Annotated in this window: 59 protein-coding genes, 4 tRNA genes, 1 rRNA gene and 5 pseudogenes (1 of these 69 running past the window's edge); 13 read left to right on the top strand and 56 right to left on the bottom strand. The window is 57.2% G+C overall.

All coding sequences use genetic code 11. From position 1 onward, the window contains the following. Positions 1–723, bottom strand: the 5' portion of a protein-coding gene (locus JWR98_RS18070; protein WP_078734867.1) for a DUF3182 family protein. Its footprint begins 387 nt before the window's first position; 723 of the gene's 1,110 nt are visible here — the first part of the coding sequence; its start codon is at positions 721–723; its stop codon lies beyond the left edge, outside the window. 171 nt (positions 724–894) lie between these two features. Continuing rightward, positions 895–1,854, bottom strand: a complete 960-nt coding sequence (locus tag JWR98_RS18065) for a GlxA family transcriptional regulator (protein WP_205490716.1) — start codon at positions 1,852–1,854, stop codon at positions 895–897. 95 nt (positions 1,855–1,949) lie between these two features. Here JWR98_RS18065 and JWR98_RS18060 point away from each other — a divergent pair, with 95 nt between their 5' ends. Then, on the top strand, positions 1,950–2,510 hold the full coding sequence (locus JWR98_RS18060; RefSeq protein WP_205490715.1) for a cysteine hydrolase family protein: 561 nt from the start codon (positions 1,950–1,952) through the stop codon (positions 2,508–2,510). A gap of 12 nt (positions 2,511–2,522) precedes the next feature. Here JWR98_RS18060 and tam read toward each other — a convergent pair whose 3' ends face one another. Both tam and JWR98_RS18050 read right to left on the bottom strand, forming a co-directional pair. Further along, positions 2,523–3,284 carry a trans-aconitate 2-methyltransferase gene (gene tam, locus JWR98_RS18055; protein ID WP_205490713.1) on the bottom strand — a complete coding sequence of 254 codons (762 nt, stop codon included), beginning with the start codon at positions 3,282–3,284 and terminating at the stop codon, positions 2,523–2,525. A gap of 27 nt (positions 3,285–3,311) precedes the next feature. Continuing rightward, complete coding sequence (locus tag JWR98_RS18050; protein WP_205490711.1) at positions 3,312–4,766, bottom strand: aminotransferase-like domain-containing protein; 1,455 nt, start codon at positions 4,764–4,766, stop codon at positions 3,312–3,314. 320 nt (positions 4,767–5,086) lie between these two features. On the opposite strand from JWR98_RS18050, the gene JWR98_RS29520 reads away from it, so the two are divergent. From JWR98_RS29520 to JWR98_RS18000, 11 genes and pseudogenes are all read left to right on the top strand, one after another. Further along, positions 5,087–5,590 (top strand): hypothetical protein, encoded by a 504-nt coding sequence (locus tag JWR98_RS29520; protein ID WP_225908772.1) that lies wholly within the window; start codon positions 5,087–5,089, stop codon positions 5,588–5,590. Beyond that, positions 5,485–6,081 (top strand): SGNH/GDSL hydrolase family protein, encoded by a 597-nt coding sequence (locus JWR98_RS29515; protein WP_225908771.1) that lies wholly within the window; start codon positions 5,485–5,487, stop codon positions 6,079–6,081. The genes JWR98_RS29520 and JWR98_RS29515 overlap by 106 nt, the downstream gene beginning before the upstream one ends. A gap of 180 nt (positions 6,082–6,261) precedes the next feature. After that, positions 6,262–8,406, top strand: a complete 2,145-nt coding sequence (locus JWR98_RS18040; RefSeq protein WP_225908770.1) for an iron-containing redox enzyme family protein — start codon at positions 6,262–6,264, stop codon at positions 8,404–8,406. A gap of 17 nt (positions 8,407–8,423) precedes the next feature. After that, complete coding sequence (locus tag JWR98_RS18035) at positions 8,424–9,467, top strand: inosamine-phosphate amidinotransferase 1 (protein ID WP_205490705.1); 1,044 nt, start codon at positions 8,424–8,426, stop codon at positions 9,465–9,467. A 13-nt stretch (positions 9,468–9,480) separates the two neighbouring features. Beyond that, positions 9,481–10,104 carry a LysE family translocator gene (locus JWR98_RS18030; RefSeq protein WP_003176390.1) on the top strand — a complete coding sequence of 208 codons (624 nt, stop codon included), beginning with the start codon at positions 9,481–9,483 and terminating at the stop codon, positions 10,102–10,104. A gap of 90 nt (positions 10,105–10,194) precedes the next feature. Further along, a pseudogene (locus JWR98_RS30005) lies at positions 10,195–12,035 on the top strand (carbamoyltransferase family protein). A gap of 33 nt (positions 12,036–12,068) precedes the next feature. After that, a complete protein-coding gene (locus JWR98_RS18020) occupies positions 12,069–12,212 on the top strand; it encodes a hypothetical protein (protein ID WP_003176392.1) in 144 nt (47 codons plus the stop codon). 26 nt (positions 12,213–12,238) lie between these two features. Next, positions 12,239–13,558, top strand: coding sequence for an aspartate aminotransferase family protein (locus JWR98_RS18015; RefSeq protein WP_078734876.1), 1,320 nt, complete (start codon positions 12,239–12,241; stop codon positions 13,556–13,558). Between the two features lie 66 nt (positions 13,559–13,624). Beyond that, entirely contained in the window at positions 13,625–14,227 is a 603-nt protein-coding gene (locus tag JWR98_RS18010; protein WP_003176394.1) for a formyltransferase family protein, read from the top strand. A gap of 80 nt (positions 14,228–14,307) precedes the next feature. Further along, the gene (locus JWR98_RS18005; protein WP_078734877.1) at positions 14,308–14,937 is read left to right on the top strand and encodes a LysE family translocator; all 630 of its coding nucleotides are present in this window, start codon (positions 14,308–14,310) and stop codon (positions 14,935–14,937) included. An 88-nt stretch (positions 14,938–15,025) separates the two neighbouring features. Then, positions 15,026–15,637, top strand: a complete 612-nt coding sequence (locus tag JWR98_RS18000; RefSeq protein ID WP_078734878.1) for a LysE family translocator — start codon at positions 15,026–15,028, stop codon at positions 15,635–15,637. Positions 15,638–15,740: 103 nt separating this feature from the next. Here the strand turns inward: JWR98_RS18000 and JWR98_RS17995 are convergent, their stop codons facing one another. Next, positions 15,741–16,256, bottom strand: coding sequence for a single-stranded DNA-binding protein (locus tag JWR98_RS17995; protein WP_020302451.1), 516 nt, complete (start codon positions 16,254–16,256; stop codon positions 15,741–15,743). A gap of 9 nt (positions 16,257–16,265) precedes the next feature. Further along, on the bottom strand, positions 16,266–17,660 hold the full coding sequence (locus tag JWR98_RS17990; protein WP_205490703.1) for an MFS transporter: 1,395 nt from the start codon (positions 17,658–17,660) through the stop codon (positions 16,266–16,268). A 178-nt stretch (positions 17,661–17,838) separates the two neighbouring features. On the opposite strand from JWR98_RS17990, the pseudogene uvrA reads away from it, so the two are divergent. Then, positions 17,839–20,667, top strand: a pseudogene (uvrA, locus tag JWR98_RS17985) (excinuclease ABC subunit UvrA); the annotation flags it as partial. Positions 20,668–20,736: 69 nt separating this feature from the next. Here the strand turns inward: uvrA and bfr are convergent. The 50 genes and pseudogenes from bfr to rrf all read right to left on the bottom strand — a co-directional run bounded on the left by bfr (position 20,737) and on the right by rrf (position 56,400). After that, positions 20,737–21,201: a bacterioferritin gene (bfr, locus tag JWR98_RS17980; protein ID WP_003176400.1), complete on the bottom strand. Its 465-nt coding sequence runs from the start codon at positions 21,199–21,201 to the stop codon at positions 20,737–20,739. A gap of 155 nt (positions 21,202–21,356) precedes the next feature. Beyond that, positions 21,357–22,804: pseudogene (locus JWR98_RS17975) on the bottom strand (catalase). Between the two features lie 239 nt (positions 22,805–23,043). Continuing rightward, positions 23,044–23,430 (bottom strand): 50S ribosomal protein L17, encoded by a 387-nt coding sequence (rplQ, locus tag JWR98_RS17970; RefSeq protein WP_003176402.1) that lies wholly within the window; start codon positions 23,428–23,430, stop codon positions 23,044–23,046. Positions 23,431–23,471: 41 nt separating this feature from the next. Next, the gene (locus JWR98_RS17965) at positions 23,472–24,473 is read right to left on the bottom strand and encodes a DNA-directed RNA polymerase subunit alpha (RefSeq protein ID WP_003176403.1); all 1,002 of its coding nucleotides are present in this window, start codon (positions 24,471–24,473) and stop codon (positions 23,472–23,474) included. A gap of 22 nt (positions 24,474–24,495) precedes the next feature. Next, the gene (gene rpsD / locus JWR98_RS17960) at positions 24,496–25,116 is read right to left on the bottom strand and encodes a 30S ribosomal protein S4 (RefSeq protein ID WP_003176404.1); all 621 of its coding nucleotides are present in this window, start codon (positions 25,114–25,116) and stop codon (positions 24,496–24,498) included. A gap of 18 nt (positions 25,117–25,134) precedes the next feature. Then, entirely contained in the window at positions 25,135–25,524 is a 390-nt protein-coding gene (gene rpsK / locus JWR98_RS17955) for a 30S ribosomal protein S11 (protein WP_002555466.1), read from the bottom strand. A 30-nt stretch (positions 25,525–25,554) separates the two neighbouring features. Further along, the gene (gene rpsM / locus JWR98_RS17950) at positions 25,555–25,911 is read right to left on the bottom strand and encodes a 30S ribosomal protein S13 (RefSeq protein ID WP_003210063.1); all 357 of its coding nucleotides are present in this window, start codon (positions 25,909–25,911) and stop codon (positions 25,555–25,557) included. A gap of 129 nt (positions 25,912–26,040) precedes the next feature. Then, complete coding sequence (rpmJ, locus tag JWR98_RS17945; protein WP_002555468.1) at positions 26,041–26,157, bottom strand: 50S ribosomal protein L36; 117 nt, start codon at positions 26,155–26,157, stop codon at positions 26,041–26,043. 28 nt (positions 26,158–26,185) lie between these two features. After that, a pseudogene (secY, locus tag JWR98_RS17940) lies at positions 26,186–27,513 on the bottom strand (preprotein translocase subunit SecY). Further along, the gene (gene rplO, locus JWR98_RS17935; RefSeq protein WP_003176407.1) at positions 27,514–27,951 is read right to left on the bottom strand and encodes a 50S ribosomal protein L15; all 438 of its coding nucleotides are present in this window, start codon (positions 27,949–27,951) and stop codon (positions 27,514–27,516) included. A 3-nt stretch (positions 27,952–27,954) separates the two neighbouring features. Next, the gene (rpmD, locus tag JWR98_RS17930; RefSeq protein ID WP_003176408.1) at positions 27,955–28,131 is read right to left on the bottom strand and encodes a 50S ribosomal protein L30; all 177 of its coding nucleotides are present in this window, start codon (positions 28,129–28,131) and stop codon (positions 27,955–27,957) included. A gap of 2 nt (positions 28,132–28,133) precedes the next feature. Continuing rightward, the gene (rpsE, locus tag JWR98_RS17925; RefSeq protein WP_003176409.1) at positions 28,134–28,634 is read right to left on the bottom strand and encodes a 30S ribosomal protein S5; all 501 of its coding nucleotides are present in this window, start codon (positions 28,632–28,634) and stop codon (positions 28,134–28,136) included. A gap of 3 nt (positions 28,635–28,637) precedes the next feature. Next, complete coding sequence (rplR, locus tag JWR98_RS17920; protein ID WP_003176410.1) at positions 28,638–28,988, bottom strand: 50S ribosomal protein L18; 351 nt, start codon at positions 28,986–28,988, stop codon at positions 28,638–28,640. A 10-nt stretch (positions 28,989–28,998) separates the two neighbouring features. Then, positions 28,999–29,532: a 50S ribosomal protein L6 gene (gene rplF / locus JWR98_RS17915; protein WP_003176412.1), complete on the bottom strand. Its 534-nt coding sequence runs from the start codon at positions 29,530–29,532 to the stop codon at positions 28,999–29,001. A gap of 12 nt (positions 29,533–29,544) precedes the next feature. Next, positions 29,545–29,937, bottom strand: coding sequence for a 30S ribosomal protein S8 (gene rpsH, locus JWR98_RS17910; RefSeq protein WP_003176413.1), 393 nt, complete (start codon positions 29,935–29,937; stop codon positions 29,545–29,547). 208 nt (positions 29,938–30,145) lie between these two features. Further along, on the bottom strand, positions 30,146–30,451 hold the full coding sequence (rpsN, locus tag JWR98_RS17905) for a 30S ribosomal protein S14 (protein WP_003176414.1): 306 nt from the start codon (positions 30,449–30,451) through the stop codon (positions 30,146–30,148). A gap of 13 nt (positions 30,452–30,464) precedes the next feature. Next, a complete protein-coding gene (gene rplE, locus JWR98_RS17900) occupies positions 30,465–31,004 on the bottom strand; it encodes a 50S ribosomal protein L5 (protein ID WP_003176415.1) in 540 nt (179 codons plus the stop codon). Between the two features lie 20 nt (positions 31,005–31,024). Beyond that, the gene (rplX, locus tag JWR98_RS17895; protein ID WP_003176416.1) at positions 31,025–31,339 is read right to left on the bottom strand and encodes a 50S ribosomal protein L24; all 315 of its coding nucleotides are present in this window, start codon (positions 31,337–31,339) and stop codon (positions 31,025–31,027) included. Positions 31,340–31,350: 11 nt separating this feature from the next. Further along, complete coding sequence (gene rplN, locus JWR98_RS17890) at positions 31,351–31,719, bottom strand: 50S ribosomal protein L14 (RefSeq protein WP_002555479.1); 369 nt, start codon at positions 31,717–31,719, stop codon at positions 31,351–31,353. A gap of 23 nt (positions 31,720–31,742) precedes the next feature. After that, complete coding sequence (rpsQ, locus tag JWR98_RS17885; RefSeq protein WP_003176419.1) at positions 31,743–32,009, bottom strand: 30S ribosomal protein S17; 267 nt, start codon at positions 32,007–32,009, stop codon at positions 31,743–31,745. Positions 32,010–32,011: 2 nt separating this feature from the next. Further along, entirely contained in the window at positions 32,012–32,203 is a 192-nt protein-coding gene (rpmC, locus tag JWR98_RS17880) for a 50S ribosomal protein L29 (protein ID WP_002555481.1), read from the bottom strand. Next, entirely contained in the window at positions 32,203–32,616 is a 414-nt protein-coding gene (gene rplP, locus JWR98_RS17875; RefSeq protein WP_003176421.1) for a 50S ribosomal protein L16, read from the bottom strand. Before rplP ends, rpmC begins: the two co-directional genes overlap by 1 nt. 12 nt (positions 32,617–32,628) lie before the next feature. After that, positions 32,629–33,315, bottom strand: coding sequence for a 30S ribosomal protein S3 (gene rpsC, locus JWR98_RS17870; RefSeq protein WP_003176422.1), 687 nt, complete (start codon positions 33,313–33,315; stop codon positions 32,629–32,631). A gap of 13 nt (positions 33,316–33,328) precedes the next feature. Next, the gene (gene rplV, locus JWR98_RS17865; protein ID WP_003103908.1) at positions 33,329–33,661 is read right to left on the bottom strand and encodes a 50S ribosomal protein L22; all 333 of its coding nucleotides are present in this window, start codon (positions 33,659–33,661) and stop codon (positions 33,329–33,331) included. An 11-nt stretch (positions 33,662–33,672) separates the two neighbouring features. Beyond that, complete coding sequence (gene rpsS / locus JWR98_RS17860; RefSeq protein ID WP_002555486.1) at positions 33,673–33,948, bottom strand: 30S ribosomal protein S19; 276 nt, start codon at positions 33,946–33,948, stop codon at positions 33,673–33,675. 16 nt (positions 33,949–33,964) lie between these two features. Continuing rightward, a complete protein-coding gene (rplB, locus tag JWR98_RS17855) occupies positions 33,965–34,789 on the bottom strand; it encodes a 50S ribosomal protein L2 (protein WP_003176423.1) in 825 nt (274 codons plus the stop codon). A 14-nt stretch (positions 34,790–34,803) separates the two neighbouring features. Continuing rightward, positions 34,804–35,103, bottom strand: coding sequence for a 50S ribosomal protein L23 (rplW, locus tag JWR98_RS17850; RefSeq protein WP_002555488.1), 300 nt, complete (start codon positions 35,101–35,103; stop codon positions 34,804–34,806). Continuing rightward, positions 35,100–35,702 (bottom strand): 50S ribosomal protein L4, encoded by a 603-nt coding sequence (gene rplD / locus JWR98_RS17845; RefSeq protein ID WP_003176424.1) that lies wholly within the window; start codon positions 35,700–35,702, stop codon positions 35,100–35,102. The genes rplW and rplD overlap by 4 nt, the downstream gene beginning before the upstream one ends. 12 nt (positions 35,703–35,714) lie before the next feature. Continuing rightward, positions 35,715–36,350: a 50S ribosomal protein L3 gene (gene rplC, locus JWR98_RS17840; RefSeq protein ID WP_003176425.1), complete on the bottom strand. Its 636-nt coding sequence runs from the start codon at positions 36,348–36,350 to the stop codon at positions 35,715–35,717. Positions 36,351–36,431: 81 nt separating this feature from the next. Further along, positions 36,432–36,743 carry a 30S ribosomal protein S10 gene (rpsJ, locus tag JWR98_RS17835; RefSeq protein WP_003186070.1) on the bottom strand — a complete coding sequence of 104 codons (312 nt, stop codon included), beginning with the start codon at positions 36,741–36,743 and terminating at the stop codon, positions 36,432–36,434. 157 nt (positions 36,744–36,900) lie between these two features. Continuing rightward, positions 36,901–38,094 (bottom strand): elongation factor Tu, encoded by a 1,194-nt coding sequence (tuf, locus tag JWR98_RS17830; protein ID WP_003176426.1) that lies wholly within the window; start codon positions 38,092–38,094, stop codon positions 36,901–36,903. Positions 38,095–38,124: 30 nt separating this feature from the next. Next, positions 38,125–40,230, bottom strand: a complete 2,106-nt coding sequence (fusA, locus tag JWR98_RS17825; protein ID WP_078734881.1) for an elongation factor G — start codon at positions 40,228–40,230, stop codon at positions 38,125–38,127. Positions 40,231–40,260: 30 nt separating this feature from the next. Further along, positions 40,261–40,731: a 30S ribosomal protein S7 gene (gene rpsG, locus JWR98_RS17820; RefSeq protein WP_002555493.1), complete on the bottom strand. Its 471-nt coding sequence runs from the start codon at positions 40,729–40,731 to the stop codon at positions 40,261–40,263. 118 nt (positions 40,732–40,849) lie between these two features. Then, a complete protein-coding gene (gene rpsL, locus JWR98_RS17815) occupies positions 40,850–41,221 on the bottom strand; it encodes a 30S ribosomal protein S12 (protein WP_002555494.1) in 372 nt (123 codons plus the stop codon). Between the two features lie 216 nt (positions 41,222–41,437). Then, on the bottom strand, positions 41,438–45,637 hold the full coding sequence (gene rpoC, locus JWR98_RS17810) for a DNA-directed RNA polymerase subunit beta' (RefSeq protein WP_003176430.1): 4,200 nt from the start codon (positions 45,635–45,637) through the stop codon (positions 41,438–41,440). Between the two features lie 64 nt (positions 45,638–45,701). After that, a pseudogene (rpoB, locus tag JWR98_RS17805) lies at positions 45,702–49,774 on the bottom strand (DNA-directed RNA polymerase subunit beta). 219 nt (positions 49,775–49,993) lie between these two features. Then, complete coding sequence (gene rplL, locus JWR98_RS17800; RefSeq protein WP_003176432.1) at positions 49,994–50,359, bottom strand: 50S ribosomal protein L7/L12; 366 nt, start codon at positions 50,357–50,359, stop codon at positions 49,994–49,996. 77 nt (positions 50,360–50,436) lie between these two features. Further along, positions 50,437–50,937 carry a 50S ribosomal protein L10 gene (gene rplJ / locus JWR98_RS17795; RefSeq protein WP_003176433.1) on the bottom strand — a complete coding sequence of 167 codons (501 nt, stop codon included), beginning with the start codon at positions 50,935–50,937 and terminating at the stop codon, positions 50,437–50,439. A gap of 199 nt (positions 50,938–51,136) precedes the next feature. Then, positions 51,137–51,832, bottom strand: coding sequence for a 50S ribosomal protein L1 (rplA, locus tag JWR98_RS17790; protein ID WP_003176434.1), 696 nt, complete (start codon positions 51,830–51,832; stop codon positions 51,137–51,139). Further along, a complete protein-coding gene (rplK, locus tag JWR98_RS17785) occupies positions 51,832–52,263 on the bottom strand; it encodes a 50S ribosomal protein L11 (RefSeq protein ID WP_078734882.1) in 432 nt (143 codons plus the stop codon). The genes rplA and rplK overlap by 1 nt, the downstream gene beginning before the upstream one ends. Positions 52,264–52,379: 116 nt before the next feature. After that, positions 52,380–52,913, bottom strand: a complete 534-nt coding sequence (gene nusG / locus JWR98_RS17780) for a transcription termination/antitermination protein NusG (RefSeq protein ID WP_003176436.1) — start codon at positions 52,911–52,913, stop codon at positions 52,380–52,382. 9 nt (positions 52,914–52,922) lie between these two features. Beyond that, entirely contained in the window at positions 52,923–53,291 is a 369-nt protein-coding gene (secE, locus tag JWR98_RS17775; protein ID WP_016969478.1) for a preprotein translocase subunit SecE, read from the bottom strand. A 45-nt stretch (positions 53,292–53,336) separates the two neighbouring features. Continuing rightward, a tRNA-Trp gene (locus tag JWR98_RS17770) sits at positions 53,337–53,412 on the bottom strand. A 143-nt stretch (positions 53,413–53,555) separates the two neighbouring features. Further along, positions 53,556–53,631 (bottom strand) — tRNA-Thr (locus tag JWR98_RS17765). A 26-nt stretch (positions 53,632–53,657) separates the two neighbouring features. Beyond that, positions 53,658–53,731 (bottom strand) — tRNA-Gly (locus tag JWR98_RS17760). A 23-nt stretch (positions 53,732–53,754) separates the two neighbouring features. Next, a tRNA-Tyr gene (locus JWR98_RS17755) sits at positions 53,755–53,839 on the bottom strand. Between the two features lie 142 nt (positions 53,840–53,981). Further along, on the bottom strand, positions 53,982–54,419 hold the full coding sequence (locus JWR98_RS17750; RefSeq protein WP_078734883.1) for a hypothetical protein: 438 nt from the start codon (positions 54,417–54,419) through the stop codon (positions 53,982–53,984). Between the two features lie 8 nt (positions 54,420–54,427). Continuing rightward, complete coding sequence (locus tag JWR98_RS17745) at positions 54,428–55,177, bottom strand: pantothenate kinase (protein WP_078734884.1); 750 nt, start codon at positions 55,175–55,177, stop codon at positions 54,428–54,430. Then, positions 55,167–56,126 (bottom strand): bifunctional biotin--[acetyl-CoA-carboxylase] ligase/biotin operon repressor BirA, encoded by a 960-nt coding sequence (gene birA, locus JWR98_RS17740; RefSeq protein ID WP_205490702.1) that lies wholly within the window; start codon positions 56,124–56,126, stop codon positions 55,167–55,169. Before birA ends, JWR98_RS17745 begins: the two co-directional genes overlap by 11 nt. Before the next feature lie 158 nt (positions 56,127–56,284). Next, positions 56,285–56,400, bottom strand: a 5S ribosomal RNA gene (rrf, locus tag JWR98_RS17735). Positions 56,401–56,411: the final 11 nt, after the last annotated feature.

Genomic DNA, 56,411 nt, shown 5'->3' with positions numbered 1-56,411 from the left:
GTAATACCCCGGCACCACCAGCAGGTTGGACCCGCCGTAGACGTCCTCGCCCTGCCCGTCCTTTGTCAGGTATTGCTCGCCGCAATAACTGAACACGTGCTCGCCGATAAAACTCTGGCCCACACTATGGGTGACCACATCGCGCAGGTCTTGTTCCAGCACCACGCCCGCATTGAACAGCTTCGCGGCGTCGGGCCGCGCCAACAGCGCTTCGAACGCGTCGAGGCTGTGGATAACTTCCTGGCCTCGCCCGGCGCAGGCGTGTACCGGCTTTAGCCGGATGGGTCCGCTGTAGAGCAGGCGTGTGGCCGCTGGTCGCGCGTCCTCAAGGGCGAATACGCTGAGGCCATCGAGCACCACGTTGCGCACGCGCTCGCAGAACAGCGGCGACCAGCCTTCGGGCGCCCTGGCTTCAGGGCCCAGCAGACCGTGGCTGATGGCTTTGGTGCAGATGAAAGCGTGATCGACATAACCGCCCCACAAGTCTTCGGGGCCCCTGACGTTGAGTGCAAGCGCCTGGGCCGGACCCACCAGGGTCTGCGTGGGCAGCACGTAGAGATCACGGCCTGCGTGGTGTTGCGGATCGTAGCGACCGCCGAATTCAAGCCCCAGGATCTGCGCCAGCCAGCGCGCCAAGGCTCGGTTGGTGTCGACTTCGTGCTGGGGCGCCTCTGCTCGAGTGGAGTGAGCGACGACCAGCTTTTGAGGATGAATCGGGGTCATGCGTCCCCCTTGGCCATGCTTCCATGTGTGTAGCAGGAGCGTTGCAGAGATCAGGCCAAATACGCTGTGCGCGGGAGTGGTTTGAAATCAGCCGGTTGGCGCAAGCCCGATGGCAGTTGGCCTGTTTTATTCTGCACGACGCCGCCACGGGAAGGCGGCGTTCTGCACGATTCACACGCCAAACCGATTGCGGTAATCACTGGGTGCCAGGCCGGTGATTTTCTTGAACGTGGTGCGAAAGGCGCTGGGGTCCTGGTAGCCCACGGTCCAGGCGATATGGTCGATGGTGCCGTTGGTGAACTCCAGCATCTGCCGTGCCTTGCCCACGCGCAGGTGCTGGCAGTATTCGGTGGGTTTCAAGCCGGTGGCGCTGCGAAAACGCCGCAGGAAGGTGCGCTCCTCCAGGCCCGCTTGCTGCGCCATGGCGGCGATGGACACATCCACCGCGCCGCTGGCTTGCAAGCCATGCTGAACCTTGAGGATGGCGGCGTCGCCATGGCTGAGGATGGGTGCGAAGTTACTGCCGCACTGGCTGGCGCTGTCGCTGTGTTCGATGACCAGGAAGCGCGCGGTGTCCGCCGCAATGCTCGGCCCCATCAACCGGTCCACCAGGCGCAGGCCCAGTTCGGACCAGGCCATCAGCCCGGCGGTGGTGATCAAGTCACCGTCATCGACGATAGGCTTGTCCGCCTCCAAGCGCACGGCCGGAAAGCGCGCGGCAAAAGATTCGGCGGACGACCAGTGGGTTGTCGCGCTACGACCGTCCAGCAGGCCACTGCGCGCCAGCATGATCGACCCGATGCACACGCCACCCAGCACCGTGCCCTGTGCGTGCTGCCGGCGTAGCCATTCCAGCAATGCCGGGGGCGTCTGTTGCTCGCTGAACTCGCCAATCGACGGCGGCACCAGCACGGCCATCAGCGGTTGATCGAGGCCGGGGTGGCTATCGAATACGCGGATCGGTTGGCCATCGTCCTGAACCCGCCAATGACTGATGCGCAGCAACGGCAATTGCGCCGACTGGTGCTCGGCGGCGATGCGGTTGGCGACCCCGAACAGGTCGGTCAAGCCGTGCACCGCCGCCAGTTGCGCGCCTTGGTAGATCAACACGCCCAATTCCACAACAGCCATTGTCAGTTTTCCCCCTGTTATTGTCGGTGCAGCCAATGCCCGGCGTCGGCGCCAGCTAAGATACTGGGCCATCCACCCATCACGAGGCACTCACCATGGCCAAGCAAGCGCTCATCCTAATCGATATCCAGAACGACTACTTCCCCGCAGGCAAGTGGCCGCTTGACGGCGTGCAGGCGGCGGCGGACAAGGCCGTCCAGGTGCTGCAGGCGTTCCGCACGGCCGGGGATGCGGTGATTCATGTACGCCATGAATTTACCTCCGAGGACGCGCCGTTCTTCACACCGAACTCCGAAGGCGCCCACCTGCACCCAAGCGTGCTGAACGAAGGCAGCGAGCCGGTGGTACTTAAACATTTTGTGAATGCGTTTCGCGAAACCAACCTGCGCGTCCTGCTGGAGCAACGCAGCATCACCGAACTGGTGGTGGTCGGCAGCATGAGCCATATGTGCATCGATGCCGTGGTGCGGGCGGCGGCGGACCTGGGCTACACCGTCACGGTGATCCACGATGCGTGTGCCACGCGGGACCTGGAATTCAATGAGCACGTGATTCCGGCGGCACAGGTGCATGCCGCGTACATGGCGTCGCTGGCGTTCGGGTACGCGAGTGTGGTGTCGGCCGATGAGTATGTGCAGGCCCAGGCAGCCGTATGACCGCTACCGGCTTTAGCGGGTCGCGATAATGAACAGGCGCGGGAATGGCAGCAACACCGTGCCATCGCCCAGGGCTGGGTAGGCCTGGGTAATGCGCGCCTGATAATCCCGCAGGAACGCGGCTTTTTCGCTATCGCTCAGCGGTGCGAGATAAGGCCGCAACGCCGAGGCCTTGAACCACTCCACCACTGCCGCGTGATCCGCCAAGGGGTGCAGGTAGGTGGTGCGCCATACGTCGACGCTGCTGCAGTGCGGAGTCAGCAGTTCGTAGTAGTCACTCGCGGTATGACGCGCATTGTGTTTGACCGCGCCGATCCTGTCCGCCCACGGCCCCTCCCCCGCAACCTCACGCGCCAGCCGGTGCGCGGGTTCGTCGAGGTTGTCCGGGGTTTGCACCGCCAGCGTACCGCCGGGGCTCAATTGCCTGACCAGGTGCGGGTACAGGGTGGCGTGGTCCGCCAGCCACTGCAGGGAAGCGTTGGCCAGGATCACGTCGAAGCTTTGCGAAGGAGCCCAGGCGCCGATATCCGCCAGTTCGAAGCTGAGCGTCGGCAGACGCTTGCGGGCGTCGATCAGCATGTCGTCGGAGCTGTCCAGCCCCGTAATCCGCGCCTGTGGAAAACGTTCTGCCAGGACTTCGGTGGAATTGCCGGGGCCGCAGCCCAGGTCAACAGCGGTCTGCACTTCGGTGCTTGGAATGGCCGCTACCAAGTCGCGGACGGGGCGAGTGCGTTGTTGTTCAAATAGTGTGTACTGCTTGGCGGACCAGGTCATTGCGGCTTTCCTTTAAAACGCAGGGCGCTAAGGCTGGCGTTGTTGCGCGGTGAGGGTGTTGTCAGATTCCATCTGCATCAACTGGCCAACGGTCTGCCCGACCTTTTGCACGGCCATCTCGACCTTGCGGGTGGGCGGGTTGGCGAAATTCAGGCGGATGCAATTACGGTATTTTCCCGCCGCCGAGAAAATATTGCCATTGGCCACCTGCACATCCTGGGCTTCCAGCAGGCGGTTCAGGGCATAGGTGTCGAACTCCCCAGGCAATTCGACCCACAGGGTAAAGCCACCCTGGGGCTGGCTGACGCGGGTGCCGGCCGGGAAATAGCGGTTGACCCACTCACTCATCAGGTCGCCGTTGCGCTTGTACTGCTTGCGCATGCGGCGCAGGTGCAACAGGTAGTGGCCCTTGGCGATAAATTCTGCCGCCGCCAGTTGCGGTTGGGTGACGGTGGCGCCGGAGCCGATGTACTTCATATGCAGCACCTGGGGCAGATAGCGCCCGGGAGCGATCCAGCCCACGCGCAGGCCTGGAGCCACGGTTTTGGAAAGCGAACTGCACAACACGACCCGGTTGTCCTCATCAAAGGATTTGAGCGAGCGCGGGCGTGGATAGCGGTGCGACAGATCACCGTAGATATCGTCTTCAATGATCGGCACGTCGAAGCGCTGGGCCATGCGGATCAGCTTGAGCTTGCGCTCGTCGGGCATGATGTAGCCCATGGGGTTGTTACAGTTGGCGGTCAATTGGATCACCTTGATCGGCCACTGCTCCAGGGCCATTTCCAAGGCTTCCAGGTTGATGCCGGTCACGGGGTCGCTGGGGATTTCCAGCGCCTTGAGATCGGCCGCCTTGAGGATCTGCATCATCCCGTGGTAGCTCGGCGAGGCGACCGCCACGATGTCGCCGGGCGAGCAGATCGCGCGGATTGCGGTAGACAACGCCTCCTGGCAGCCGCTGGTGATAATCAGGTCGGCCGGGGTGAGGCGAACGCCCGAATCGATGGACAGCCGCGCGATCTGTTCGCGCAAGGCCAATACGCCCTGGATGTGGCTGTATTGCAGGCTGGTGCTGTCACTGCGCCGGCTGATACGCGCCATCGCGGTCAGCAGCGGTTTGAGGGTCGGCGCGCTGATATCCGGCATGCCGCAGCCCAGTTGGACGATATCGGCGCTTTGATCGAAGCGCATCAGCTCCTGGACCATGTCCCACTGAGAGATGTCCACCGGCCGCAGGATCGGCCGGCCCATCTGCGGCAAGGGTGCGACGCGCCGGTCCGACGGCACGAAATAGCCCGACTTGGGACGCGGTATCGCCAACCCCGAACATTCCAATACACGGTAGGCCTGTTGCACGGTGGTCAGGCTGACGCCGTGCTCGTGGCTGAGGGTGCGTACAGATGGCAAACGCTCGCCAGGCCCGTACAGGCCTTGCTCAATGCGGCTGCTGATGAATTCGGCGAGGTTCAGATAAAGAGTCATGAGTCTGACTGTAGCTGCTCATCTGTGGCTTAAGAAGTTACAGATAGGCCTTTTTTTGAAAAATTTTCGGCCTTATAAGCGTATCTGTATTTAAAAGATTGAGTTCTGCTGTATCTGCAATACACACCGTCGCCTTGGGATGATAGGCCCCAGAACGGTGCACAGGGCCTTGGACACGGTAGCCGCAAAATAACAAAGCAGCACAGTACGCACCAAATTTTAAGAAATGCCCTACAAAACAGACGCCTGATAATTATCAACGCCAGGTGTTGGAAACTGCCCAGCGAATACCAAGGGGACCCAGCGCAATGACGGCAAGGATGACGCTCACACCGCAGATGGCCGAGTACGAACAGAAATTTACCGATGCCGGTGAAGTTCGATGGTTACCCTATTTGATGTACTTCCACCCGACGGACCATTGTTCTCCCGTGGTCAATACAGATTCGTCCGGTTTCCGTTATTCCGAGTCATTGGGCACCAGTTATTCAGTGATCGATGGCGGCAAGAGTAATGGCCCGGTACGCCTGTTGGCGGGCAGCTCCACTGTATTCGGCATTGGCGCCAGCGCCGACAGCTGGACGCTGGCCTCGCGCCTGACGCACAACGACTCCCGTGGCCAACGCTGGATCAATTTCGGCGGTCGCAGTTTCAACTCCACTCAAGAATTGGTGCTGTTCACCCTGAACCGGCACACCTGCCGAAGGTGGATGAAATCGTGCTGTTCTCCGGGTTCAACAACCTGGGCCTGGCACGCCAGCCCCAGGCCTATCGGGGCGAACACGGGGCGTTTTTCAACTGCCATCAGTTTTTCGATGCCCTGACGCCGCAACAGCCGGCCGCCAGCCACTGGAGCCTGTCGAATCTGTTCGGCAAGCCTCAGGAGCCCGAGCAACCCGCGCCGCCGTCGATGCAGGAACAGATCGACTACGCCGCCAACCTGACCTTGCAGCATCTGGATATCTGGCGCGCCCTGGCGGCCGACATGGGAGCGAAGCTGACGTTCATCCTGCAACCCTTGGCCGGCTGGGTCCGCGAGACCGGCAGCGCCGAGGAAGAGCAACTGTTTGCCGAGCTCGACCAGCTCGGCAACTTCACCGAGGTGTATGGCGACATCCTGCAAACCTCGGTGCGCGAAGCCTATGCCCAGCGCCTGCGCGAAGGGGCACAGGCGATGGGGGTGGGGTTTGTCGACATCACGCCATTGCTGGCCGAGGCATTGACCCCGCAGGACTGGCAGTTCGTCGACCGTATCCACTTCACCGATGCCGGCAACGACCTGGTTTCAAAACTCATTCTTGATGTCACTCGCTGAAAAGGACTTGCACATGAAATCCATCAAAAAGTTTTTCCTGCGCCTGTTTGGAAAAAAGAAGAAAAAGCCTGACTCCTCCATTTATCCGATGTTCTGACGCGGCACTGCAAGGTAATGGCTATGGATGGCTCGGTTTTAACGCGGGTCCCCGCACACGACAGGTGGCGCGAACTGTATCGTTTGGCGCTCGACCCTGAATGTTTCCTGGATGCGGAGTATCTCGACAACCTGCTGGGTGACGACGGCGAGCCGGCGCAATTACCGCTGCTGTCGCGGCAGATCGACGCGTGGCAGTTGGAGCAGGCGTCGGCGTATGCCGGTGCCGCGGCCGCCGCGGTCGAACAGCACAACGCCCGCGCCTTTGCCCAGGCGCTGGCGATCTATTCGGCACCGCTGGCCTCGGTGCTGGGCTGCTGGCTGCAGGGCATGAGCGCGCCAGGGGTGTTTGAAGACCCCGCACAGTTGCGCTTGATGCAATTGTTCGCCCATGACGTCGGCGTCGGTTACCCGAACGCCTCCCGCGCCCATCATTTCAATGCGCTGTTGGGGCAGTTGCAGTTGACGACGTACGCCTTGGCCCCGGCGCAACTGGCGACCCTGCCGGACCTGAATGACGATGCGTTCGAACTGCCCGCGTTGTTACTGGCCTTGAGCCGACGCAGCGATGCCTTCGGCGATGAACTTTGTGGTGTCGATTGGGCCTTGCGCGCCGTCGGGCTGTGCCCGGGCTGGGCAGCCATGGGACAGCTTGAAGGTCTCGCGCTGGAGTTGGGACGGCTGGACCTGAGCGCCGCCTTCCCTGGCCTGGAACCGGTCTCGCTGTGCCATATCAGCCAATGGGTCGCGCAGCGGATCATCGAGCAGGGCGAAGAACGCCAGGCCCGTCTGCTGCGCGGCGCCAATTGGCTGTTCGGCGCGTTGCGGCGCTGGAATGCGCGACTGTATAACGCCTCGCTGACCGCCACCTCACCCCAGCAGGCCATGGCGCATTTGATGCAACGCCTGGCCCGGGTTGGCGCGGTGTATCACCAGAATTACCTGATCGAAGGCCGCAGCCTGGCGCTGTGGCTTGAAGACGCCCAGCACGACCCGTTGCCCTTGCTGGACGTGCTGTCGCGCAGCCGCCTGATCGTGCCTGGCAATGCGAAAAAAAGCCTGCTGGTGACCAGCCTGGTCGCGCCGACCGGGCGCATGTTCCGCATCTTCAGTGAGGCGGACTTGAGCGTGATTCGCCAGTGGATCGACTGGTTGCCCCAGGCGGGTACCACTGAGCAATTGCCGCGTCAGCCGATCGACAGTTGCGCCATGGCGGCCCGCCCGACTACAGCCAGCGCGGCCGACACCGGGCACTGGCCCCAGAGCCTGCGCGAGGCCTATTTTGTCCTGCAGGGTCGCGCGCTGCAGCCCACCACCCTGAAGTTCGCCCATGCCTATGTGAGCCGCTGGCTGGAGCGCTCGCGCCAATCGCTGAAAACGTCCGAGCGCCAATTGCCCGAGCAATGGGGCACCCAGGTGCTGCGCGGCTGGTTACTGGACAAGCATGACCAGAACGGCCAGCAGTTCGATGACAGCGACCCGGCGCAAATGCCCAGCCGTGAAGAAATCGTCGAGTCGACCTTGCAACTGGCGCCCCTGACGCTGATCGACGGCGCGTGGCTGCAAGGCTTCACCGACGTGGGGCTGGCGTCTTCGCATGTGGGCTACACCCTGTTCCAGACCTATTGGGACGAATTGGGCAACGGCATCGAGGCGCTCAATCACCCGAAGATCTACCGCGATGGCCTGCGGGAAATGGATTTCGAACTGGCGCCCACCGGTAGCCGGGAATTTGCCGAAGACCCGAGCCTGTATGAGGAGTCCTTCCGCCTGCCGGTGTATTGGCTGTGCCTGGGCAAGCTGCCGGTGACGTTCATGCCTGAAATCCTCGGCATGAACCTGGCGATGGAATTATCCGGCGTGGGCGGCAGCTATCGCTCGGCACGGCGCTTTTTACGGCACTACGGGTTCAGCACGGCGTTCGTCGATCTGCACAACACCATCGATAACGTGTCCACCGGGCACTCGGCCTGGGCCGCCGATGCAATTGATGCGTACATGCGCTCGTTGACCAGCGCCGAGCAGGTCGCCGCGCAATGGCAGCGCGTGCGGGTGGGCTATGAGTCCCTGGCGCCGTTGCCGGGCAAGTGGACCTTGATGCTGCGTCGATTGGGTCTTTCGTCCGCAGGCAATGTCCTTCCGCGTCCGACACGCACGGCAACGTCAAGTCGCTATCTGCATCACTTGCCGATCACGCGGGAAGTGCTGCTGGAAACCCACGAACCTTAACGCCACGAGGAACAATTATGTCTTTGGTAGAAGTGCATAACGAATGGGACCCCCTCGAGGAAATGATCGTGGGTGTTGCCCATGGCGCGCGCGTGCCTCGGCCGGACAGGGGCCTGTTTGCCCTCGACTACAGCGAGCACCACGACTCGCCCCACGAGATTCCGTCAGGCCCCTATCCTGAACAGTTGATCGAAGAGGCCCAGGAAGACCTGGACGCCTTTGCGGCCTTCCTGGTCGGTCACGGGGTGACCGTGCGCCGGCCCAGGGAGACCTACCATGCCGCGCTGTTCGGCACCGCCGACTGGAAGACCGACGGCGAATACAACTACTGCCCCAGGGATGTCCTGCTGCCGATTGGAAAGACCATCATTGAAGCGCCGATGGCTTTACGCAGCCGTTACTTCGAACCGTTTGCCTACCGAGAACACCTGCAGGCGTACTTCGCCAGCGGCGCCAACTGGATTTCCGCGCCCAAGCCGGAACTGCCGGACAGCACCTACCGGGTCAACCCGCGTGAAGGCTCGATCATCGCCAACGATGAGCCGATCTTCGATGCGGCCAACGTGCTGCGCATGGGCCGCGACATTCTTTACCTGGTGTCGCGCAGCGGCAACCGCCTGGGCTACGAGTGGCTCAAGCGCGTGCTCGGCGATCAATACCGGGTGCACGCCCTCAGCGGCTTCTACGACGGTACGCACCTGGACACCACCATCACCCTGGTGCGCCCGGGGCTGGTGGTCTTGAACCCCGAGCGCATCGGCAAGGATCAGGTGCCTGACGTGTTCAAGAATTGGGACATCATCTGGGCCCCCGACATGGTGGACACCGGCTACTGCTGGTCGTACCCGCGCGCGTCGATCTGGCAGGGCATGAACTTCATCATGGTCAACCCGTCGCTGGCGGTGATCAACGACCAGCAGGTCGCACTGATTCGCGCCCTGGAAAAACACCATATCGATGTGGCGCCGTTGAAGATGCGCCATGCGCGCAGTTTGAGCGGCGGTTTCCACTGTGTGTCCGTCGACATTCGTCGACGCGGCACGCTGGAAGATTACCGTTGAACAGGACGTGAGCATGCAGGCACTGGACTACTACTCGATTGTGTTGTTCGTGATCGCCACCTGCGTCACGCCTGGGCCGAACAACGTGATGTTGATGTCGTCCGGCGCCAATTTCGGCATGGGTCGCACCTTGCGCCATGTGGCCGGTATCAATATCGGCTTTCCACTGATGCTGGTGGCGGTCGGGCTGGGGGCCGGGGCGGTGTTCCGCCAGTACCCCTGGCTGCACGATGGCTTGCAGGTGATCGGCGCGCTGTACCTGTTGTTCCTGGCGTACCAGATCGCTAGTGCCCCGACCACCGATCTGGGTGACAAATCAGGCAAGCCTTTGGGGTTCACCGCTGCGGCGCTGTTCCAGTGGGTCAACCCGAAGGCCTGGGTGATGGCGGTGGGCGCGGTGCTGGCCTACACGTCACCCTTGGGTTCGTACACGGTGCAGGTGTTCCTGATTGCACTGTTGTTTTTTTTGTTCGGTTCACCGTGCTCCATGGTCTGGGTGTTTTTCGGGCAATACCTGCGGCGCTTCCTGACCCAGCCGCAACGTTTGAAGGCGTTCAATATCACCATGAGCCTGGTGCTCGTGGTGTCCTTGATCCCGGTTTTACGAAGCCTGCCATTCGCGCAATGGTGGTCTTGAAACGCAGAGAAAGGTTGCCCGGATGCCAGCAGATCGACTGGCACAGGCAACTCCACGGATTGGCGGAATGCGATGAGGATGCACAGTTAAATGGCTATTTATGTTTTAGGGATTTCTGCCTTCTACCACGACAGTGCGGCGGCCTTGGTCAAGGACGGCGTGCCCGTCGCTGCCGCCCAGGAAGAGCGCTTCACCCGCGTGCGCCACGACCCGGCGTTCCCGGCCCAGGCGATTGCCTACTGCCTGGACGCCGAGGGCATCACCCTGGCTGACCTGCAGGCAGTGGTTTACTACGAAGACCCCCAGGAAAAATTCTCCCGGGTGATTTCCTCGTTTGCCAGCGGTGGCATCGGCGGCGCACGTACGTTCATCAATGCGATGCCGGAATGGATTCGCTGGAAGTGGAACGTGCTCAAGTTCGTCGACGAGCAACTTGAGATCATGGGCCGGGGCAAGGCGCCACGCACCCAGGCCTCCCAGCATCACCGTTCCCACGCGGCGGCGGCGTTTTACCCCTCGCCGTTCAAGAACGCTGCGGTGTTGTGCATCGACGGCATCGGCGAATGGCATTCGACCACCATCTGGCACGGCCAGGGTTCGCAACTTGAACTGAAAAACTCGATCTCCTACCCCCATTCCGTGGGCTTGCTGTATTCAGCCATGACCTACTATTGCGGGTTCAAGGTCGACTCCGGCGAGTACAAGCTGATGGGCCTGGCGCCGTATGGCCAGCCGATCTACGCCGACAAGATTCGCGACGAACTGATCAATATCCGCGAGGACGGCTCGTTCACCCTGAACATGAAGTACTTCGAGTACCTGCGCGGCGAGCGCATGGTGGGCGAAGCCTTTGAGGCGCTGTTCGGCGGGCCGATCCGTCAGCCCGAAAGCCCGATCTCACAGCGCGAGTGCGATTTGGCCGCATCGATTCAAAAAGTCACCGAGGAAGTGGTACTGGGCCTGGCCACGGCCGCGGTCAAGCAGACCGGCGAGCGCAACCTGTGCCTGGCCGGCGGCGTGGCATTGAACTGCGTGGCCAACGGTGTGCTCAGCCGCTCGGGGCGTTTCGATTCGATCTGGATCCAGCCGGCGGCGGCGATGCCGGTTGTGCCCTGGGGGCGGCGCTGGATTTTGCGGTCAAGCACAGCGGTCGTCCGCATCTGGAGGGTAACAAGTCCGATGCCATGAGCGGCAGCCTGCTGGGGCCGGGGTTTGGCGACGAAGAAATCGCCCAGTTCCTGCTGGAAAACCACTACCCCTTTACCCGCTACGACGACGCCGGGCTGTATGACCAGGTCGCCAGTCGCCTGGCCGACGGCGCGGTGGTGGGTTGGTTCCAGGGGCGCATGGAGTTTGGCCCACGGGCCTTGGGCGCGCGTTCGATTCTCGGCGATGCGCGCAACCCCGAGATGCAGCGCACCATGAACCTGAAGATCAAATACCGCGAGTCGTTCCGCCCGTTCGCCCCGGCCGTGCTGGCCGAAGACGCCGGCAACTATTTCGATATCTGCGAAAAAAGCCCGTACATGTTGATGGTCGCGCCGGTCACCGACTCGATTAAATCCCAGCAGTCACTGCTAGAAGGCGGCCCCGAGCGGGGCTTGGGCAGCATCAACCATATTCGCTCGCAGTTGCCGGCGGTGACCCACGTCGACCTGTCGGCGCGGGTGCAAACGGTGACTGAAGAAAACAACGCACCGTTCACCTACCTACTGCGCAGTTTCAAGGAGCGCACCGGCTGCTCGGTGTTGGTCAACACCTCGTTCAACGTGCGTGGCGAACCGATCGTGTGCACGCCGCAGGAAGCGTACGCCTGCTTCATGCGCACGGAAATGGACGTGCTGGTTCTGGGCCGCTACGTGCTTGAGCGCCCCGCCCAACCGGCCTTCGTCGAGGCCGTTGACTGGCGCAGCGAGATCCCGCTGGACTGATCCTCACCCCCTTCACCCTTTGGAGCTTTTACCGTGCTGAGATTTCTTGCGTTTTTGATGTTTATCGTCGTGTTGCTGCCCATCGGGCTGACGCGTTCGGTGTTTCATTCGTCCCGTTTCGGGCGGCGCTTTCACCAGGCGCCGACGGCTTGGGATCACTCCGTAAGTAACCCGTAAGGCCAATCGCCCAAGGAACCGCGCGCATGTCAAAAGTGATTTACAAAAATCTCAACACCTCGCCGATCCTGGCGGTCGGCGGCGCAGGGGTGTGGCTTGAGGATGCAACGGGCAAACGCTACCTCGACACCTGCGGCGGTGTCGCGGTGTCGAGCCTGGGCCATGGCCATCCGCGTATCGCAGCGGCATTCGAGCGCGAAGCAAAGAAACTGGCGTGGGCGCACGCGGGCAGCTTTACCACCGCCGCCGCCGAGGAACTGGCCGAACGCCTGGTGGCAGCCAGTGGCGGCCTGGCGCGTGCGCAGTTTTTATCCGGCGGCTCGGAGGTGATGGAGCTGGCGATGAAAATCGCTTACCAGTACCAATGCGAGCGCGGCTTGCCTGAAAAGTCGTTGTTCATTTCCCGCCGGCAGAGCTACCACGGCAGCACCCTGGGCACCTTGAGCATCTCCGGCAACCCGCAGCGCCAATCGGTGTTTGGTCAACTGTTCGCGGCGGCCGAGTTCGTCTCGCCATGCTACGCCTACCGTGATCAACGGCCCGACGAAAGCGAAGAGCAATACGCCACGCGCCTGGCCGATGAACTGGACGCCAAAATTCGCAGCCTGGGCAGTGAAAACGTCGCGGCGTTCTTTGCCGAGACCGTGGTGGGCTCCACCAATGGCGCGGTGCCTGCGGTGCCCGGTTACTTTCGCAAGATCAAGGCCGTGTGCGAGCGTCACGATGTGCTGCTGATCCTCGATGAGGTGATGGCCGGCATGGGGCGTACCGGGCAGCTGTTCGCCTACGCCGACGACGGCATCGTGCCGGACATGGTCGCGGTCGGCAAAGGCCTGGCGGCGGGCTACATGCCGATCTCGGCGCTGTTGATAAGCGACCGGGTGCACTCGGTAATGGCCCGTGGTTCAGGCGTGCTGGGCAATGGCCAGACCCACGTCAACCATCCGCTGGCCTGTGCCATTGCCTTGGAAGTGCAACAAGTCATCGAGGACGAAGACCTGCTGGCGCAAGTGCGCCAACGCGGTGAGCAATTGCGCGCCTGGCTCAGGGAAAGCCTGGCTGACCTGGATATCGTCGGTGATGTGCGCGGGCGCGGGCTGTTCGTGGGCGTCGAGTTTGTCGAGAGCCGCGCCACCAAGGCGCCGTTCAAGGGCGGCGGCGCGTATGCCGCGGCCCTCAAGCAAGAGGCGCTGCAGCGCGGCCTGTTGATCTATCCCGGCAGCGGCACCGTGCAGGGAACGCACGGCAATCATGTGCTGTTTGCACCGCCGTTTATCACCAGCGAAGGGGAGCTGGGGCAAATGGTCGAGCGCTTCAACGCAGTGGTCAGGGCTGTCGCGTACTAGCGACAGCGCGGGCTTGGCGGGGGACGGGCGTTGTCACCCACATTACCTGGAAATGGAGAAGTGAAGATGCAGACAATCGAGCCATGCAAGGACAAGGTCCTGCTGTCGGTGTGCACCATGGACTGGTGCGATCACGGAGTGGAATTCGCCAAGACCGTATTCTCCAACCTTGAGGTGTTTTGCTGGGACCCGGGCGATCCCTATCCTTATCACCTGGATAACTGGGAAGGCGATTGGATCATCTCCTACCGTGGCGACTTCATTTTCCCGCCGAGCATCTACAAGAATGCCCGCAAAGGCGCGATCAATCTGCACCCGGCACCGCCCAAGTACCGGGGCCTGGGCAGCCAGCATTACGCGATCTACTACAACGATGAAACCTACGGCTCGACCTGCCATCACCTGGCCCCTTCGGTGGACAGCGGGCAGATCATCAATGTGGCGCGCTTCAACGTCGCACCCGCCGAGACGGCTTCATCGTTGCGCCTGCACGTAGGTGCCTATTGCCTGCAGCAGTTCATCCACCTGCTCACCGACTACATTCTGCTGGGACGGCCACTGCCGGTCTCGCCGGAGAATTGGGGCGAGCGCCTGTACAAGCAATCGGAACTCAAGCCCTGGATGGAGAAGATCCGCGCCCAGGAGCCGGATCATCGTTGCTTCAAATAGCTTTTTCTTGGCCGTCACTTCAAGCCACGGGTGGCTTGAAGTGCTCACTGCGCGCTGGCGCGACGGGTATGAGTGCATCTATGTTTGAGTTTTCGAGTTTTGCAGCGGCACTGGGGGTCTACGTGATCGGCACCGCCAGCCCTGGCCCGGGCAACCTGGCCATCGCCAACACCTCCTTGAACTACGGGCGCACACCGGGCCTGGCGTTGGCGGCCGGGGTGATTTCCGGGTCGTTGTGCTGGGGCGCGATGACCGCCGCAGGCGTGTCGGCGTTGTTGATGTCCAACACCCAGATCATCTTGTGGTTAAAGGTGTTAGGCGCCTGCTATCTGTTTTTCCTGGCCTGGAAGTCGGTGCGCAGTGCGCTGGCGCACAACGCCACGACGGTAGCCAAAGTACGGGAAAAGCAGACACGCAACCTGGGCTTCTATTTGCAGGGGTTGGGCATTCACCTGACCAACCCCAAGGCCGCCTTGACCTGGTTCACGGTGACCACCGTGGGCCTGAGCGTCAACGCGCCGGCCTGGGCCAGTTTCGTGCTGGTGGCGGCCTGTGCGCTATTGGGTTTGCTGATTTTCTGCACCTACGCCTTAGCGTTTTCCGCCCATTCGGCAGAACCGTTTTTCACCCGGACGCGCAAGTCCTTCGGGCTGATTTGTGCAGCGTTCTACTCGATGGTTGCCATTGGTTTTCTGAGTTCGTTGTTCTGACTCCAACTACAAGTGGCCACACTGCACCTGTATCCCTCGCTGTCCGGGTGGCAGGTAAGGCACCAAGGCCCGTTTCCAGGAAATATCCATGTCCTTGTCGTTTGATTTAATGCTGGCGTTTGCTTTGTTTGCGTTCGTCACTTCCGTCACCCCTGGCCCCAATAACGCCATGCTGTTGGCCTCGGGCGTCAACTTTGGCTTCCAGCGCACCATCCCGCACATCCTGGGTATCAGCTCCGGGTTCCTGGTGCTGGTATTGGCCGTGGGGCTTGGGCTGGGTGCAGCCTTTACCGCCTATCCGGTGCTTTACACCGTGCTGCGCTATGCGGGCGCGGCTTACTTGCTGTACCTGGCATGGAACATCGCCCGTTCCGGCCCGGCATCAGAAGACACCGAAGGTAAAGGCAAGCCCCTGGGGTTCTGGGGCGCAGCGGCGTTTCAGTGGGTCAATCCCAAGGCGTGGGTCATGGCAATTGGTGCGATCAGCACCTACACACCCTTGCAGGGCTACACCATGAACGTGGTGATCATCGCTACGGTGTTCGCTCTGATCAACGCCCCAAGCGTGGGGGTATGGGCGGGGTTCGGCAGTGTACTGCGCAACGTGCTGCGCAACCCGCGTTGGCTGCGCGTGTTCAATTTCGGCATGGCGGCGTTGCTGGTGATTTCGCTGTATCCGCTGCTGCAGCATACGAGCTGATCAGGCACGCAGTTGTTAACTTCACAAAAATCTGTGGCCATAAAAAAAGCGAAGCCAGATTAATGGCTTCGCTTTTTTATGGGTATGGTGCTGAAAGCGGCTTTTAGAACGGAATATCGTCATCAAAGCTGTCGAAATCCTGAGCCGGCTGCGGTGCAGCCTGCTGTGGCGCTGGACGCGATTCACGCTGTGGCTGCTGGCTTGGCTGTGGACGCGACTGTTGTGGACGCGGTGCCGAGTTGGACATGCCGCCCTGCCCCTGTTGGTCGCCCTGTGGACGGCCGCCCAGCAGTTGCATGGTGCCTTGCATGTCGACCACGATTTCGGTGGTGTAACGCTTGATGCCGTCTTTTTCCCACTCGCGGGTTTGCAGTTTGCCTTCGATGTAGACCTGTGAACCTTTGCGCAGGTACTCACCGGCGATCTCTGCAACCTTGCCGAACATCGACACACGGTGCCATTCGGTCTTCTCGACCTTCTGGCCGGTCTGCTTGTCGGTCCACTGTTCGCTGGTCGCCAGACTCAGGTTGGTCACGGCGTTACCGTTGGGCAAGTAGCGAACTTCGGGATCCTGGCCGCACGTACCGACCAATATGACTTTGTTAACCCCACGGGCCATAACGTTCTCCTAAGCTGGGCGCGCTGTCGGCACTGGGTTGACCAGTTGCTCGAGCGTCGCGCGATCCAATAATTCGGTGTCCAATTTGATGTAGATGGCGGCTTCTTCAGCAACAACCACGGCATCGGTAACCCCAGCGACGGCCTTGAGGCGCTCGGCCAAGCCAGCTTCGCGAATCGCTTCGGGCGATAACGGCAAGCGCAGACTCGTCACATAGGGAGGTTCGCGCATGGTAACAGCAAAGGCGAGCCAGAGGGCAGCCAGACCTGCGCATCCCAGGAACACAACCGACAAACCGCCATGCTGGAACATCCAGCCACCCATGATGCCGCCCAGTGCGGAGCCCAGGAACTGGCTGGTGGAATACACCCCCATCGCCGTGCCCTTGCCACCGGCCGGTGAAACTTTACTGATCAGCGAAGGCAGCGAAGCCTCCAGCAGGTTGAACGCGGTGAAGAACACCACCGTGCCGATCACCAGCGCCCGCAAGTTGTCGCCGAACTGCCAGAAGAATAGTTCAGTGAGCATCAATGTAGCGACGGCGCCCAGCAAAACTCGTTTCATTTTGCGTTTTTTCTCGCCATAGATGATGAACGGGATCATGGCGAAGAACGAAATCAATAGCGCGGTAAGGTAGACCCACCAGTGCTGTTCCTTGGGCAGACCGGCTTTTTGTACCAGCGCCAGGGGCAAGGCGACGAAGCTGCACATGAGCATCGCGTGTAATACGAAGATACCTAAATCGAGGCGCAGCAGGTCGGGGTGCTTGAGCGTCGGCAACAGCGCCTTGCGCGCCACACCGGACTCGCGATGCTGCAAGGTGCCGGTGGAACGCGGCACCATGAAGGCCACGATCAGAATACCGATCAGCGCCATGCCGCCGGTGGCGAGGAACAAGCCATGCAAGCCGAACGCGCGCGTCAGCAGCGGGCCGACCACCATGGCCACCGCAAACGACAGGCCGATGGTCATGCCGATCATGGCCATGGCCTTGGTACGGTGCTGTTCACGGGTCAGGTCCGACAACAGCGCCATCACTGCAGCAGAAATTGCGCCGGCACCTTGCAGGATACGTCCGGCGATCACGCCCCAGATCGAATCGGCCTGAGCGGCGAGCACGCTGCCGAGGGCGAACACGATCAGCCCCAGGTAGATCACCGGGCGCCGCCCAATGCGGTCGGAAATGATCCCGAACGGAATCTGAAAAATCGCCTGGGTCAGGCCATAGGCGCCAATCGCCAGGCCGATCAGTGCCGGGGTCGCGCCTGCGAGGTCCATGCCATAGGTCGCCAGCACCGGCAACACCATGAACATGCCGAGCATACGGAAGGCGAACACCAGGGCCAGACCGCTTGCCGCTCGGGTCTCGCCGCTACTCATGCGTTCGCTGTGGGGATCGTGCATGGAAAAACCTCGTGTGAACCGGCGGCGATTCTACCAGTCCCATCGATTGAGAGGGTATATGCGGCGCTTTGCCGCGCAGCTTTCATGTAAGGCTGCACCCGGCACTTTGACAGTGTATATTCATCCAGTCTTCCGTCGTATACTCCCGCATTATTTAAGCCCGCCGTGCGAGGCCATCTTGGACAAGATCCTGATTCGTGGGGCTAGAACCCACAACCTGAAGAATATCGACCTGACCCTGCCGCGGGACAAACTGATCGTCATCACCGGCCTGTCCGGCTCCGGCAAATCGTCCCTGGCATTCGACACGCTGTATGCCGAAGGTCAGCGTCGCTATGTGGAATCGCTGTCGGCCTATGCCCGCCAGTTCCTGTCGATGATGGAAAAGCCCGACGTCGACACCATCGAAGGCCTGTCGCCGGCGATTTCCATCGAGCAGAAGTCGACCTCCCATAACCCGCGGTCCACCGTGGGCACCATTACCGAAATCTACGACTACCTGCGCCTGCTGTATGCGCGGGTCGGTATCCCGCGTTGCCCGGACCACGACATTCCGCTGGAAGCCCAGACCGTCAGTCAGATGGTCGACCTGGTGCTGGCCCAGCCTGAAGGCGCCAAGCTGATGCTGCTGGCACCGGTGATTCGCGAGCGCAAGGGCGAACACCTTTCGGTCTTCGAAGAGCTGCGTGCCCAGGGTTTTGTGCGCGCGCGGATCAACGGCAAACTGTATGAACTGGACGAGGCGCCGAAGCTCGACAAGCAGAAGAAGCACTCCATTGATGTCGTGGTCGACCGCTTCAAAGTGCGCGCCGACCTGCAGCAGCGCCTGGCGGAATCGTTCGAGACCGCGTTGAAGCTGGCGGACGGCATTGCCCTGGTAGCACCGATGGACGACGAGCCCGGCGAAGAGATCATCTTCTCCGCGCGCTTTGCCTGCCCGATCTGTGGCCATGCCATCAGCGAGCTGGAACCCAAGCTGTTTTCCTTCAACAACCCGGCAGGTGCCTGCCCGACCTGCGATGGCCTGGGGGTGAAGCAGTTCTTCGACATCAAGCGTCTGGTTAACGGTGAGCTGACGTTGGCGGAGGGCGCGATACGTGGCTGGGACAGGCGCAACGTCTATTATTTCCAGATGCTGGGATCGTTGGCGTCCCACTATAAGTTCAGCCTCGAAGTGCCGTTCAACCAACTGCCGGCGGATCAGCAGAAGGTTATTCTCAACGGCAGCGGCTCGCAGAACGTCGACTTCAAATACCTGAACGACCGCGGCGATATCGTCAAACGCTCGCACCCGTTCGAAGGCATCGTGCCGAACCTGGAACGGCGTTACCGCGAAACGGAATCGGCCAGCGTGCGCGAAGAGTTGGCAAAATTCCTCAGCACCCAGCCCTGCCCGGATTGCCGGGGTACTCGCCTGCGTCGCGAGGCACGGCATGTGTGGGTGGGAGAGAAAACCTTGCCGGCAGTGACCAACCTGCCGATTGGCGATGCCTGCGAATACTTCGGTGTTCTCAAGCTGACCGGACGTCGCGGGGAAATTGCCGACAAGATCCTCAAGGAAATTCGCGAGCGCCTGCAGTTCCTGGTGAACGTGGGCCTGGACTACCTATCGCTGGATCGCAGTGCCGATACCCTGTCCGGCGGCGAAGCACAGCGTATTCGCCTGGCCAGCCAGATTGGTGCCGGCTTGGTCGGCGTGCTGTACATCCTCGATGAGCCGTCGATCGGCTTGCACCAACGCGACAATGATCGACTCCTCGGCACGCTCAAACATTTGCGGGATATCGGCAACACCGTGATCGTGGTCGAGCACGATGAAGACGCGATCCGCCTGGCGGATTATGTGGTCGATATCGGCCCGGGCGCTGGCGTGCATGGTGGACACATTGTCGCCGAGGGCACCCCCGCCGAGGTGATGGCGCATCCGGATTCGTTGACCGGCAAGTACCTGTCCGGTCGTGTGAAAATTGAAGTGCCGGCCAAGCGTACGCCACGCAACAAGAAGATGGCGTTGCACCTCAAGGGCGCGCGCGGCAACAACCTGCGCAATGTTGACCTGGAGATTCCGCTGGGCCTGCTGACGTGCGTGACCGGTGTGTCGGGGTCGGGTAAATCGACACTGATCAACAACACGCTGTTTCCATTGAGTGCAACCGCCCTCAACGGCGCGACCACCCTGGAAGCGGCGGCGCACGATAGCATCAAGGGCCTGGAGCATCTGGACAAGGTAGTCGATATCGACCAGAGCCCGATTGGCCGGACCCCACGTTCCAACCCGGCGACCTACACCGGCTTGTTCACACCGATTCGCGAACTGTTCGCCGGTGTGCCGGAGTCCCGCTCTCGTGGGTACGGGCCTGGCCGGTTCTCGTTCAACGTCAAGGGTGGGCGATGCGAAGCGTGTCAGGGCGATGGCCTGATCAAGGTGGAGATGCACTTCCTGCCGGACATCTACGTGCCGTGCGATGTGTGCAAGAGCAAGCGCTATAACCGCGAAACCCTGGAGATCAAGTACAAGGGCAAGAGCATCCACGAGACCCTGGAGATGACGATCGAGGAAGCTCGCGAGTTCTTCGACGCGGTCCCGGCGCTGGCGCGCAAGCTGCAGACGCTGATGGACGTGGGCCTGTCATATATCAAGCTGGGGCAATCGGCGACCACGTTGTCTGGTGGTGAGGCGCAACGGGTGAAGCTATCCCGTGAGCTGTCCAAACGCGATACCGGCAAGACTCTGTATATCCTCGATGAGCCCACCACCGGGCTGCACTTTGCGGATATCCAGCAATTGCTGGACGTGCTGCATCGACTGCGCGACCACGGCAACACAGTGGTGGTCATCGAGCACAACCTGGATGTGATCAAGACGGCCGACTGGCTGGTTGACCTGGGGCCGGAAGGTGGCTCCAAGGGTGGCCAGATCATTGCGGTGGGCACGCCGGAGCAGGTCTCCGAGATGCCGCAATCGCACACCGGTTATTACTTGAAACCATTGCTTGCTCGCGATCGGCCTGATTCCCAGGCCCATGAAAAAGCCCCTGTCACCTCACGGCGACAGGGGCTTTTTCGTAGCGGGTGGTCAGAACTGCGATTGCAGGTAGTTCTCCAGACCAATCAGCTTGATCAGGCCCAACTGCTTTTCCAGCCAGTAAGTGTGATCTTCTTCGGTGTCATTCAACTGTACACGCAGGATTTCCCGGGTGACATAGTCATTGTGCTGCTCGCAGAGCTCAATGCCCTTGCAGAGTGCGGCACGTACCTTGTACTCAAGGCGAAGATCAGCAGCGAGCATGTCAGGCACTGTGGTGCCCACATCCAGATCGTCGGGACGCATACGCGGCGTGCCTTCGAGCATCAGGATACGACGCATCAGCGCATCGGCATGCTGCGCCTCTTCTTCCATTTCGTGGTTGATACGCTCGTAGAGCTCGGTAAAGCCCCAGTCTTCGTACATACGCGAATGGATGAAATATTGGTCACGAGCTGCCAGTTCGCCCGTCAGCAACGTGTTGAGGTAATCGATTACGTCGGGGTGACCTTGCATCGCCCTACATCTCCCTGCTTGAAAGTCTGTAGTTTGAACCATGCTGACTCTGAGGTCACGGGACTAACGGCAGAAAAGCGAACATTTCCGGAGAAAAGTAGCTGAAATAACGCAAAAACCGCCCAAATGAGGGCGGTTCTACTTATCGTTTAGAGTCAGTTAAGCGATACACCCAACGCCTTTGCGATTGCTTCTCCGTACGCAGGATCGGCCTTGTAGAAGTGCGCAACTGACGCTGGACCACATCGCTGGAAACCCCACCCATCGCACCGGCGATGTTATTGGTGAGCAGGGCTTTCTGCTCATCGTTCATCAGACGGAACAGCGCACCGGCGTGGCTGTAGTAATCAGTGTCTTCGCGGTGATCGTAACGATCAGCGGCGCCGCTCAGGGCCAAGGCAGGCTCGGCATACTGTGGAGCTTGCTTCGGTGCATCGGCGTAGCTGTTTGGCTCGTAGTTGGGCGTTGCACCACCGTTGCTGCCAAATGCCATGGAACCGTCGCGCTGGTAGCTGTTCACTGGGCTAAGCGGGGCATTCACCGGCAGTTGCTGGTGGTTGGTGCCAACACGATAGCGGTGGGCATCGGCGTAGGCGAAGACGCGACCTTGCAGCATGCGGTCAGGCGACAGACCCACGCCAGGAACCATATTGCTCGGGCCAAATGCAGCTTGTTCCACTTCAGCGAAGTAGTTTTGCGGGTTGCGGTTGAGCTCCAACTCGCCGACTTCGATCAACGGGAATTCCTTCTGCGACCAGGTTTTGGTCACGTCGAAAGGGTTCTCATAGTGAGCGTTGGCCTGGGCTTCGGTCATGATCTGGATGCAGACGCGCCATTTTGGGAAATCCCCATGCTCGATCGCCCCGAACAGGTCGCGCTGGGCGTAATCAGGATCGGTACCCGCAAGACGTGCAGCCTCAGCCGGCGCGAGGTTCTTGATGCCCTGTTTGGTCTTGTAGTGCCACTTCACCCAGTGACGCTCGCCCTTGGCATTGATCAGGCTGTAAGTGTGGCTACCGAAGCCGTGCATGTGACGATAACCGTCTGGAATGCCACGATCCGAAAACAGAATGGTGACCTGGTGCAGCGCCTCTGGGGAGTGCGACCAGAAGTCCCACATCATCTGTGCGCTTTTCAGATTGCTTTGCGGCAAACGCTTTTGGGTGTGGATGAAATCAGGAAACTTCAACGGGTCGCGGATGAAGAACACCGGTGTGTTGTTACCCACGATGTCCCAGTTACCCTCTTCGGTGTAGAACTTCAAAGCGAAGCCACGTGGGTCGCGCTCGGTATCCGCCGAACCGCGCTCACCGCCCACCGTGGAGAACCGCAGGAAGGTCGGCGTTTGTTTGCCAACAGCGCCAAACAGTTTGGCGCTGGTGTACTGGGTAATGTCTTGGGTGACGGTGAATGTACCGTAGGCACCCGAGCCTTTGGCGTGTACCCGACGCTCCGGGATATTTTCACGGTTGAAGTGGGCCAGCTTCTCGATCAGGTGGAAATCGTCGAGCAACAAGGGGCCGCGCGGACCGGCGGAACGGGAATTCTGGTTATCCGCAACGGGTGCACCGCTGGCGGTAGTAAGGATTTTATTTTGGCTCATGCTCAATTTTCCTCAGGTCGGGCTTGGAACTGCCGGCTAATCGGCTTGGTGGGGAGTATTGACGATTAACATGACGCCTACAAATTCATTAAATTGCAGGCTTCAATAGAAAATAACTACCAACAATCCCAGTTCCTATAGTGCCGATGCCTATCTGAGGAAGCTTATACAAATCACGCTTTTGTTACGCGCACAAAAAACCGGGCGCTAGGCCCGGTTCTTCGTTGCAGCTTGTCGTCTTACTCGGCGCTTACAGCTTCGCCGGCAGTAGCACGATCAACCAACTCGACGTACGCCATAGGCGCGTTGTCGCCAGCGCGGAAACCGCACTTGAGGATGCGCAGGTAGCCACCCTCACGGGTAGCGTAACGCTTGCCCAGGTCGTTGAAGAGCTTACCAACGATAGCTTTCGAACGAGTACGGTCGAAAGCCAGACGGCGGTTAGCCAGGCTGTCTGTCTTGGCCAAAGTGATCAGCGGCTCAGCAACGCGACGCAGTTCTTTAGCTTTCGGCAGTGTAGTTTTGATCAGCTCGTGCTCGAACAGCGACACCGCCATGTTTTGGAACATGGCCTTGCGGTGCGAGCTGGTACGGCTCAGGTGACGACCACTTTTACGATGACGCATGGTTCATTCCTTACCAAACTCACGTTCGGTGATTACGACGATCAGGCAGTCGCCTTGTCGTCCTTCTTAAGACTTGCAGGCGGCCAGTTGTCGAGGCGCATGCCGAGGGACAGACCGCGGGAGGCCAGAACGTCCTTGATTTCAGTCAAGGATTTCTTGCCCAGGTTCGGAGTCTTCAACAGTTCTACTTCGGTACGCTGAATCAGGTCGCCGATGTAGTAAATGTTTTCCGCCTTAAGGCAGTTAGCCGAACGTACAGTCAGTTCCAGATCGTCAACCGGGCGAAGCAGGATCGGATCGATCTCGTCTTCCTGCTCGATTACCACTGGTTCGCTGTCACCTTTGAGGTCGACGAACGCAGCCAACTGCTGTTGCAGAATGGTTGCAGCGCGGCGGATAGCCTCTTCAGGATCCAGAGTACCGTTGGTTTCCAGATCAATAACCAGCTTGTCCAGGTTAGTACGCTGTTCGACACGGGCGTTTTCCACCACGTATGCGATACGGCGAACCGGGCTGAACGAAGAGTCAAGCTGCAAGCGACCAATGCTGCGGCTTTCGTCTTCATCGCTCTGACGCGAGTCGGCCGGTTCATAACCACGACCACGAGCTACGGTGAGCTTCATGTTCAGGGCGCCGTTAGACGCCAGGTTAGCGATTACGTGATCGGGGTTAACGATCTCGACATCATGATCCAGCTGAATATCGGCAGCGGTAACCACCCCCGAACCCTTCTTCGACAAGGTCAGCGTAACTTCGTCACGGCCGTGCAGCTTGATAGCCAGACCTTTAAGGTTCAACAGGATTTCAATTACGTCTTCCTGTACACCTTCGATGGCGCTGTACTCGTGGAGCACACCGTCAATCTCGGCCTCGACTACTGCACAGCCGGGCATTGAGGACAACAGGATGCGGCGCAGCGCGTTGCCCAGGGTGTGGCCAAAACCACGCTCGAGAGGCTCGAGAGTGATCTTGGCGCGGGTTGGACTGACAACCTGCACATCAATGTGGCGGGGTGTCAGGAACTCATTTACCGAAATCTGCATGGATGCACCTATTTTCTAGCCCTTACTTGGAGTAGAGCTCGACAATCAGGCTTTCGTTGATGTCGGCGGACAGATCACTGCGAGCTGGAACGTTCTTGAAAACGCCCGACTTCTTCTCAGTGTCTACTTCTACCCATTCTACGCGGCCACGTTGGGCACACAGATCGAGAGCTTGGACAATGCGAAGTTGGTTTTTAGCTTTCTCGCGAACTGCGACCACGTCACCAGCACGAACCTGGTAGGACGGAACGTTTACGGTCTGACCGTTAACGCTGATCGACTTGTGCGATACCAGCTGACGGGATTCGGCACGAGTCGAACCGAAGCCCATACGGTATACAACGTTGTCCAGACGGCATTCGAGCAGTTGCAGCAGGTTTTCACCGGTTGCACCTTTCTTGCCAGCAGCTTCTTTGTAGTAGCCGCTGAACTGACGCTCGAGAACGCCGTAGATACGACGGACCTTCTGCTTTTCACGCAGTTGGGTGCCGTAATCGGACTGGCGACCGCGGCGTTGGCCGTGGATACCAGGTGCTGCTTCAATGTTGCACTTCGATTCGATCGCGCGCACGCCGCTCTTCAGAAAGAGATCGGTGCCTTCGCGACGAGCGAGTTTGCATTTTGGACCAATGTAACGAGCCATTCTTTACAATCTCCTGGATTACACGCGGCGCTTCTTCGGCGGACGGCACCCGTTGTGCGGGATTGGCGTCACGTCGGTGATGCTGGCGATCTTATAGCCACAGCCGTTCAAAGCACGGACAGCAGACTCACGACCTGGACCTGGACCTTTGACGTTAACGTCGAGGTTTTTCAGGCCGTATTCCAGCGCAGCTTGACCAGCACGTTCAGCAGCTACTTGAGCAGCAAACGGGGTGGACTTGCGGGAACCGCGGAAACCCGAACCACCGGAGGTAGCCCAAGAAAGCGCGTTACCTTGACGGTCGGTGATGGTCACGATTGTGTTGTTAAAAGACGCATGGATGTGGGCGATGCCATCAACCACTGTCTTTTTAACTTTTTTACGAGGACGAGCAGCAGGTTTTGCCATGATAATTTTCCTGTCGATTCGCGTGGGCGATTACTTGCGGATCGGCTTACGCGGACCTTTACGGGTACGCGCGTTAGTCTTGGTACGCTGACCGCGCACTGGAAGACCACGACGATGACGCAGACCACGGTAGCAACCGAGGTCCATCAAACGCTTGATTTTCATGTTGATTTCGCGACGCAGGTCACCTTCAGTGGTGAACTTCGCCACTTCGCCACGCAACAGCTCAATCTGCTCGTCGCTCAGATCTTTAATCTTTGCGGCTGGGTTTACCCCAGTATCTGCGCAAATTTTCTGCGCAGTAGTGCGACCAACACCATAGATGTAGGTCAGCGAGATAACAGTGTGCTTGTTATCTGGAATGTTAACGCCTGCAATACGGGCCATTCAGTGGGACTCCAATTGACAGCTACCTACGCCCCGGAAGCCAAGAAATAGGGCGCGAGATAATATCGCTGTAATAACAAATAATCAACCCGGCAGCGCACTAGCTGCCGGGCTTCAAGCGGATCACACTCAGCCTTGGCGCTGTTTGTGACGCGGTTCCGCGCTGCAAATTACTCGAACAACACCTTCGCGGCGAATAATCTTGCAGTTACGGCACAGCTTTTTCACCGATGCACGAACTTTCATCACCAACTCCTCGAACCTTATGGGGTACTCAGCGCAACATGCCGCTGCCGTAGCCCTTCAGGTTGGCTTTCTTCATCAGGGATTCGTACTGGTGCGAAACGAGGTGCGATTGTACTTGGGACATGAAGTCCATCACAACCACGACCACGATCAGCAACGAGGTCCCGCCAAGGTAGAACGGAACGTTTGCTGCAACCACCAGGAACTGGGGAAGCAAGCACACGGCCGTCATATATAGAGCACCGAACAGGGTCAAACGGGTCAGAACGCCATCAATGTAGCGTGCAGACTGCTCACCTGGACGGATACCCGGAATAAAGGCACCGGACTTCTTCAGGTTTTCCGCTACGTCTTTCGGATTGAACATCAACGCCGTATAGAAGAAGCAGAAGAAAATAATCCCTGCACTAAACAGCAGAATATTCAACGGCTGACCAGGAGCGATCGACTGAGAGAGGTCCTGCAGCCAGCCCATATTTTCAGACTGACCAAACCAGGTACCCAACGAAGCCGGAAACAGCAAAATGCTGCTCGCGAAAATTGCCGGAATCACACCGGCCATATTCACTTTCAGCGGCAAGTGGCTGGTCTGCGCAGCAAAGACCTTACGGCCCTGCTGACGCTTGGCGTAGTGAACAGCAATACGACGCTGGCCACGCTCAATGAACACCACAAAACCGATAATCGCTACTGCCAGCAAACCGATGGCAACCAGGGCGAAGATATTGATATCACCCTGACGTGCAGACTCGAAAGACTGCCCGATTGCTCTCGGAAGACCGGCGACGATACCTGCGAAAATCAACATCGAGATACCGTTACCAACACCACGTTCAGTAATCTGCTCACCCAGCCACATCATGAACATCGCACCAGCACAAACGTGGATACCGCGACGAAATGGAAGCCAAAGTCACCAGTGAACGCAACACCCTGCCCGGCCAGACCAACGGACATGCCGATAGCCTGAACAAGGGCGAGGATGACAGTGCCGTAGCGGGTGTACTGGCTAATCTTGCGACGGCCAGCCTCACCTTCCTTCTTCAACTGCTCCAACTGCGGGCTGACGGCGGTCATCAATTGCATGATGATCGATGCCGAGATGTACGGCATGATCCCCAGTGCAAAGATACTCATCCGCTCCAGCGCGCCGCCGGAAAACATGTTGAACAAGCTAAGAATGGTCCCCTCATTCTGTCGAAACAGGTCTGCGAGTCGGTCCGGGTTGATACCTGGAACCGGGATGTGTGCGCCTATTCGGTAGACGATAATCGCCAGGAACAGAAAACGCAGACGAGCCCAAAGTTCAGACATACCGCCTTTGCCGAGCGCTGAGAGAGCACCTTGCTTAGCCATTTATTCCTCGAACTTGCCGCCAGCTGCTTCGATAGCCGAACGCGCACCTTTGGTGGCGCCGATTCCCTTGCCGATAGTGACAGCGCGAGTCACTTCACCGGACAGCATGATTTTCACACGCTGTACGTTGACGTTAATCACGTTGGCATCTTTCAGGGTCTGCACAGTAACGATGTCGCCTTCCACTTTAGCCAGCTCGGACAGACGCACTTCTGCGCGATCCATGGCTTTCAGGGATACGAAACCGAACTTAGGCAGGCGACGATGCAGCGGCTGTTGACCGCCTTCAAAGCCTGGAGCGATGGTGCCACCGGAGCGGGAGGTTTGACCTTTGTGGCCACGGCCACCAGTCTTACCCAAACCGCTACCGATACCACGGCCCGGACGATGCTTTTCGCGACGGGAACCCGGCGCTGGACTCAGATCATTGAGTTTCATCGATTAACCCTCTACACGCAGCATGTAGTAAGCCTTGTTGATCATCCCGCGATTCTCGGGAGTATCCTGGACTTCTACAGTGTGACCGATGCGACGCAGACCCAGACCTTTAACGCACAATTTGTGGTTAGGGATGCGGCCGGTCATGCTTTTGATCAGCGTTACTTTAACGGTAGCCATGATCAGAAGATCTCCTTGACAGTCAGACCACGCTTGGCAGCGATGGACTCAGGAGATTGCATAGCTTTCAAACCTTTGAAAGTGGCGTGAACCACGTTTACCGGGTTAGTCGAGCCGTAGCACTTGGCCAGAACGTTCTGAACGCCAGCAACTTCGAGGACAGCACGCATAGCGCCGCCAGCGATGATACCGGTACCTTCAGAAGCAGGCTGCATGTACACCTTCGAAGCGCCGTGAGCGGACTTCATTGCGTACTGCAGAGTGGTGCCGTTCAGATCAACCTGGATCATGTTGCGACGAGCAGCTTCCATTGCCTTCTGGATCGCGGCAGGCACTTCACGTGACTTGCCACGGCCGAAGCCAACACGCCCTTTACCATCACCTACCACGGTCAACGCGGTGAAAGTGAAGATACGGCCGCCTTTAACGGTTTTGGCTACGCGGTTAACTTGAACCAGCTTCTCAATGTAGCCTTCGTCGCGCTTTTGGTCGTTATTTGACATAACTTAGAACTCCAGCCCAGCTTCACGAGCAGCATCAGCCAGCGCTTTAACGCGGCCGTGGTACTTGAAGCCAGAGCGGTCGAAAGCCACTTGCGAGACGCCAGCGGCCTTAGCACGCGTAGCGACCAGCTGGCCAACCTTAGTGGCCGCGTCGATGTTGCCGGTGGCACCATCACGCAGTTCTTTATCCAAAGTCGAGGCGCTTGCCAGGACTTGGTTGCCGTCGGCCGAGATGACCTGGGCGTAGATGTGCTGCGACGAGCGATACACGCAGAGACGCACGACTTCGAGTTCGTGCATTTTCAGGCGTGCTTTGCGAGCGCGACGCAGTCGAGTAACTTTTTTGTCGGTCATTTGCTATGCCCTACTTCTTCTTGGCTTCTTTACGACGGACGACTTCGTCCGCGTAGCGCACACCTTTGCCTTTGTACGGCTCTGGTGGACGGAAGTCGCGGATCTCAGCGGCCACCTGACCTACCAGCTGCTTATCGATGCCCTTGATCAGGATATCGGTTTGGCTAGGGGTCTCAGCGGTGATGCCTTCCGGCAGTTCGTAATCCACTGGGTGCGAGAAGCCAAGGGCAAGGTTCAGAACCGTGCCTTTTGCTTGCGCTTTGTAACCAACACCGACCAGCTGGAGCTTACGCTCGAAGCCTTGGCTTACGCCTTGGACCATGTTGTTTACCAACGCACGCGTGGTACCGGCCATTGCGCGAGTTTGTTGATCGCCATTGCGAGCAGCGAAACGCAGCTCACCAGCTTCTTCAACGATCTCAACGGACGAATGGATGTTCAGTTCAAGAGTGCCCTTGGCACCCTTCACCGAAAGCTGTTGGCCTGCGAATTTGACTTCGACACCGGCTGGCAGCTTAACGGGGTTCTTAGCGACGCGAGACATGCTTATCCCCCCTTAGAACACAGTGCAAAGAACTTCGCCGCCGACACCGGCAGCGCGCGCAGCACGATCCGTCATCACACCTTTGTTGGTGGAGACGATAGACACGCCCAGACCGCCACGAACTTTCGGCAGATCTTCAGCGGACTTGTACTGACGCAGGCCTGGACGGCTAACGCGCTTCACTTCCTCGATGACCGAACGGCCTTCGAAGTACTTCAGCTCGATGGACAGCAGTGGCTTGATTTCGCTGCTGATCTGATAACCCGCAATGTAGCCTTCGTCTTTCAGGACTTTGGCAACAGCTACCTTCAACTTGGAAGATGGCATGCTTACGACGGACTTTTCAGCCATCTGGGCATTACGGATACGAGTTAGCATGTCCGCTAACGGGTCCTGCATACTCATGGGCTAGACGCTCCTAATACAAAAAAATTAGCCTTGCGGCTACATATGTCGCTGAGAATCTCCGAGCATAAAAAACACGGGCTCAGGCGAGCCGCGTATTTTAGACACACTCCGGAAATGAAACAAGCCCCAAAAGGGGCTTGTTCCAGATTCAAGGTCACCGGCGGTCAGTATCTTGCGATTCAGACCGCTTGGACGCTGAAAGTACTTACCAGCTGGCTTTAACCAGACCCGGTACGTCACCACGCATTGCCGCTTCACGCAATTTGTTACGGCCAAGGCCGAACTTGCGGTAAACGCCGTGTGGACGACCGGTCAGGCGGCAGCGGTTACGCATGCGCGAAGCGCTTGCGTCACGTGGCTGCTTCTGCAGAGCAACTGTCGCTTCCCAACGCGCTTCTGGACTTGCGTTCAGATCAACGATGATTGCTTTCAGTGCTGCACGCTTCTTGGCGTACTTGGCAACCGTGAGCTGACGCTTCAGCTCGCGGTTTTTCATGCTCATCTTGGCCATGGTCCTACTCCAATCAGTTGCGGAACGGGAATTTGAAAGCACGCAACAGGGCGCGACCTTCATCATCGTTCTTGGCAGTGGTGGTCAGGGTGATGTCCAGACCGCGGAGAGCATCGATCTTGTCGTAGTCGATTTCCGGGAAGATGATCTGCTCTTTCACGCCCATGCTGTAGTTACCACGACCATCGAAGGACTTGGCATTCAGGCCGCGGAAGTCGCGGACCCGAGGCAGGGAGATCGACAGCAGACGATCCAGGAATTCATACATACGCTCACGGCGCAGAGTCACTTTGACGCCGATCGGCCAACCTTCACGGACTTTAAAGCCAGCGATGGATTTCCGAGCGTAAGTCACAACGACTTTTTGACCGGTGATCTTTTCCAGGTCAGCAACAGCGTGCTCGATGACTTTTTTGTCGCCGACCGCTTCGCCCAGACCCATGTTCAGGGTGATTTTGGTAACGCGTGGAACTTCCATCACGTTCGAAAGCTTAAGTTCTTCCTTAAGCTTCGGTGCGATTTCTTTCCAGTAAATCTCTTTTAGTCGTGCCATGGTCTTCTACCTAGCAGTGTTCAAGCATCAACCGCTTTTTGGGTCGACTTGAAGACACGAATTTTCTTGCCATCTTCTACTTTGAAACCAACGCGGTCAGCCTTGTTGGTTTCGCCGTTGAAAATGGCGACGTTAGAAGCATCCAGCGGAGCTTCTTTTTCGACGATACCGCCTTGTACGCCCGACATCGGGTTAGGCTTGGTATGACGCTTAACCAGGTTCAGACCACCAATAACCAGACGGTTATTAGCGAGAACCTTAAGCACCTTACCGCGCTTACCTTTGTCTTTGCCGGCGATCACGATGATCTCGTCGTCACGACGAATCTTTTGCATGTCGGATCTCCTTACAGCACTTCTGGGGCGAGCGAGACGATCTTCATGAACTTCTCAGTACGAAGTTCACGGGTCACTGGCCCAAAGATACGGGTGCCGATCGGCTCTTGCTTGTTGTTCAGAAGAACAGCAGCGTTGCCATCAAAGCGGATAATGGAGCCATCTGCACGGCGTACGCCGTGACGAGTGCGGACTACAACAGCAGTCATCACTTGGCCTTTTTTCACTTTACCGCGAGGAATTGCTTCCTTGACGGTAACTTTGATGATGTCACCGATACCAGCGTAACGACGATGGGAGCCACCCAGCACCTTGATGCACATAACGCGGCGAGCGCCGCTGTTATCGGCCACATCGAGCATGGATTGAGTCTGAATCATATAATTTCTCCGACCCCTAGTCCTTAGACTTCCACAGCGCGTTCGAGAACATCAACCAGTGCCCAAGACTTGGTCTTGGCCAGCGGACGAGTTTCACGAATAGTGACTTTGTCGCCGATGTGGCACTGATTGGTTTCGTCGTGCGCGTGCAGCTTAGTCGAACGCTTAACGTATTTACCGTAGATCGGGTGCTTAACGCGACGCTCGATCAGAACGGTGATGGTTTTGTCCATCTTGTCGCTGACAACACGGCCAGTCAGCGTACGGACAGTCTTTTCGGCTTCAGCCATGATCACTTACCTGCCTGCTGGTTGAGCACAGTCTTCACGCGAGCGATGTCACGCTTAACTTGCGAGAGCAGATGAGACTGCCCCAACTGGCCAGTTGCTTTCTGCATACGCAGATTGAACTGGTCGCGCAGCAAGCCGAGCAGTTGCTCGTTCAGCTGCTGTGCGGATTTTTCACGAAGTTCATTCGCTTTCATCACATCACCGTCCGTTTAACAAAGGAGGTGGCGAGCGGCAGCTTTGCAGCAGCCAGGGCGAAAGCCTCACGCGCCAGCTCTTCAGAAACGCCCTCGATTTCATACAGGACTTTGCCTGGCTGAATCTGGGCTACCCAGTATTCCACGTTACCCTTACCTTTACCCATCCGAACCTCGAGAGGTTTTTTGGAGATCGGCTTGTCCGGGAATACACGGATCCAGATCTTGCCGCCACGTTTTACGTGACGGGTCAGAGCACGACGCGCTGACTCGATCTGACGAGCGGTGAGACGACCACGAGCTACAGACTTCAGCGCGAACTCGCCGAAGCTGACTTTGCTACCGCGCTGAGCCAGACCACGGTTGTGGCCTGTCATCTGCTTGCGGAACTTCGTACGCTTAGGTTGCAACATTTGGCGTACCCCTTACTTAGCAGCTTTTTTACGAGGCGCTGGTGCTTGTGGTTTCAGTTCTTCTTGGCGACCACCAATTACTTCGCCTTTGAAGATCCAAACCTTTACACCGATCACACCGTAAGTGGTGTGAGCTTCGTAGTTGGCATAGTCGATGTCGGCACGCAGGGTGTGCAATGGCACACGACCTTCGCGATACCATTCAGTACGTGCGATTTCAGCACCGCCGAGACGACCGCTCACTTGGATTTTGATGCCTTTGGCACCAATGCGCATGGCGTTCTGTACGGCGCGCTTCATAGCGCGACGGAACATTACGCGACGCTCCAGCTGCTGAGCTACGCTCTGCGCAACCAGCATACCGTCGAGCTCCGGCTTGCGGATCTCTTCGATATTGATGTGCACAGGCACACCCATTTGCTTGGTCAGGTCCTGACGCAGTTTCTCAACATCTTCACCTTTCTTCCCGATAACGATACCTGGACGAGCGGTGTGGATGGTGATACGTGCAGTTTGCGCCGGACGATGGATATCGATACGGCTTACGGACGCGCTTTTTAGTTTGTCTTGGAGATACTCACGCACCTTCAGATCAGCGAACAAGTAGTCCGCATAAGTCCGACCGTCTGCGTACCAGACGGAGGTGTGCTCCTTGACGATTCCCAGGCGAATGCCAATGGGATGTACTTTCTGACCCATCTCTTCGACTCCGTTACTTGTCAGCAACCTTGACAGTGATATGGCAAGACCGCTTGACGATGCGATCAGCACGGCCTTTGGCACGTGGCATGATGCGCTTCAGCGAACGCCCTTCGTTGACGAAAACGGTGCTGACCTTCAGGTCATCAACGTCTGCGCCTTCGTTATGCTCGGCGTTGGCTACGGCCGACTCCAGCACTTTCTTCATGATCTCGGCGGCTTTCTTACTGCTGAAAGCCAACAGGTTGAGCGCTTCGCCCACCTTCTTCCCGCGGATCTGGTCGGCGACCAAGCGGGCTTTCTGGGCGGAGATTCGAGCGCCCGACAACTTAGCGGCTACTTCCATTTCCTAACCCCTTAACGCTTGGCTTTCTTGTCTGCCACGTGCCCACGATAAGTGCGGGTACCGGCAAACTCGCCCAGTTTGTGGCCGACCATGTCTTCGTTAACGAGAACTGGGACGTGTTGACGACCGTTGTGTACTGCGATGGTCAGACCGACCATTTGTGGCAGGATCATCGAACGACGCGACCAGGTCTTAACTGGTTTGCGATCGTTCTTTTCCGCCGCCACTTCGATCTTCTTCAGTAGGTGAAGATCAATAAAAGGACCTTTTTTCAGAGAACGTGGCACTGTCGTATCCCTCTATTTACTTGCGACGACGGACGATCATTTTGTCGGTACGCTTATTACCACGAGTCTTCGCGCCCTTAGTCGGGAAGCCCCATGGCGATACCGGATGACGACCACCAGAGGTACGACCTTCACCACCACCGTGTGGGTGGTCAACCGGGTTCATGGCAACACCACGAACGGTTGGGCGAACGCCACGCCAGCGTTTGGCACCAGCTTTACCCAGCGAACGCAGGCTGTGCTCGGAGTTCGAGACTTCGCCCAGGGTCGCGCGGCACTCAGCCAGCACTTTACGCATCTCACCAGAACGCAGACGCAGGGTCACGTAGACACCTTCACGAGCGATCAGCTGAGCCGAAGCACCAGCGGAACGAGCGATCTGTGCGCCTTTACCTGGCTTCAATTCGATGCCGTGTACGGTGCTACCAACTGGAATGTTACGCAGTTGCAGAGCGTTGCCCGGCTTGATCGGTGCCAGAGCACCTGCGATCAGCTGGTCGCCAGCACTCACGCCTTTAGGGGCGATGATGTAGCGACGCTCGCCATCTGCGTACAGCAGCAGAGCGATGTGAGCAGTACGGTTTGGATCGTATTCAATACGCTCGACAGTGGCAGAAATGCCATCTTTGTCGTTGCGACGGAAGTCGACCAGACGATAATGCTGCTTATGGCCACCACCGATGTGACGAGTGGTAATGCGACCATTGTTGTTACGACCACCAGTCTTCGATTTCTTCTCGAGCAGCGGTGCGTGAGGAGCGCCTTTATGCAGCTCCTGGTTGACCACCTTGACCACAAAACGGCGGCCAGGGGAAGTCGGTTTGCATTTAACGATTGCCATGATGCACCCCTTCCTTACTCAGCACTGCTGCTGAAATCGAGATCTTGGCCTGGCTGAAGGGAGATAACTGCCTTCTTCCAGTCATTACGCTTGCCCAGACCGCGAGCAGTGCGCTTGCTCTTACCCAGAACATTCAGGGTAGTAACACGCTCTACTTTCACGCTGAACAGGCTTTCGACGGCCTTCTTGATTTCCAGCTTGGTTGCGTCAGTTGCAACCTTGAAAACGAACTGGCCTTTCTTGTCAGCCAGAACCGTAGCCTTTTCGGAAACGTGCGGGCCAAGCAGAACTTTAAATACGCGTTCCTGGTTCATCCCAGCAGCTCCTCGAATTTCTTCACGGCCGACACGGTGATCAACACCTTGTCGTATGCGATCAGACTAACTGGATCGGAACCTTGCACGTCACGTACATCAACGTGTGGCAGGTTGCGAGCAGCCAGGTACAGGTTCTGATCAACAGCTTCAGACACGATCAAAACGTCGGTCAGGCTCATGTTGTTCAGCTTGCCCAGCAGATCTTTGGTTTTTGGACTTTCAACAGCGAAGTCCTGAACCACGACCAGACGATCAGTACGCACGAGTTCAGCAAGGATGGAGCGCAGAGCTGCGCGATACATCTTCTTGTTGAGCTTCTGAGAGTGATCCTGTGGACGAGCTGCGAAAGTGGTACCACCGCCACGCCAGATTGGGCTACGGATAGTACCGGCACGAGCACGGCCAGTACCTTTCTGACGCCAAGGGCGCTTACCGCCACCACGTACGTCGGAACGGGTCTTTTGCTGCTTGCTACCTTGACGGCCGCCGGCCATGTAGGCCACGACTGCTTGGTGAACCAGCGTCTCGTTGAATTCGCCGCCAAATGTCAGTTCGGAAACTTCGATCGCTTGAGCGTCATTTACATTTAATTGCATGTCAGCTTCCCCTTAACCGCGAGCCTTGGCCGCTGGACGTACAACCAGGTTGCCGCCAGTAGCGCCAGGAACAGCACCCTTGACCAACAACAGATTGCGTTCAGCGTCGACGCGCACTACTTCGAGGGACTGCACGGTCACGCGCTCAGCGCCCATATGACCGGACATTTTTTTGCCCTTGAATACACGACCAGGAGTCTGGCACTGGCCAATAGAGCCCGGGACGCGGTGGGAAACGGAGTTACCGTGAGTGTTGTCTTGACCACGGAAATTCCAACGCTTGATCGTACCCTGGAAGCCTTTACCTTTGGACTGACCGGTTACATCAACCAGTTGACCAGCAGCGAAGATTTCAGCGTTGATCAGATCGCCAGCCTTGTAGTCGCCGTCTTCAAGACGGAACTCCATGACGGTGCGACCAGCTGCAACGTTTGCTTTAGCGAAGTGACCTGCTTGAGCAGCAGTCACGCGCGAAGCACGACGCTCGCCGACAGTGACTTGCACTGCACGATAGCCATCGGTTTCTTCAGTTTTGAACTGGGTGACGCGATTCGGCTCGATCTCAATGACCGTGACCGGAATGGAGACACCTTCTTCGGTGAAAATACGGGTCATACCGCATTTACGACCGACTACACCAATAGTCATGTTGTAAACCTCATGAGTGTACGGGGCTTTCACCCGCTATGGCCGCCCATTTCAGAGCGTTACACGACTAAGACCCAAGTCTTAGCCGAGGCTGATCTGTACTTCCACACCGGCCGCCAGATCGAGCTTCATAAGTGCATCAACGGTTTTATCCGTTGGCTGGACGATGTCCAGTACGCGCTTATGAGTACGGATCTCGTACTGGTCACGCGCGTCTTTGTTGACGTGCGGGGAGACCAGAACGGTGAACCGCTCTTTACGGGTAGGCAGTGGAATTGGACCACGCACTTGTGCACCAGTACGTTTCGCGGTTTCCACGATTTCCTGGGTGGATTGGTCGATCAGGCGATGGTCAAAAGCCTTCAACCTGATACGGATTTGCTGATTTTGCATTGGATTTCAGACTCCGGCTGCTATTCCCAGCGAGCGCAATACGCCCGTTAAAAGGAGGCGCAATTCTATAGACGCCCCAGATAGGTGTCAACCCAATAAAAAAGCCCCCGCTGAGCGGGGGCTTTTCAAAGCATCGAAGCTATCTCAAAAGAGACGCTTACTCGATGATTTTAGCTACAACACCAGCACCAACGGTACGGCCGCCTTCACGGATAGCGAAACGCAGACCGTCTTCCATAGCGATGGTTTTGATCAGGGTGACAACCATTTTGATGTTGTCGCCTGGCATTACCATTTCTACGCCTTCCGGCAGTTCGCAGTTACCAGTTACGTCGGTAGTACGGAAGTAGAACTGTGGACGGTAGCCTTTGAAGAACGGGGTGTGACGACCGCCTTCTTCTTTGCTCAGCACGTACACTTCAGCTTCGAACTTGGTGTGCGGCTTAACCGAACCCGGCTTAACCAGAACCTGGCCACGCTCAACGTCGTCACGCTTGGTACCACGCAGCAGAACGCCGCAGTTCTCGCCAGCACGACCTTCGTCGAGCAGCTTACGGAACATTTCAACACCGGTGCAGGTGGTGACAGTAGTGTCACGCAGACCAACGATTTCCAGTGGATCTTGAACCTTGACGATACCGCGCTCGATACGACCGGTTACAACAGTACCGCGACCGGAGATCGAGAATACGTCTTCGATTGGCATCAGGAACGGCTTGTCGATAACACGAACTGGATCTGGGATGTAGCTGTCCAGAGTCTCAACCAGTTTACGAACGGACGTGGTGCCCATTTCGTTATCGTCTTTGCCTTCCAGAGCCATACGAGCAGAACCGATGATGATCGGAGTGTCGTCACCTGGGAAGTCGTAAGTGCTCAGCAGATCGCGCACTTCCATCTCAACCAGTTCCAGCAGCTCAGCGTCGTCTACCAGGTCAGCCTTGTTCAGGTAAACAACGATGTACGGTACACCTACCTGACGGGACAGCAGGATGTGCTCACGGGTTTGCGGCATCGGACCATCAGCGGCCGAGCAAACCAGGATCGCACCGTCCATCTGGGCAGCACCGGTGATCATGTTCTTCACATAGTCAGCGTGACCTGGGCAGTCAACGTGAGCGTAGTGACGGATCAGCGAGTTGTATTCAACGTGCGCAGTGTTGATGGTGATACCACGAGCTTTCTCTTCTGGTGCGCTGTCGATTTTATCGAAATCAACGATTGCGGAACCGAATACTTCGGAGCAAACGCGAGTCAGAGCAGCAGTCAGAGTGGTTTTACCGTGGTCAACGTGACCGATGGTGCCAACGTTGACGTGCGGTAGGGAACGATCAAATTTTTCTTTAGCCACGACAATTAACTCCTTGCCTAAAGGACTGAATCAGCCTTGTTTTTTGGATACAGTTTCAGCGATGTGCGCCGGAGCTGTGTTGTATTTTTTGAATTCCATAGAGTAGCTTGCGCGACCCTGGGACATGGAGCGAACGTCGGTTGCGTAACCGAACATCTCACCCAACGGAACCTCGGCGCGAATCACTTTGCCGGAAACCGTGTCTTCCATACCCAAGATCATGCCGCGACGACGGTTAAGGTCGCCCATGACATCACCCATATAGTCTTCAGGTGTAACAACTTCTACCGCCATGATTGGCTCAAGCAACTCACCACCGCCCTTCTGGGCCAGTTGCTTGGTTGCCATGGAAGCAGCCACCTTAAACGCCATCTCGTTGGAGTCGACGTCGTGGTAAGAACCGTCAAAAACGGTTGCTTTCAGGCCGATCAGCGGATAGCCGGCAACAACACCGTTCTTCATCTGCTCTTCGATACCCTTCTGGATAGCAGGGATGTATTCCTTAGGAACAACACCACCCACTACTTCGTTCACGAATTGCAGACCTTCTTGACCTTCGTCAGCAGGAGCAAAACGGATCCAGCAGTGACCGAACTGACCACGACCGCCGGATTGACGAACGAACTTGCCTTCGATTTCACAGTTCTTCGTGATGCGCTCACGATAGGAAACCTGAGGCTTACCGATGTTGGCTTCGACGTTGAACTCACGGCGCATCCGGTCAACCAGGATGTCCAGGTGAAGTTCGCCCATGCCCGAGATGATCGTTTGACCAGTCTCTTCATCAGTCTTGACGCGGAAAGATGGATCTTCCTGAGCAAGTTTGCCCAGAGCGATACCCATTTTTTCCTGGTCATCCTTGGTCTTAGGCTCTACGGCAACCGAAATAACCGGCTCCGGGAAGTCCATGCGAACCAGGATGATTGGCTTGTCAGCGTTGCACAAGGTTTCACCAGTGGTGACGTCCTTCATGCCGATCAGGGCCGCGATGTCACCAGCGCGTACTTCCTTGATCTCTTCACGGGCGTTTGCGTGCATTTGCACCATACGACCCACGCGCTCTTTCTTACCTTTAACCGAGTTGATCACGCCGTCGCCGGAGGCCAACACGCCCGAGTAAACGCGGACGAAGGTCAAGGTACCCACGAATGGGTCGGTAGCGATCTTGAACGCCAGGGCCGAGAACGGCTCGCTGTCGTCTGCATGACGCTCCATTTCCTCTTCCTCGTTATCAGGGTTGGTACCCTTGATAGCAGGAATGTCGGTTGGAGCAGGCAGGTAGTCGATCACAGCATCGAGAACCAGGGGAACACCCTTGTTCTTGAACGAGGAACCGCAAACAGCCAAGACGATCTCACCAGCGATGGTACGCTGACGCAGAGCGGCCTTGATTTCCACGTTGGTGAGTTCTTCACCTTCGAGGTACTTGTTCATCAGCTCTTCGTTGGCTTCGGCAGCAGCCTCAACCATGTTGTTGCGCCACTCATCAGCCAGCTCCTGCAACTCTGCAGGGATAGGCTTACGAACAGGAACCATACCTTTGTCAGAGTCATTCCAGTAAACAGCTTCCATGGTGATCAAGTCGATCTGACCCTGGAAGTTGTCCTCGGAACCGATTGCCAATTGGATTGGCACCGGAGTGTGACCCAGACGCTGCTTGATCTGACCGATCACGCGCAGGAAGTTGGCACCAGCACGGTCCATCTTGTTTACGTAAACAAGACGTGGAACGCCGTATTTGTTGGCTTGACGCCATACGGTTTCCGACTGCGGCTCAACACCCGAGGTACCGCAGAACACAACGACAGCGCCGTCGAGTACGCGCAGGGAACGCTCAACTTCGATGGTGAAGTCTACGTGGCCCGGGGTATCGATTACGTTGAAGCGATGCTCATCTTTGTACTGCTTCTCGGAACCTTTCCAGAAGGCGGTAATAGCAGCAGAAGTAATGGTAATACCACGCTCCTGCTCCTGAACCATCCAGTCTGTGGTCGCGGCGCCATCATGCACCTCGCCCATTTTGTGACTTTTGCCGGTGTAAAACAGTACGCGCTCGGTGGTGGTGGTTTTACCAGCATCCACGTGAGCAACGATACCGATGTTACGGTAGCGGCTAATCGGAGTAGTACGAGCCATAAAGCCCTCGCAAAATTAGTGAAGCTGGATTTAGAAGCGGTAGTGCGAGAAAGCTTTGTTAGCTTCAGCCATACGGTGCACGTCTTCACGCTTCTTAACAGCAGCACCTTTACCTTCTGCAGCGTCCAACAGCTCGCCGGCCAAACGCAGAGCCATAGACTTCTCGCCACGCTTACGGGCGAAGTCTACCAACCAGCGCATTGCCAGGGCGTTACGACGGGACGGACGAACTTCGACCGGAACCTGGTAAGTAGCACCGCCTACACGGCGCGACTTCACTTCGACCAGCGGAGCGATGGCGTCGAGAGCTTTCTCGAAGATTTCCAGGGGGTCGCTGTTCTTGCGTTCTTTAACCTTTTCCAGCGCGCCATAAACGATACGCTCGGCAACGGCTTTCTTGCCGCTTTCCATCACGTGGTTCATGAACTTGGCCAGGATTTGGCTTCCGTATTTTGGATCGTCAAGCACTTCGCGCTTGGCTGCTACGCGTCTTCTTGGCATGGATAAGCCCTCAAACGGTCTTCAGGTTCGCTCGGAATCGGTGCCCTTTCGGGACGCCTCCGACCTTACTCTTATCGACTCAGAAAATAAGATGATTCAGTTTTACAAAAAGCCGCTACTACTTAGGCTTCTTGGTACCGTACTTCGAACGACCCTGGTTACGACCTTTAACGCCGGAAGTATCCAAGGAGCCGCGTACGGTGTGATAACGAACACCCGGCAAGTCTTTTACACGACCGCCGCGGATCAGTACCACGCTGTGTTCTTGCAGGTTGTGGCCTTCACCGCCGATGTACGAGGAAACCTCGAAACCGTTGGTCAAGCGCACACGGCATACTTTACGCAGTGCCGAGTTAGGTTTTTTCGGCGTGGTGGTATACACACGGGTGCATACGCCACGACGTTGCGGGCAGTTCTGCAGCGCAGGTACGTCGGATTTCTCGACGATACGCTTACGCGGCTGACGTACCAGCTGGTTGATAGTTGCCATCTACTAGCTCCACTGTTGTCTTGCGACGCTATTGTCTTGCAAGAAAAGCAAAATGGCAGGAACGAATTCCCGCCAAATTTAGGGGTACAAGAGTCTAAAGAGGATCTTGCCCCCAGTCAAGGCAAGGCCCCGACCTCTCCGCTCATCGAATCGGTGCAAAAATGCCTCGATCCGACGAACGGAGCTGCCAGGGCCCAGACTCATCTACCGCAGAACTCAGTTACCGCTTGAGTTCAGCGCTTCGGTCAGTGCAGCTTCCACTTCACTGGCGCTCACGCGCAGCGGCTTGTCAGCATCACGGCGGCGCTTACGCTCGCTGTGGTAAGCCAAACCGGTACCGGCTGGGATCAGACGACCCACAACCACGTTTTCTTTCAGGCCACGCAGGTAATCGCGCTTGCCGGTTACCGCTGCTTCGGTCAGCACGCGAGTGGTCTCCTGGAAGGAGGCCGCCGAGATGAACGACTCAGTGGACAACGACGCCTTGGTGATACCCAGCAGCACGCGAGTGAACTTGGAAACGAATTTCTCGTCGCCAGCCAGACGCTCGTTTTCCACCAGCACGTGAGTCAGTTCCATCTGGTCGCCCTTGATGAAACTCGAATCGCCAGATTCAGCGATTTCAACTTTACGCAGCATCTGACGCAGGATGGTCTCGATGTGCTTGTCGTTGATCTTCACGCCCTGCAGGCGGTAAACGTCCTGGATTTCGTTAACGATGTACTTGGCCAGCGCACTTACACCCAGCAGACGCAGAATGTCGTGTGGATCGCTCGGACCGTCGGAGATAACTTCGCCGCGGTTTACCTGTTCGCCTTCGAAGACGTTCAGGTGACGCCACTTCGGAATCAGCTCTTCATACGGATCGCTACCGTCGTTCGGGGTAATGACCAAACGACGCTTGCCTTTGGTCTCTTTGCCGAACGCGATGGTGCCGCTGACTTCAGCCAGAATCGACGCTTCTTTCGGACGACGCGCTTCGAACAAGTCGGCAACACGCGGCAGACCACCGGTGATGTCGCGGGTTTTCGAAGTTTCTTGCGGGATACGCGCGATAACATCACCGATCGCGATCTTCGCACCATCCGCTACACCGACCAGGGCGTTGGCTGGCAGGAAGTACTGAGCGATTACGTCAGTGCCTGGCAGCAGCAAGTCCTTACCGTTGTCATCGACCATCTTCACGGCAGGACGGATGTCTTTACCGGCAGCTGGACGATCTTTGGCGTCGAGTACTTCAATGTTGGTCATACCGGTCAATTCGTCAGTCTGACGCTTGATCGTGATGCCTTCTTCCATGCCCACGTAGGTCACGGTACCTTTCATTTCGGTAACGATTGGGTGAGTGTGCGGATCCCACTTGGCCACGATTGCGCCAGCGTCGACCTTGTCACCTTCTTTAACCGAAATCACAGCACCGTACGGCAGCTTGTAACGCTCGCGCTCACGACCGTAGTCATCAGCGATTGCCAGCTCACCGGAACGGGACACAGCAACCAAGTGGCCATCCACTCGCTCAACGTGCTTGAGGTTGTGCAGGCGGACGGTACCGCCATTCTTCACCTGAACACTGTCGGCTGCGGAGGTCCGGCTTGCCGCACCACCGATGTGGAACGTACGCATGGTCAGCTGGGTACCCGGCTCACCGATGGACTGGGCAGCGATAACGCCGACCGCTTCACCGATGTTCACCTGGTGACCACGAGCCAAGTCACGGCCGTAGCACTTGGCGCAGATGCCGTAGCGGGTTTCGCAGCTGATCGGCGAGCGAACGATCACTTCGTCGATGCTGTTGAGTTCGATGAACTCGACCCACTTCTCATCCACCAGGGTACCGGCAGGAACGATAACTTCCTCGGTGCCTGGCTTGAATACGTCACGGGCAATGACACGACCCAATACGCGCTCACCCAGCGGCTCTACAACGTCACCACCTTCGATGTGCGGCGTCATCAGCAGGCCGTGCTCGGTGCCGCAATCGATCTCGGTTACAACCAGATCTTGCGCAACGTCTACCAGACGACGAGTCAGGTAACCGGAGTTAGCGGTTTTCAACGCAGTATCCGCAAGACCCTTACGAGCACCGTGAGTGGAGATGAAGTACTGAAGTACGCTCAAACCTTCACGGAAGTTCGCAGTGATCGGCGTTTCGATGATGGAACCGTCCGGCTTGGCCATCAGGCCACGCATACCGGCGAGCTGACGGATCTGCGCAGCAGAACCCCGTGCGCCCGAGTCGGCCATCATGTACATCGAGTTGAAGGATTCCTGGTCAACTTCGTCGCCATGACGGTCGATGACTTTCTCTTTCGAGAGGTTGGCCATCATCGCCTTCGACACTTCGTCGTTGGCCTTGGACCAAAGGTCGATCACTTTGTTGTATTTCTCGCCCTGTGTTACCAGGCCCGAGGCGTACTGGCTTTCGATCTCTTTCACTTCATCGGTAGCAGCCGCGATGATGCGAGCTTTTTCATCCGGGATAACGAAGTCGTTAACACCAATGGAAACGCCAGAAATCGTCGAATAAGCAAAACCGGTGTACATCAATTGGTCAGCGAAGATTACGGTCTCTTTCAAACCAACCACGCGGTAGCACTGGTTGATCAGCTTCGAGATCGCTTTTTTCTTCATTGGCAAGTTGACGACGTCGTACGACAGACCTTTTGGCACAACCTGGTACAACAGCGCACGGCCGACAGTGGTGTCGACGATACGGGTGTTGCTCACGCTGCCGCCATCACGGTCGTTGACGGTTTCGTGGATCCGCACCTTGACCTTGGCATGCAGTGCGGCTTCGCCGGCACGGAACACACGGTCAACTTCCTGCAGATCCGCGAACACACGACCTTCGCCCTTGGCGTTGATCGCTTCACGGGTCATGTAGTACAGACCCAATACAACGTCCTGCGACGGAACGATGATTGGCTCACCGTTGGCTGGCGACAGAATGTTGTTGGTCGACATCATCAACGCACGCGCTTCCAGCTGGGCTTCCAGTGTCAGCGGTACGTGCACGGCCATTTGGTCGCCGTCGAAGTCGGCGTTGTACGCAGCACAGACCAGAGGGTGCAGCTGGATAGCCTTACCTTCGATCAGTACCGGTTCAAACGCCTGGATACCCAGACGGTGAAGGGTCGGTGCACGGTTGAGGAGGACCGGGTGTTCGCGAATCACTTCAGCGAGAACGTCCCAAACCTCCGGCAGCTCGCGCTCGACCATTTTCTTGGCAGCCTTGATGGTGGTAGCGAGACCACGCATTTCAAGCTTGCCGAAAATGAACGGCTTGAACAGCTCGAGAGCCATTTTCTTCGGCAGACCGCACTGGTGCAGACGCAGGGTCGGACCTACGGTAATTACCGAACGGCCGGAGTAGTCAACACGCTTACCGAGCAAGTTCTGACGGAAGCGACCTTGCTTACCCTTGATCATGTCGGCCAGGGATTTCAAAGGACGCTTGTTCGAACCGGTGATAGCGCGGCCACGACGGCCGTTGTCGAGCAGGGCATCGACCGCTTCTTGCAACATACGCTTTTCGTTGCGCACGATGATGTCCGGAGCGGACAGGTCGAGCAGACGCTTCAAGCGGTTGTTACGGTTGATCACGCGACGGTACAGGTCGTTGAGGTCGGACGTTGCGAAACGGCCACCGTCCAACGGTACCAGCGGACGCAGGTCTGGCGGCAGAACCGGCAGAACGGTCAGCACCATCCACTCTGGCAGGTTGCCGGAACCCTGGAAGGCTTCCATCAACTTCAGACGCTTGGACAGTTTCTTGATCTTGGTTTCGGAGTTGGTTTGCGGAATTTCTTCACGCAGACGACCAATCTCGTGCTCCAGGTCGATAGCGTGCAGCAGCTCGCGGACCGCTTCGGCACCCATGCGGGCATCGAAATCGTCGCCGAACTCTTCCAGCGCTTCGAAGTACTGCTCGTCGTTCAGCAGCTGACCTTTTTCAAGGGTGGTCATGCCTGGGTCGATAACGACATAGCTCTCGAAGTAGAGAACGCGTTCGATATCACGCAGGGTCATGTCCATCAACAGGCCGATACGGGACGGCAGCGACTTCAGGAACCAGATGTGGGCAACCGGCGAAGCGAGCTCGATGTGCGCCATGCGCTCACGGCGAACCTTGGCCAGTGCGACTTCAACGCCGCACTTCTCGCAGATAACACCACGGTGCTTCAAGCGCTTGTACTTACCGCACAGGCACTCGTAATCCTTTACCGGGCCAAAGATCTTGGCGCAGAACAGGCCGTCACGCTCAGGTTTGAACGTACGGTAGTTGATGGTTTCCGGCTTTTTAACTTCACCGAACGACCACGAACGGATCATCTCAGGCGATGCCAATCCAATACGGATGGCGTCGAACTCTTCGACTTGACCCTGGTTTTTCAGCAAATTCAGTAGGTCTTTCAAGGCCTTTCCTCCTGGCGGAGCAGAGAGCGGGCATCACTGCACCGCTCTCGATTCGCGTCACGTGTTATTCGGTTTCCAGATCGATATCGATGCCGAGGGAACGAATTTCTTTGATCAACACGTTGAAGGACTCGGGCATGCCGGCTCCATACGGTGATCGCCGTCCACGATGTTTTTGTACATCTTGGTACGACCGTTCACATCGTCCGACTTCACTGTGAGCATTTCTTGCAGAGTGTATGCAGCACCGTATGCTTCCAGTGCCCAAACCTCCATCTCCCCGAAACGCTGACCACCGAACTGAGCCTTACCACCCAGCGGCTGCTGGGTAACCAGGCTGTACGAACCGGTAGAACGAGCGTGCATCTTGTCGTCTACCAAGTGGTTCAGCTTCAGCATGTACATGTAGCCAACAGTAACCGGGCGCTCGAACTTGTTGCCGGTACGACCATCGAACAGCTGCATCTGGCCGCTTTCCGGCAGGTCTGCCAGTTTCAGCATGGCCTTGATTTCGCTTTCCTTGGCACCGTCGAATACCGGGGTAGCCATTGGAACGCCGCCGCGCAGGTTCTTCGCCAAATCCAGGATTTCCTGATCGGAGAAGGTGTCCAGCTCTTCGTTGCGACCGCCGATCTCGTTGTAGATCTCGTGCAGGAATTTACGCAGGTCTGCGACCTTGCGCTGCTCTTCGATCATACGGTTGATCTTCTCACCCAGACCTTTCGCCGCGAGGCCCAAGTGGGTTTCAAGGATCTGACCAACGTTCATACGCGAAGGTACGCCCAACGGGTTGAGGACGACGTCGACCGGGGTGCCATTGGCATCGTGCGGCATGTCTTCAACCGGCATGATCACGGAGACCACACCCTTGTTACCGTGACGACCGGCCATCTTGTCGCCCGGCTGGATGCGGCGACGGATTGCCAGGTAAACCTTGACGATTTTCAGCACACCTGGAGCCAGGTCATCGCCTTGCTGCAGTTTGCGCTTCTTGTCTTCGAACTTGTCGTCCAGCAGACGGCGGCGATCAACGATATAGGCCTGGGCCTTCTCGAGCTGCTCGTTCAGAGCATCTTCAGCCATGCGCAGTTTGAACCACTGCCCGTGCTCAAGACCGTCGAGGATTTCGTCGGTGATGTCCTGACCTTTCTTCAGACCTGCGCCGCCTTCAGCCTTGTGGCCTACCAGGGCAGAACGCAGACGTTCGAAGGTCGCGCCTTCAACGATACGGAACTCTTCGTTCAGATCCTTGCGGATCTCGTCGAGTTGAGTCTTCTCGATGGACAGTGCACGAGCATCACGCTCAACGCCGTCACGGGTGAAGACCTGTACGTCGATGACAGTACCCTTGGTACCAGTAGGTACGCGCAGGGAGGTGTCTTTAACATCGCTGGCCTTTTCACCGAAGATGGCACGCAACAGCTTCTCTTCCGGAGTCAGTTGGGTCTCGCCTTTCGGAGTGACCTTACCGACCAGGATGTCGCCTGCGCCTACTTCAGCACCTACATAAACGATACCGGCTTCGTCCAGTTTGTTCAGTGCAGCTTCACCCACGTTCGGGATGTCCGCAGTGATTTCCTCAGGCCCAAGCTTGGTGTCACGTGCCACACAGGTCAGTTCCTGAATGTGGATCGTGGTAAAGCGGTCTTCTTGAACAACACGCTCGGACAGGCAGATGGAGTCTTCGAAGTTGAAGCCGTTCCATGCCATGAACGCGATGCGCATGTTCTGACCCAGTGCCAGCTCACCCATGTCGGTGGACGGGCCATCGGCCATGATGTCGCTGCGCTGAACGCGATCACCCTTACTCACCAGCGGACGCTGGTTAATGCAGGTGTTCTGGTTCGAGCGGGTGTATTTGGTCAGGTTGTAGATGTCGACACCGGCTTCGCCAGTTTCAACTTCGTCATCGGCAACACGAACCACGATACGGCTGGCATCAACGGAGTCGATCACGCCGCCACGACGAGCCACGACGCAAACGCCGGAGTCACGAGCTACGTTGCGCTCCATGCCGGTACCTACCAGCGGCTTGTCAGCGCGCAGGGTGGGTACAGCTTGACGCTGCATGTTGGAACCCATCAACGCGCGGTTGGCGTCATCGTGTTCCAGGAACGGGATCAGCGACGCTGCAACCGAAACAACCTGCTTCGGCGAAACGTCCATCAAGGTGACGTCTTCCGGCGCCTTGACGGTAAACTCGTTCAAGTGACGAACAGCTACCAGCTCGTCGATCAGGACTTTTTTGTCGTTCATCGTGGCCGAAGCCTGAGCGATCACGTGATCAGCTTCTTCGATGGCGGACAGGAACACGATCTCGTCGGTGACCAGAGCGTCTTTCACCACGCGGTACGGGCTCTCAAGGAAGCCGTACTGGTTGGTGCGCGCATAGGCAGCCAGGGAGTTGATCAGACCGATGTTCGGACCTTCCGGCGTTTCGATCGGGCAAACACGACCGTAGTGCGTCGGGTGTACGTCACGAACTTCAAAGCCAGCACGCTCACGGGTCAGACCGCCCGGGCCCAGTGCAGAAACACGGCGCTTGTGGGTGATCTCGGAGAGCGGGTTGTTCTGGTCCATGAACTGCGAGAGCTGGCTGGAACCGAAGAACTCCTTCACCGCTGCCGCAACCGGCTTGGCGTTGATCAGGTCTTGCGGCATCAGGCCTTCGCTTTCGGCCATCGACAGACGCTCTTTGACCGCACGCTCAACGCGCACCAGGCCAACGCGGAACTGGTTTTCAGCCATTTCGCCTACACAGCGAACACGACGGTTACCCAGGTGGTCGATGTCATCGACGATGCCTTTGCCGTTACGGATGTCGACCAGGGTCTTCAGGACCGCAACGATGTCTTCCTTGCACAACACGCCCGAACCTTCGATCTCGGTACGACCGATACGACGGTTGAACTTCATCCGGCCGACCGCAGACAGGTCATAGCGCTCAGGGCTGAAGAACAGGTTGTTGAACAGCGTTTCGGCAGCGTCTTTGGTTGGTGGCTCGCCTGGACGCATCATGCGATAGATCTCGACCAGCGCTTCCAATTGGTTGCTGGTGGAGTCGATCTTCAGGGTGTCGGAGACGAACGGACCGCAATCGATGTCGTTGGTATACAGAGTCTCGATGCGAACAACCTGGGCCTTGGCGATTTTTGCCAGGATCTCGGTGTTCAGCTCGGTGTTGCACTCGGCCAGGATTTCGCCTGTAGCCGGGTGAACGATGACCTTGGCGGTAGTGCGGCCCAGAACGTAGTCCAGAGGCACTTCCAGCTCTTTGATACCGGCTTTCTCGATCTGGTTGATGTGGCGCGCGGTAATACGGCGACCAGCTTCAACAATCACCTTGCCGTTTTCGTCCTGGATATCCAGAACGGCAATTTCACCACGCAGACGCGAAGCGATCAGCTCCAGCTTGAGGGTTTCATCCTTCAGGCTGAATACGTTGGTGGTATAGAAAGCGTCCAGCACTTGCTCAGTGGTATAGCCAAGCGCGCGCAGCAGTACCGAGGCCGGCAGCTTGCGACGACGGTCAATACGCACGAACACGCAGTCTTTCGGGTCGAACTCGAAGTCCAGCCACGAACCGCGGTATGGAATGATCCGCGCGGAGTACAGCAGTTTACCGGAGCTGTGCGTCTTGCCGCGGTCGTGGTCGAAGAACACGCCCGGGGAACGGTGCAGCTGGGAAACGATTACACGCTCGGTACCGTTGATAACGAAGGTACCGTTCTCAGTCATCAATGGGATTTCGCCCATGTAGACTTCTTGCTCTTTGATGTCCTTGATCGCTTTGTTCGACGATTCTTTGTCGAAAATGATCAGACGGACTTTTACCCGCAAAGGTACGGCGTACGTAACGCCACGCAACACGCATTCTTTGACATCAAATGCCGGTTCGCCCAGGCGATAACCGACGTACTCCAGCGCAGCATTGCCGGAGTAGCTGATGATCGGGAAAACGGATTTGAAGGCCGCATGCAGGCCCACGTCGCGGAACTGATCTTTGGTCGCTCCCGCCTGCAAGAATTCACGATACGAATCCAGCTGGATAGCCAGAAGGTACGGGACATCCATGACGTCCGGCAACTTGCTAAAGTCCTTGCGGATACGTTTTTTCTCAGTATATGAGTAAGCCATCAGCGTTCCCCAGCTTGGTCACCTGCTTGTTTGGCCCCTCCGACGGGAGCAGCCAGAAAATCTTGCAAACCCCATGGTTTGCACCACCGCGTCGGGTGGCTACAGCGCGTTAATGGCGGCGACCGAGTCGACAGCCAAGAACGGAAAAAGGCCGGTGGCAAGAGCCACCAGCCATCAGCCTTCAGCTTAACGCTTGGGCTGGAGACGCAAGGTCGATGCTTACTTCAGCTCGACTTTAGCGCCTGCTTCTTCCAGAGTAGCTTTGGCTTTGTCAGCGGCGTCTTTCGACACTGCTTCCAGAACCTGGGCAGGAGCGCCGTCAACTACAGCCTTGGCTTCTTTCAGGCCCAGACCGGTCAGTTCACGTACTGCCTTGATCACGTTAACTTTCTTCTCGCCAGCTTCCAGCAGCATGACGTTGAATTCGGTTTGCTCTTCAGCAGCGACAGCAGCAACAGCTGGGCCAGCGGAAGCAGCGGCAGCGGAAACGCCGAATTTTTCTTCGAAAGCTTTGATCAGCTCAACAACCTGCAGAACCGACATTTCAGCTACGGCGTTGAGGATATCGTCTTGGGAGATAGACATTGCTGTATTTCCTGAATTGGGGGACGCCTACGCGGCCATCGAAATAAACAAAAATACGCGAGAGAATTTGCTCAGCCTTAGGCTGCGGCAGCTTCTTTTTGCTCGCGAACTGCAGCCAGAGTACGAGCCAGCTTGCTGGTAGCGCCTTGAATCACGCTCATCAGCTGCGAAATAGCTTCGTTACGGGTCGGCAGTGTTGCCAGTACGTCGATTTGGTTAGCTGCGAGGAACTTGCCCTCGAACGCAGCTGCCTTGATCTCGAACTTATCCTGACTCTTGGCGAATTCCTTGAACAAACGGGCAGCAGCGCCTGGATGATCCTTGGAGAACGCGATCAGAGTCGGGCCGGTGAACACGTCATTGAGGACACTGTATTCAGTGTCAGCAACAGCGCGCTTGAGCAGAGTGTTACGTACAACACGTACGTATACGCCAGCTTCACGAGCCTCTTTACGGAGTCCGGTCATAGCGCCTACTGTCACACCACGGGCATCAGCCACGACAGCGGACAGAGCAGCTTTGGCAGCCTCGTTGACTTCAGCGACGATGGCCTTCTTGTCTTCGAGATTAATTGCCACGGGTTTAACTCCTGCTTGTTACCGTTTCATCTGGCCGGAGCCGGATGTCGTTTTGGTGTCTGATTCGGTAAGGAACCGGGAGCACCATCTGCGTAGGCTTGTTGGTTTAAGACTTGCGTCGCCTACGGTCTTGGATAGCCCCCGCCAGGCAGGGACCCCAATCTTTCAATTGGCGCAATCGCTTGCACCAATTTGTGTCTTATACGTCCAGCGAGCCTTGGTCGATGACCAGACCTGGGCCCATAGTGGTGCTCAGGGTAACGCGCTTGACGTAGATACCTTTCGAGGAAGCTGGCTTGATACGCTTCAGATCAGCGATCAGGGCTTCAACGTTTTCCTTCAGCTTGACGGCATCGAAGCCGACTTTGCCAACGGAGGTGTGAATGATGCCGTTTTTGTCGGTGCGATAACGAACCTGACCAGCCTTGGCGTTTTTAACCGCGGTAGCTACGTCTGGGGTTACGGTGCCGACTTTAGGGTTAGGCATCAGGCCACGTGGACCCAGGATCTGGCCCAACTGACCAACAACACGCATTGCGTCCGGGGAAGCAATAACGACGTCATAGTTCAGGTCGCCGCCTTTCATTTCGGCAGCCAGGTCGTCCATGCCAACGCGATCAGCGCCAGCAGCCAGAGCAGCTTCAGCTGCCGGGCCTTGGGTGAAGACAGCTACACGTACAGTCTTGCCAGTACCGTGTGGCAGCACAGTTGCGCTACGAACGACCTGGTCGGATTTACGTGGGTCAACACCCAGGTTTACAGCAACGTCAACGGACTCGCTGAACTTGACAGTCGACAGCTCGGTCAGCAGGGCGGCAGCGTCTACGAAATTGTAGGACTTGCCCGCTTCGATTTTGCCGGCGATAGCCTTTTGGCGCTTGGTCAGCTTAGCCATTACACACCCTCCACGTTAAGGCCCATGCTACGAGCAGAGCCGGCGATGGTACGCACGGCCGCATCCATATCAGCTGCAGTCAGATCCGCGTTTTTGGTTTTCGCGATTTCTTCCAGCTGAGCACGGGTCACGGTGCCAACCTTAACGGTGTTAGGACGAGCGGAACCGCTAGCCAGACCAGCAGCTTTCTTCAACAGAACCGAAGCCGGGGTCGACTTGGTTTCGAAGGTGAAGCTACGGTCGCTGTATACAGTGATGATCACTGGAGTCGGCAGACCTGGCTCAAGACCCTGAGTACGGGCGTTGAAGGCCTTGCAGAATTCCATGATGTTCACGCCGTGCTGACCCAGAGCTGGACCGACGGGTGGGCTAGGGTTGGCCTGAGCGGCCTTCACTTGCAGCTTGATGTAAGCGGTAATCTTCTTGGCCATGAGGCACTCCAATTACGGGTTCAAACGCCTCGAAAGGCTCCCCGGTTACTTGCGCGTTTATCCCAGTGACGACAAAACCCCACAGCCTAGACTGCGGGGTTGGGATTCTTACTCAGCTAGACCTTCTCGACCTGGCTGAACTCAAGCTCTACCGGGGTAGAGCGACCGAAAATGAGCACTGCCACTTGGATCCGGCTCTTTTCGTAGTTAACTTCTTCGACGGTTCCATTGAAATCAGCGAACGGACCGTCTGTAACACGAACAACCTCACCCGGCTCGAACAATGTCTTCGGCTTAGGCTTGTCACTACCGTCAGCAACACGACGCAGAATCGCTTCTGCCTCTTTGTCAGTGATCGGCGCAGGTTTATCAGCAGTACCGCCAATGAAACCCATGACACGAGGAGTGTCCTTGACCAAGTGCCAAGTACCTTCGTTCATGTCCATCTGTACCAGCACGTAGCCAGGGAAGAACTTGCGTTCACTCTTGCGCTTCTGACCATTCCGCATTTCAACCACTTCTTCAGTGGGAACCAGAATTTCGCCGAAGCCATCTTCCATGCCTGCCAGCTTTACGCGCTCCAGCAAAGAGCGCATAACATGCTTCTCGTAACCCGAGTAAGCATGCACAACGTACCAACGCTTAGCCACGGGACACCCTTAGCCAACAATCAAGGAAACAAGCCAGCCGAGCAGGGAATCAAGCCCCCACAACAGCAACGCCATAACCAGAACTACAGCCACGACAATCAATGTGGTCTGCGTGGTTTCTTGGCGAGTCGGCCAAACGACTTTACGGATTTCGGTACGAGCTTCCTTCACCAGGACCGCGAAAGACTTGCCTTTGGCAGTCTGCAGGCCTACAAAGGCAGCTACAGCAGCAAGAGCAAGCAAAGCGAGGACGCGGTACAGGATCGGCGAAGCAGAATAGTACTGATTGCCAACAACGCCTACGACCACCAAGACGACTACAGCGAGCCACTTGACCAGATCGAAACGAGAGCTTTGAGCTTCAGCCTTAGGAGTCATCTATGAAGATCCTGTGAAAAGAAAGCCAGATACACCACGTGAATCTGGCAGGTCAGGAGGGAATCGAACCCCCAACCTACGGTTTTGGAGACCGTCGCTCTGCCAATTGAGCTACTGACCTAAAACAAAATCAGGCCGACCATTATGCAGACCTGAAAAAGACTTTACAACAACCAACCCCACGAGACCTGAAATAACACACAACAATCAAGCCGAGGCAGCTGTTAAAACAAAGGCAGATATTTTCATATCTGCCTTGTCATATGGAGCTCTTGAGCGGATTTGAACCGCTGACCTCACCCTTACCAAGGGTGTGCTCTACCAACTGAGCTACAAGAGCAAAACACCGTGCACAACCTGCAAACTTGGAGCGGGTAGCGGGAATCGAACCCGCATCATCAGCTTGGAAGGCTGAGGTTCTACCACTAAACTATACCCGCGGAGCTTGCAGCTCACGCTAAAATGGTGGAGGGGGAAGGATTCGAACCTTCGAAGTCGTAGACGTCAGATTTACAGTCTGATCCCTTTGGCCGCTCGGGAACCCCTCCTAAGCGAGCCGGCATTTTACATCACGCCGACCTTCTGTCAAGCATTTTCTCATTTAAATTATGAGGTTAGCTGCGTTGACACCGCTTCACATCAAATCCCCCTAGAGGTCTTCACTGCGAAGCGGGCGCCATTCTATGCAAACTATTCGACAGTTGCAATGCCTTCGCACAGCATTATTTTATGTTTTAACTCATTGAATTCCTTAGCAAGGTTTTCAAAGGGTAGATCGTCGGCCAAGCGTCTGCTTTCAGGGGCTATTCGAAGCCAGTAGCCCGTAGCGTCAGCGGTGTTCAGCAACTGAACCTTGGCCTTTATATCCAGGCTGGTGAGGCGTTGTTCGACAGATTGCGCCTGGCGCTGGTCGGAGAACCCACCGATGTACAAGCACGTATCGAACGATTTCGCTCGATCCCTTCGAGTCATCGCATCAGAAGACTCACTTAGCAAGCGAATATCCTGCTGAGAGCCTCGATAAAGACTCAGAGGAGTCACATCCTTGGCGCGTAGTGGCGCCTCTTGCTGGTGCCATATGTAGTAGAAGACATTGAGGATAAGTAGAAGCAAGAACAACCAACGCATAAAACACCTCAGGACAAAGGGCACGCCATTGCCAGACCAACAAATACCAGATCTGGAACGACCCGCGCCTGCGGCACGGCATCGCAGACCAAGTCAGCATCGCCACCGGTCAGAAACACAGTGAAATCATCCCCCCAATAAGCCCTGGCAAGCTCGATCTGGGTCAGCACGAATCCCCTCAGCATTAGCATACATCCTCGCTCTACCGCCTCGGCAGTAGTGCGCCCAGGCGAAAGGCGCTCCAGAGCCCGCTCAGCCGCAGCATCGTCGTAGCGTATCTTATGAGTATGCGTTCGCAACTGGTTGCGCATAAGAGGCATGCCAGGACAAATAAAGCCTCCCAAATGCTGACCATCTGCAGCAACGAAATCAGCAGTCGCAGCCGTACCGAAATCCAACACCAGACATGCACCTGATGCCAGTTTGTACCCACCTAGGATCGCCAACCATCGGTCAAGACCAAGCCGCTGGAAATCCTCATAACCATTGTGCACCCCCGCCATTTCGACAGCAGACGTCGCACAGGAAACAGTGACACCAAAAGCCTCGACCAATGTCTCGACCAGCTTGTCTGTTTCCTCCAGGGCGCGAACACTCACTAGCCGGCAACGCGTCAGCAACAAATTCGGCACCGCCCAAAGGCTCTCAATCAAAGCGATATTCGAACCGACAACACCTTCCGCGTAGACATTTGCCCTACCCGCCTCCAGTACTCTCCACTTGATAAAGCTATTCCCACAGTCGAGCTCAAGAATCATCACGCAACCTCAGGCTTAACTCTCCACCGCTGTATGTTTTCTCAACACCGTCAACATCCAGACGCAACGCACCTTGCCGATCAACACCAAGCACCACGCCATCCACACGACTTACACCAGCGATGAGCGATACCGATCGCCCCTGCCACCCATGATTCTGCTCCCACTCTGCTTGTAGGGCAGCAAAGCCAGACACCTTGTGTCGATCCAGGTAGCGTTGGAGCTGCAGACCAACCAGGGCTACCAGGATGTTACGATCAACCGCTCCCCCCGTCTCAAGCTGCATTGAAGTCCATTGCTGATCAACCTCATCAGCCCTCTGCATATTCACGTTGATTCCAATTCCAATGACAACGTGACAAATGTCAGCCGGATCCCCAACCAACTCCAGCAATATCCCGGCAATCTTCTTCTGCCCCACCAATACATCGTTCGGCCATTTCAGGACGGCTCCCTGTACACCCGACTCTCGCAGCGCTTGAATGACCGCCAAGCCAACAACAAGACTTAGCCCCTCCAGTTGCCGAAGACCATCCTGAATACGCAGTACGAGGCTGTAATAGATATTCTGGGCGAATGGGCTTATCCACTTACGGCCACGCCTGCCCCTTCCGGCCATTTGTTGCTCGGCCAACACCAAAAAGGGCGTCGTGCATGTGGCATTTACCAAGCGCAACGCCTCTGCATTGGTGGAGTCAATCGAATCGTAGATATGAATAGGCCACGCTAAAGATGGCGCAATTAGCGCAATTTGTTCTGCATTCAGAAATACCAGCGGAGACGCTAACTGGTACCCCTTACCACGCACCTTATGAATAGGTAGATTCAATTCAGCCTCAAGAAGCTGCAGCTGCTTCCATACAGCACTGCGGCTAACACCCAGGGCAGCACCTAGCGCCTCCCCGGAATGGAATCGGCCATCTTTCAAAAGTTCTAACAGCGTTAGCATGCAAGTTTCGCCTCACAATGAGGCACGCATGATAGCCATGCGCAGAGGCATTGCATAGAAAGGCTGCACGTCGCCGGGCAACGATGAGCGTCCCGACACTTTCCGAGCGCCCAAAACAAAACCCCATCTGCTTTCGCAAATGGGGTTTCGGAATTTAATCTTGACGATGACCTACTCTCACATGGGGAAACCCCACACTACCATCGGCGATGCATCGTTTCACTGCTGAGTTCGGGATGGGATCAGGTGGTTCCAATGCTCTATTGTCGTCAAGAAATTCGGGTA

Origin of the sequence: Pseudomonas lactucae, assembly GCF_016937615.1 — a bacterium.
GTDB classification, from domain to species: Bacteria; Pseudomonadota; Gammaproteobacteria; order Pseudomonadales; family Pseudomonadaceae; genus Aquipseudomonas; species Aquipseudomonas lactucae.
Note: the sequence above shows the minus strand (reverse complement) of the source record. Positions and strands in the feature narration are given on the sequence as shown.

Excerpts from the sequence above, each read along its gene's own strand:
- JWR98_RS18065 (WP_205490716.1), bottom strand. The coding sequence starts at position 1,854 with ATGGCTGTTGTGGAATTGGGCGTGTTGATCTACCAAGGCGCGCAACTG.
- JWR98_RS18060 (WP_205490715.1), top strand. The coding sequence starts at position 1,950 with ATGGCCAAGCAAGCGCTCATCCTAATCGATATCCAGAACGACTACTTC.
- tam (WP_205490713.1), bottom strand. The coding sequence starts at position 3,284 with ATGACCTGGTCCGCCAAGCAGTACACACTATTTGAACAACAACGCACT.
- JWR98_RS18050 (WP_205490711.1), bottom strand. The coding sequence starts at position 4,766 with ATGACTCTTTATCTGAACCTCGCCGAATTCATCAGCAGCCGCATTGAG.
- JWR98_RS29520 (WP_225908772.1), top strand. The coding sequence starts at position 5,087 with ATGACGCTCACACCGCAGATGGCCGAGTACGAACAGAAATTTACCGAT.
- JWR98_RS18035 (WP_205490705.1), top strand. The coding sequence starts at position 8,424 with ATGTCTTTGGTAGAAGTGCATAACGAATGGGACCCCCTCGAGGAAATG.
- JWR98_RS18030 (WP_003176390.1), top strand. The coding sequence starts at position 9,481 with ATGCAGGCACTGGACTACTACTCGATTGTGTTGTTCGTGATCGCCACC.
- JWR98_RS18015 (WP_078734876.1), top strand. The coding sequence starts at position 12,239 with ATGTCAAAAGTGATTTACAAAAATCTCAACACCTCGCCGATCCTGGCG.
- JWR98_RS18010 (WP_003176394.1), top strand. The coding sequence starts at position 13,625 with ATGCAGACAATCGAGCCATGCAAGGACAAGGTCCTGCTGTCGGTGTGC.
- JWR98_RS18005 (WP_078734877.1), top strand. The coding sequence starts at position 14,308 with ATGTTTGAGTTTTCGAGTTTTGCAGCGGCACTGGGGGTCTACGTGATC.
- JWR98_RS18000 (WP_078734878.1), top strand. The coding sequence starts at position 15,026 with ATGTCCTTGTCGTTTGATTTAATGCTGGCGTTTGCTTTGTTTGCGTTC.
- JWR98_RS17995 (WP_020302451.1), bottom strand. The coding sequence starts at position 16,256 with ATGGCCCGTGGGGTTAACAAAGTCATATTGGTCGGTACGTGCGGCCAG.
- JWR98_RS17990 (WP_205490703.1), bottom strand. The coding sequence starts at position 17,660 with ATGCACGATCCCCACAGCGAACGCATGAGTAGCGGCGAGACCCGAGCG.
- bfr (WP_003176400.1), bottom strand. The coding sequence starts at position 21,201 with ATGCAAGGTCACCCCGACGTAATCGATTACCTCAACACGTTGCTGACG.
- rplQ (WP_003176402.1), bottom strand. The coding sequence starts at position 23,430 with ATGCGTCATCGTAAAAGTGGTCGTCACCTGAGCCGTACCAGCTCGCAC.
- JWR98_RS17965 (WP_003176403.1), bottom strand. The coding sequence starts at position 24,473 with ATGCAGATTTCGGTAAATGAGTTCCTGACACCCCGCCACATTGATGTG.
- rpsD (WP_003176404.1), bottom strand. The coding sequence starts at position 25,116 with ATGGCTCGTTACATTGGTCCAAAATGCAAACTCGCTCGTCGCGAAGGC.
- rpsK (WP_002555466.1), bottom strand. The coding sequence starts at position 25,524 with ATGGCAAAACCTGCTGCTCGTCCTCGTAAAAAAGTTAAAAAGACAGTG.
- rpsM (WP_003210063.1), bottom strand. The coding sequence starts at position 25,911 with ATGGCCCGTATTGCAGGCGTTAACATTCCAGATAACAAGCACACTGTT.
- rpmJ (WP_002555468.1), bottom strand. The coding sequence starts at position 26,157 with ATGAAAGTTCGTGCATCGGTGAAAAAGCTGTGCCGTAACTGCAAGATT.
- rplO (WP_003176407.1), bottom strand. The coding sequence starts at position 27,951 with ATGAAACTCAATGATCTGAGTCCAGCGCCGGGTTCCCGTCGCGAAAAG.
- rpmD (WP_003176408.1), bottom strand. The coding sequence starts at position 28,131 with ATGGCTACCGTTAAAGTAACGCTGATCAAAAGCATGACCGGCCGCATC.
- rpsE (WP_003176409.1), bottom strand. The coding sequence starts at position 28,634 with ATGTCAAATAACGACCAAAAGCGCGACGAAGGCTACATTGAGAAGCTG.
- rplR (WP_003176410.1), bottom strand. The coding sequence starts at position 28,988 with ATGACCGACAAAAAAGTTACTCGACTGCGTCGCGCTCGCAAAGCACGC.
- rplF (WP_003176412.1), bottom strand. The coding sequence starts at position 29,532 with ATGTCTCGCGTCGCTAAGAACCCCGTTAAGCTGCCAGCCGGTGTCGAA.
- rpsH (WP_003176413.1), bottom strand. The coding sequence starts at position 29,937 with ATGAGTATGCAGGACCCGTTAGCGGACATGCTAACTCGTATCCGTAAT.
- rpsN (WP_003176414.1), bottom strand. The coding sequence starts at position 30,451 with ATGGCCAAGATGAGCATGAAAAACCGCGAGCTGAAGCGTCAGCTCACG.
- rplE (WP_003176415.1), bottom strand. The coding sequence starts at position 31,004 with ATGGCACGACTAAAAGAGATTTACTGGAAAGAAATCGCACCGAAGCTT.
- rplX (WP_003176416.1), bottom strand. The coding sequence starts at position 31,339 with ATGCAAAAGATTCGTCGTGACGACGAGATCATCGTGATCGCCGGCAAA.
- rplN (WP_002555479.1), bottom strand. The coding sequence starts at position 31,719 with ATGATTCAGACTCAATCCATGCTCGATGTGGCCGATAACAGCGGCGCT.
- rpsQ (WP_003176419.1), bottom strand. The coding sequence starts at position 32,009 with ATGGCTGAAGCCGAAAAGACTGTCCGTACGCTGACTGGCCGTGTTGTC.
- rpmC (WP_002555481.1), bottom strand. The coding sequence starts at position 32,203 with ATGAAAGCGAATGAACTTCGTGAAAAATCCGCACAGCAGCTGAACGAG.
- rplP (WP_003176421.1), bottom strand. The coding sequence starts at position 32,616 with ATGTTGCAACCTAAGCGTACGAAGTTCCGCAAGCAGATGACAGGCCAC.
- rpsC (WP_003176422.1), bottom strand. The coding sequence starts at position 33,315 with ATGGGTCAGAAAGTACATCCCATTGGCATTCGCCTGGGAATCGTCAAG.
- rplV (WP_003103908.1), bottom strand. The coding sequence starts at position 33,661 with ATGGAAGTAGCCGCTAAGTTGTCGGGCGCTCGAATCTCCGCCCAGAAA.
- rplB (WP_003176423.1), bottom strand. The coding sequence starts at position 34,789 with ATGGCAATCGTTAAATGCAAACCGACTTCCCCTGGCCGCCGTTTTGTG.
- rplW (WP_002555488.1), bottom strand. The coding sequence starts at position 35,103 with ATGAACCAGGAACGCGTATTTAAAGTTCTGCTTGGCCCGCACGTTTCC.
- rplD (WP_003176424.1), bottom strand. The coding sequence starts at position 35,702 with ATGCAATTAAATGTAAATGACGCTCAAGCGATCGAAGTTTCCGAACTG.
- rplC (WP_003176425.1), bottom strand. The coding sequence starts at position 36,350 with ATGACTATTGGTGTAGTCGGTCGTAAATGCGGTATGACCCGTATTTTC.
- rpsJ (WP_003186070.1), bottom strand. The coding sequence starts at position 36,743 with ATGCAAAATCAGCAAATCCGTATCAGGTTGAAGGCTTTTGACCATCGC.
- fusA (WP_078734881.1), bottom strand. The coding sequence starts at position 40,230 with ATGGCTCGTACTACTCCGATTAGCCGCTACCGTAACATCGGTATCGTT.
- rpsG (WP_002555493.1), bottom strand. The coding sequence starts at position 40,731 with ATGCCAAGAAGACGCGTAGCAGCCAAGCGCGAAGTGCTTGACGATCCA.
- rpsL (WP_002555494.1), bottom strand. The coding sequence starts at position 41,221 with ATGGCAACTATCAACCAGCTGGTACGTCAGCCGCGTAAGCGTATCGTC.
- rplL (WP_003176432.1), bottom strand. The coding sequence starts at position 50,359 with ATGTCTATCTCCCAAGACGATATCCTCAACGCCGTAGCTGAAATGTCG.
- rplA (WP_003176434.1), bottom strand. The coding sequence starts at position 51,832 with ATGGCTAAGCTGACCAAGCGCCAAAAGGCTATCGCCGGCAAAATCGAA.
- rplK (WP_078734882.1), bottom strand. The coding sequence starts at position 52,263 with ATGGCCAAGAAGATTACCGCTTACATCAAGCTGCAAGTGAAGGCCGCT.
- secE (WP_016969478.1), bottom strand. The coding sequence starts at position 53,291 with ATGACTCCTAAGGCTGAAGCTCAAAGCTCTCGTTTCGATCTGGTCAAG.
- JWR98_RS17750 (WP_078734883.1), bottom strand. The coding sequence starts at position 54,419 with ATGCGTTGGTTGTTCTTGCTTCTACTTATCCTCAATGTCTTCTACTAC.
- JWR98_RS17745 (WP_078734884.1), bottom strand. The coding sequence starts at position 55,177 with ATGATTCTTGAGCTCGACTGTGGGAATAGCTTTATCAAGTGGAGAGTA.
- birA (WP_205490702.1), bottom strand. The coding sequence starts at position 56,126 with ATGCTAACGCTGTTAGAACTTTTGAAAGATGGCCGATTCCATTCCGGG.